The following is a 52,769-nucleotide window of genomic DNA, read 5'->3' on the forward strand; positions in this document are numbered from 1 at the left end:
TTCTTCATTGATGTTCATATATTTTCCCCTCAAAAACCTAAAAAGTACTAAAAATCCTTTAAAGGCATTTTAATACTTTTTGTGTGCTCAATCTATGCATGGGCTATTTACCGTTTACGTTTCTTCACAGTCTCGAACAATTTATCCGTCGAACAAAAATAGAAGGTCGCATATCAAGCTATCCTTCTATATATTTTAACTTATCAATTTGGAGTGTCCAGTTACATATGTAAAAGATTTAGGCTTGTCCAGTTTTCAGGCTCCATCCCAAATTATTTATCCTTGACATAGGGTACAGTTTATTAGAATTTTTTCATATTTTGAAACAGTCCCATATTAAAACTTTTTACAACACCATTCAACTCTTTTTATTTATCCAATTTATTCTGCTTTTTCTCCACAAACTCCACATACGATTCATAGGACTCGTCCCAACTCTTGTAAGCAGGATCGCCTCTATGATCTTCCATATCATAATGCTCTGCAATGTAATTCGCTAAGTATTTCGTATATTTTTCCGCACCTAAAATGTTCGCATGATTTGAGTTATAAAAGTCTGTCTCCCAATTAATACCGACATCTTCAACCAATTCCTTCGTATTGAAATTCAATACCGGATACCCTCTCTCTTCTGCGATTCTTACCGCCTCGTTCAGTCGGCCCACATTGTCTTCTTTCGCTGAAAAAGGAGACAACACAAAGAGCACTTCTGTATCAATGGAATCACAATAATCCAAAAGGTCATTAAACATTCGTTCTGTTTCTGGAGCTAATTTCTCCGTATTCTCCGTATATACTGCCGGTTTCTGAGGTTTTTGAGCAAAGGTTTTTCCCTCGCTCAAAGTAAATCCCTTCCACAATGATTTTGCGTCACGATTCCAGAGGTCATCAGAACTCAAATCACCGCCGTTCCATCTGCTGTGGTATTAAAAAAAAGGAACATAGTAGCTCGTTCTATCATCAACAATATCATTGTCTCCCGGAAGTGCAAAATCGATTGACTCATCGATACATTCGATCCTTTCCTTAGAAAACCGCATAGAGTCCGTTACTTTTCGCAGACCTCCTTCGGAAACTCGATCGCATCCTCTGTTCAGCCATCGCAGTTCTACAATAAAAAGATCCGGATTCTGTGTCTTCTCCACTTCTTTCATCAGGGATTTGACAACAACAAAGGGCTGCCCGCTGGTTCCCATATTATATACGGTCATCCCAGTCTCATGGTAAGCTAGAGGGGCGCTCCAATATCGATTTGCGTTACTGGAACCAAAATAAAAACCGTCTATCGTATTTTCTTTTTCACTGTAAAATTGGTTGAAATTCTGCTTACTTTCCTCTGATTCCGCTATGGAAAAGACCTGATTCAAATAAAGGAACGCAATTCCGAGGATCAGAAGAAAAATCAGGCATCTTATCAAATTGTTTCTGCTAGCCTTTGACATAGTTACTCCATTCTTTTTTCTTTCTTCTCATTAAAACCCTCTGTAAATAAAAGTGCTTGCATCATAGCCAGGTCCGTAAACACCCATAACCAGTACAACCATAAATGCTGCCAGATAAATTCCCCAACGGAAAAGGATATTCTGTCTTGCCAGAGATTCCCGGATTTTTATTCCGTTTTCCTGCATCAGACTGATGACAAACCATACTGCGCATCCCACCAGCAGCAGAGCGTAATCCTCGTAAGTCAGACCAAGTTCCACAAGATGGTCGTTCAAGAAAATACCCGGGTTGAATACAAGGGCGGACTTCATCATAGAAATCGCCACGCCAAAGGAAGCTGCTTTCGGCAAAACCCTTCCGATTACAACCAGCAGGAAGGTCCTGCAGATTTTGAACAGTCTCCAACTGAAAGTCGTAGTGTCAATATGGAGAATTTTTTCCAATTTACGCAAAAACGGTTCAAATATCAGGCCCAGAATAATCAGACCGCCGTTATAAAGACCATAAGCGATATACTTAAATTCCGCGCCATGCCAGATACCAATCGTTAGGAAGGTAGCAAGCTGGGCTACAAGGACAGGGAACAGCTTGCCCAGACGGTCTCCAAATACTTTTCTCAGCTTCTTTCCCGCTTTTCCAAAGGTTTTGGAAAGAGAAATCGGATAGAAGATATAGTCCCGACACCAATTCCCCAGAGTAATATGCCATCTTCTCCAGAATTCGGAGATACTGTCGGAAAAGTACGGACGCTGGAAGTTGTCAACCATATCAATGCCGAGAATCCTCGCCACGCCTCTGGCTATATCAATACCGCCGGAAAAGTCTCCGTAAATCTGTATGCTGTAAAAAAGCAGCGCCAGAAGAATATAGAAACCCTGATATTCGGTATGGTTGTCAAACACCTCATTTACCAGAATTCCGGCCCGGTCGGCGATTACCAGCTTCTTAAAAAATCCCCACAGCATCAGCTGCGCGCCAAAGGTCAGATTCGTATAGGAAAAGGCGTGACCCTTATAAAGCTGCCCTGCCAGCTGATCGTAACGGCTGATCGGGCCCTGTATGATCTGCGGGAAAAAGGACACAAACAAAGCGAATTTAAAAATATTAGAATCCGCTTCGAATTTATTCCTATATAAATCGATGATATACGCAACCGACTGGAACGTATAAAAAGAAATGCCTAATGGAATCAGAAATCCGGCATCAAAATGGATCCCCAGTCCGAGAGCTTCAATGTAATAACGGAAGTATTTTACAACGGCCAGCACGCCAAAGTTCAAAATCAGTACCAGCGCGACCATTTTCCGCTTTTTCTTCTGAACTGCCGCTTTTCTCGCCTTCTTTTCTTCCCTGGTCAGTTCACTTCCATGTTCTTCGATATACTTTTTATGCTCTGTGTTTTTACGGCCGATATATCTCCCCCCCCCAAGAACGTGATAATGGTCGTAAACAGCACAAATACAAAGGTCTTCGGGCTTGAAATCAAATAGAACACATAACTGGCTGCCAAAAGAACGGTCCATCTGGCAGCCTTAGGAACAACATAATAAACGAATACAACAATAAGCACAAATACTAAGAAATAGAATGACGTAAATGCCACTTTCTTATACTCCTTTCGCTTATCCCTGTGCTCTTGTAATTAACTCCACCATTGCGTCTACGGAATTGAAATTTTCCGGTACTAAATCTTCTACGGAAATTTCCACATCAAATTCGTCATTCAGTTCGCCGACAATCGCTACGATATCCAACGATTCTAAAATTCCATCGTCAATTAACTTTGTACTATTTTCAAAGTCCACGTCGCTGCGTACGCCGGTTAAAATTTCTAAAATTGTTTCTCTCATAACGATAATCTCACTCCTTGCAAACTCACTTCTTATTTTCTTCTGTTAATGAATAGCGCTTTGACGCTTTTGCGGCCAATCAAGCCATTATTGATATTAGCACGCTCCTTTATTTTCGTCAAGAGGCTTCCGTAATCGTCAAGATTTTTTCACCAAATCTTCATTCTGCTTCTATTCTTCCAGATACGCCACGGTCCGCATCAAGCCTTCTTTCAGCGTATAGGAAGGTTTCCATCCAAGCTTCCTGATTTTATCACTGTTTAAAATTCCCAGTGTAAACGGAGCGCATCCTGTATTCTCATCTGCTTTCGGAAGATCAAAAACTAATTTCAGATTCCGCTCCGGATAAGCATCCACCAGCGTCTGTGCCAGCTCCCGTATGGAAACGGTAGATTCTTCCGAAGCAATATTATATACAAGCTCTTGTGAATTCAGCAGGATATAAAACAGCGCCGCTACCGCATCGCTTACATAGGTATAGGTGCGGACTGCCAAACCCTCGCTTTTCAGCACGATATCCTCATTACGGATTACATTCCGCAGAAAATCCGCCTGCACCCGCCCATCGTCGATGGACATCCCCGGGCCGAAGGTATGGGCCAGTCTGGCAATTTTTGTGTTCATGCCATACTGCTGCCGGAAACACGAACACATGGTTTCCGCCGCTTTTTTACCCTCCGGATAGCAGGAGCGAGGTTCCAGCGGATCGACAAATCCGTAGGTGTCTTCCGTAAACTCCCTCTGCCCTTCATATGGCTGTCCATAGATCTCTCTTGATGAGATGAAAAGATATCCTTTGGCGTTACTCTTTCGTGCCAGTTCCAGAGTATAATAGGTCCCTAATGTATTGGCGGCAATCGTACCCGCCGGATCTTCCCTCATAATCAAAGGACTCGCCGGGCTCGCCGCGTGAATGATATAGTCAAAACGAACATCCGTCTCAATCTCCCGAGACACGCTCTGTGTAATCAGAGACACCCGCTTCTTCAGATCCTCCGGCATTTTTTCTGGATGCCGTACCAGCCCATACAGCTTCATATCGTAATGCTCTGAATCATTCAACGCCGCTAAGGTCCGCAGCATATAAGTTCCCAGCATTCCGGAGGCTCCTGTTACAAGCACAGCCGCGGACTTCAGCTTTTCCCACTGAATATCCGCGCTGAGAATATTTTTTATATCTTCTTCCATTATTCTTGACATATATGATTCTCCTCTATTTGTTTAGTTTTCCGGGAACTTCCTTTTCCGCGAATCCGAAAACCTGTTCAGTTTCTCTGTACTGGATCATGGCCCGGAAGGTGTAGAGATCTTCCGGGGTCGTCACTTTAATGTTACCCCGGTTTCCCAGCACAATCGCGATTTCCTTTCCGTTTTGTTTCATCAACGTACACGTATCCACAATTCCCTCATACCCGGGATTGACTTCCCGCATTTTATGATGGGCCTCCATCACTTCCCCGAGATAAAAGCACTGCGGCGCCTGCGCGGTAAACAGTTCTTTCCGCGGCGGCACTTCCTCTACAAATTGTCCGTCCCGGCTGATCACCGGAGTCTCAAACAGCGCGTTGCAGGTTACGGCGGAACCTTTTTCTTTCACACATTCCAGCACATCGTCGATAAGTTCAGAAGTGATACAGGGCCTTACGCCATCGTGAATCAATACCACGGATCCCGGATCGTTTTCCTCTGCCGCCGCGCTGAGAGCGTTGTAAATGGAGTCCTGGCCGGTCGCCCCTCCCGGAACAATGCCTGCCACTTTGCTGATAAAATGGCGCTGAACATATTTCTCCAGCTTTGAAATATAGTCCGCTTTACACGCAATATAGATCTTGTCAATGTCCGGATGTTCTTCAAAAATATCCAGCGTATGAATGATAATCGGTTTTCCGTTTACTTCAATAAACTGTTTTGGAAGTCCCGCTCCCATTCTGGCGCCGCTTCCGCCGGCAAAGATAATCGCGATATTGGCTCCCATCTCTAACTCTCCTTTTTCAGTAAAATTTTATCAATTACCCGGTCACAGGCGTGGCCGTCATATTCCCCAAAGTTTTCTTCCACAAACCGCTCTATTTTCTCAGTTTCAAAATCCTGTTCTCTCAGAGCCCGCATCATTTCCGCAAAAGTGTCGCATACCTTTCCAGGCGCGCATTCCTTGACGCTCCTGTGCACGCCCCGAGTCAGCTCGTACATATGGCGGTCATAAGTAAAGAACAGTACCGGTTTTTTCATCAGGGCGTACTCGTAGTAGTTTGATGAGTAGTCTGTAATCAGTAAGTCCGTAATATAATACAAATCATTAATATTCGGATAGTCTCCAAAATCAAAAATCCGATCCCGGAATTTCTTTGGAATCTCAATAGGATCACTTACGAAGGGATGCATCTTAATCAGGAACACATATTCCTCTCCGCAGAACTCATAGAGCTGTTTCAAATCCAACTGTTCATAATCGTAGTAAGCAGATTTCTGCCCGGTTCCCCGGAAGGTAGGCGCGAGCAGAATTACCTTTTTTCCTTTCAGGGCCGGATACTGGCTGTAAAATTCCTTTCTGAACTCATCGATTTTTTCTTTATCCAGAAAATCATCCAGCCGCGGCATTCCAACCGGAAGAAACGCGTCTTTTTCAATGCCGAAAACCTCTTCATAAACGTGGACCAGATTTTTTGATCCGGTCAGAGCATAGGTATAGGCCTTATGGCAGGACTCGGAAGGGAACGGCGATCCTGCCTTTCCGAACCGGCTGTATCCCACGGATTTGAATCCTTCTCCCGCATGCCACACCTGCACCAGCTTCGTTCTCTTTGACAGCTTGAAAAATCCAAACAGGGGAGCATAATCGTCAATAAAGATAATGTCCTGTCTGACCACGCGAAAAACAGTCTTGATCCAGCTCAGAACGCTAGTATGTTCTCCCACGGCTGTCCGGAAAGCATAAGATAGTTTAAACTCTTTGTCAAGACCCCGTTCTTTGATACGTTCATCGATATATTTCAGATTCCCCCAGAGGTAGTCTTTTGTTTCAGACATAAAGAGAATCCGTTTTCCATTTTTCGGCGTTAAAGCCGCCGCTATATGATAGAAAATACGAATCAGACGAATAACCGTAAACATGTAAAAGCGGTTCAGCTTGCCCAGGAAGGTAAACGCTTCCTTGATATATTTCCGCTTACGCCACTTTTTATTCATGATCATAAAGTAGTTATTGAAATATAGCTCCAGATTTTCCCCATCAAAACAGGTCAGGCTGAAGGAAAGGTTGTAAGCGTATTTTCCCCTTCCATAACGGAAAATCCTCGACCGCTCGTCCAGGTGATATCCCAGCTCCGTAGTCACGCTGGAAACACAGAAGCCCTCCGGCACAATGGCGGCAATTCTCCACTGCCCGTTGTCCAAAAATTCTCGGCCGTTTGCTGCCGACAGATTCAAGGTAAAAGAATAAACATTGTCCTTGCAGGACTCCGGAACCAATTCCACCGTCTCATTGATCTGCAGCTCCAAAATCGGCTCCGCGCCTTTTTTCAAGACCTGCTTTTGATTGATGACCGCGCGCCGGAATCTTGCCAAAACAAATTTAGGCTGTTCCGGCCCCGGATAGTTGCTTTCTATCTCAAAATGCAGGAAAATACGTTCCCACTCCAGACGAATCATTTGAAATTTAAAATCTCTGCACCACTCCATGAATTACTGTGTCCTCCCTGATATTTGCTTGTATATCGTACCATAAATCGGTTGAAAATACAACATTTCGCTCATTTGAAGCCCTCGGGCTTTTTCATCATGAACCCCTTTCCCTCTTCCGGCTGTCCTTCAATCCAATCAACAGCGCCTTTTTTCCTATATGCTAAAAAAGGAGTTCTAAACATTTTGGGAGACTTAAATACGTCACCAGCCTTGCAACTGTAACATCTTGCCGCAACCATTTTCCCCTGTTTCAACTCCATAATCGGAATCAAAATACTTTGCAGCTGTGGACGTTCCCAAAAGACACTCAAAAGTTCATTTAGTGTATTTTCTGTAAACCAAAGCTCTTCATCAAGTATTATTATAAACTCTCCTTTAACTTGTTCGCTCAAACGTCGCTCTATCTTACGAAAGTGAAAGTTTTCTTTTGCTTTATATGTTTCAGTAACACGAGGTTCCAGTTCACCATCAGCTAGAATTTCGAAAAATGGCATTTCCTGCTTATAGCATGAATTTAAAATCCCATTCACTTCATCTTCCATCAGAGTTCTTTTTAGATAAATCGTAACAAACGGGCGTTCCGCCGCCTTTTTTCTTGTCATCACACCTTCATGCAATCTTAATTCAGGGTTCTGCTCCAGAATCTTCTCCCACATATCCGGGAACATTTGTTGCCTGCAATATTCCAGATGTATCTCTAATTCTGTTGACAAATCCGTATCACTCAACCATAGTTTACGATAATAGTCTGCAAGAAAATCACTCCTTACAAAGCGATTATAGAACGTAGAGCGATAGATTAACCGATCCTTTATTGCCTGTGCATAGTCGCCATCCATATGCTCTTCGGAACTACCTTCCATTTTTGTATCTTCCAGAATTCTCTTTTCCAGCAACTGAAACGTCTGGTGGGAATATTTCAACTGCTGTAAAGAAGCCATCTGCGTCGCTGATGCCTCCTCCCAGAATGGCCGCCGTCTGTATTCATACGCAATCACTGGAGCGCCAGTGATTTTCCCACAATTATGCGCGAACTGAATTAAAAAGAGTCCGTCCTCCGTAATTTTTAAATCTGTACGGAACCGTAGATGTAATTTCTCTATCGCGGCTCTTCGAAAAAGCTTATTACAAACGCTGAAAGCCCACAGCATATCCGGATCAAATCTTCGAATTGTTCTTTTATTTGATAGCCGAATTGAAGATTTTACCATTTTGGTGCCACTAACATTTCGGATTCGATACCTACCAATAACCAAATCTGCAAATTCCAATTCTGCCGCCATTACCATATTTTCTAATGCCCATTTAGGAATAAAGTCATCTGCATCATAAAAAGCAACATAATCACCACGAGCCAAATCCATCCCCCGGTTTCTCGCCACTGAAACTCCCTGATTTTTCTGTGTATATACATGGAATCTGAAATCAGATTTACAGTATTCTTCTATAATATCAATCGTATGGTCCTGAGATCCATCATTAATTAATAATACTTCATAATCTGCAAAGGTTTGTGCTTTCACAGATTCGAGGGTTTCCACCAAATATTTTTCTACATTATAACAAGGTATTATAATAGATACCTTAGGCGAATCGCCATTTGTTCTTTCATCAGTCACAAAACCACTCCTTTGAATATGAATGAAACTCTATCCCAATTATATCATAGCAAATTCCCTTCTTGCATACGTTGACGTAATATTTTTTAAATGATATCATGTTATCGGGAGTTATATCCTATAATATCTGAAATTTAAAGGAAGAAAGATATGTTGCGTAAATTATTTCATACAATTATAGAAAGCCCCAAACAGAATATAATCAGTCAAATTATCCGCAGGATCTTTCATCACATACGAAATGTGGATCGCAATACGATTTTACTGTTAAGCTCCAATATGGGATCGCATTCTGAATTATACGCCATTGCAAAAGCAATGATTGATCGAAAGCTGCCTTTCAAAATATATTGGGCAGCAGATAGTGATTTAACTTCCGCTATTTTACCAAAACAAATAAAGAAAGTTTCGATCGGTTCCTATAAGTTTTTCAGGGCCCTTGCAATAAGCCATATTCTGGTCGAAGATTCCTTTGCTGTCACCTCTTTTAAATTGCCTAAAAAGGCAAATCAAGTGCTATTTCAAACGTGGGAAAACTCAATTTATGGATCCCTCCAAAATTCCTTTTACAATAGCGCTTCCCACAGCCTTCCCGTCCAAAAAAAAGCAACACATCAAATTGATTACTGCATTATTGGAAGCCTTTTTGAAACAGAATTTTTTCACTCTGTTTTAGACACTGACATCCCTATGTTGGCTTATGGTCATGCCCGAAATGATCAATTTTTTGTTACAGATAAAAGAAAAATTGCACAGCTACATCAAAAAATCTGCAGCAACGCTGACATATCTCCAGAGCATCAAATACTTTGCTACGAAACTTCTCAGCCCACAACTCTTTCGACACAGGAACTCCAAATGCTAGAATATGCTTTAAAAGAAAAATTTTCTGGAAATTGGAGCATTATATTGAAAAAAACGGATGAGCTTCCCGTCTATGCAGACGCTTATCTCCTGGAAGGCTCTGTGCGCAGCCTGGATTATATGATATCACAACACCCGTGCTTTTTTCTGAAACGGGATCTTGGCTCTATAGCACCAGAGCTAGATTTTTTTGCGGAAACACCTTTTCCTGTCAGTTCTACCATATCGGAGGTAGTCGAACAGATTTACCGCTTTGATATAGTAGTTTACCAAAAACAAATTTTTTCATTTTTCCGAGAGTATGGTATCGTAGAAGACGGTCATGCAAGTGAAAGGCTTATAGAAAAATTTCTGGAAATTATCTGAGAAATCTATGGATATCTCTTCTTATCTAGTAGCAGTCAATATGAAGTCGGTCATGGCCTCTGTAGCGTGTTCAGTTGGTTGTACATACTTGTCAGCAAATAGCTTGAGCGCTTTCCAATTATACTCTCTTGATTCAATAGCGTCCATAATCTGTCTCGCATCTGGCGATATCGGCCCGGGACATTCTGCACTATAGTCAATTGCAAGTCCCCTGGATTTTTCATATTTTTCAAGATCAAATGCGAAAAAATAGAGAGGAATATTTCTTACCGCAGCTTCATAAACGACACAAGAGTAATCACTTATCACATAGTCTGCAACAAAAATCATATCAAATGTGGAGAACTCCTGAGCGATAATAACCCTACTGTCCGTTATCGAAATTTGTGATAAAGGATGCAACTTCACAATAAAATTATAAGACTCAAAGTCTATCTCTTTTATCAATGAATTTAGCGCCACCTCCAATTTACTTTCGTCGCCCTTTCGAAACGTAGGACAATATAAAATGTTTTCTTTATTCTGGAGTTGTTCATATCGCTTATAAATCTTACTACGGATTTCCCCCTCATAAGGTTTCTTACCTGTTAAAAGATCAACTCTGGGAAGTGGATAAATCCGAATTTTATGTGCATCACAGTCGAATCCCCGCGCCATATCCATTCTATAGGCCTCCGAACTGATCATTACATAATCGTAATTTCGATGCATTCTCATAGCCTTGGCCAACTTGAAACTAGCACCCTCTTCCTTTCCCATTGCAGTATAGCCAAACTCTTTCATACTCCCCATAGAATGCCAAATCTGAATAATTGTTAGCGCCTTTTTATGTTTAAGCATACTGGCGACAATACAATATCCATCTATAATCAGCACTTGCGCTCCCGCGACATGGTACATCTGACGCAACATATGGAATCCGTAAGAGATCGCTCCCAATATAGATTTATCTAAAGTTTTACAAAGCATAATTGTCTTTGCACCTCTATGCGAAAGTTCCTCATTCAAGAGCTGAAAATCAAGTGACGGAATATTGCTCTGCCTGCTAATCAACACAACTTCCTCTCTAGTTGGAACCACAAATTTAATTACCGCATAGATTAAATTCATTAATAAAGCCATCATTTTTATCGCCAGACCCATAGCTACTCCTCTTTATTTAGCAATCTGCTCATACCGCTGAATTGCTGTATCAATGTCAGTATCAAGAATCAACTTCCCGTTTCTCATAACGATTCCTCTTTTGCAAAACTGTTTTGCCGTAGCAGTAGCATGTGTAACAAAAAGAAGTGTGACATTATCCTTTTCAATAATTTCATTTACTTTATTCAGGCATTTATTTTTAAATGCCACGTCGCCGACACTAAGGGCTTCATCAACAATAAGAATCTCCGGGTTGATATTTACATTAATTGCAAATCCAAGTCTGGCCTTCATTCCACTAGAATACGTACGGACTGGCTGATCGATATACTCTCCAATCTCTGCGAAGTCAACGATCGTACTTTCAAGATCGCGGATTTCCGTATCTTGCATGCCACTTAACTGCCCCTTCAAATAAATATTTTCTCGACCTGTAAACTCTGGATCAAAGCCTGACGTCAATTCCAGCAATGCGCTGACCCTGCCCTTGACAATAATATCTCCCTGTGTCGGATACGCAACGCCCGTAATCATTTTTAAAATCGTCGATTTCCCTGCTCCGTTTTTTCCAAACAGCGCGACAGATTCGCCTCTCTGGATCTTAAAAGAAACATTATCTACTGCTTTTTTATCTTTATGGGGTATTTTTTTAGAAAATACCGAAAGAAGCCGCTGCTTATCATTTTTATATAGTTTATAGGTCTTCGTTACCTCTTTAAACTCAATCACAATATCTGGCATTTTTCTCTCCTATAAAACATCCGGGATCTCTTTTATTAATTTTTTATAACTCCAAAAAGCAAGAAGCATCATAACTACCAGTACAATACAGAAATACAATAAATGCGTCGGTTCCTCAAAAAACCAGACTTTATAAACAAATACATTCCGAAAACCTGAGACAATATAGGTGATCGGATTAAACATTAACACAGTATGCAAAGTTCCATGATCGATCCTATTTACATCCCACATGATTCCCGAAAGCCAAAAAAACGCCGTTGTAAAAGATTTGACTAAATTAAGAAAATCCTTACTCATAGCGGATAGCATTGATGAAAATAGTCCCCAACATGTAAAAAACAGAAACATGCATAACATGTAAAAGGGTAGCTGCAACATGTAAACGTCTGGGAAAAAACCTGATACCCCATAAATAACTACAACAATAACCATCAAGCATAGGTGAATCGCAAATTTTGACAATGACACAAATGTTGGTATTGTCGCAACAGGAAACTTCATCTTTGTGACTAAAAATTTATATTTCCGAATTGCACTCGCCCCCTGCGTAATCATATCGCTCATATAGAACCACGGGATGATACCGGCAATCAGCCATAAAATATATGGGATTCCATTAATATCAGCGCCAAGCCTTAATCCGATGGAAAAGGCAAACCAATACACAAAAATTGTAATAGTCGGCTTTACGATGGCCCACGACCATCCAAGTGCGGCTCCACTATATGTTTTAACAATATCTGCTTTTGCCAGCTTAAAAATTTGATGTCGCCAGGCTATATGATCTTTAATTATATTGACTACAAGTCTCATACCGTTCCACTCTCTGTCCTTTAGCTTCTCAATATCTGTATTCAAACATATGGTATTATAGCATGGTCTTCTTTTGAATACAAACAAATTATTTACGTCCAATCCACTTTAACAGCCGCCTTTTTACCTTTTTCAATATAGTTTTTGACTGTTGTTCTCCAATGTTCCTTTTTTCTTTTTCCAGCTTTATTTTTTGGTTCATTTCCTTGCGAAACAGGTTATAAAGTATTCTTGAGAACAAATCATCCAGGAAACTCACTTTATCCCGCTCTCCTTTTTCTAACTGACTGTAAGTCCGCTCGCATGCGATATAAACCCTGCGTACAGCTTTCAAAATACTGGATTGAACGTCCTGCGGGCCTTCAAAGTTAGCCGCGTAAGACAGCATTTGTATATATGCTGTGAAGTATCCTTGAAGATGCGCGGCGGAAAGCTGCTTTGTCATAATGGAGCCATCTCTAACTCTACGTATATACAGACTTTCTTTTAAATATCCCGCTAACTCCGCGCGCAGCAACGCTTTAAAAGAAAAGTAGTTGTCTTCGTGCAACATACCTTCCTTAAACACAATATGTTCATCACACAGGAATTTTCTTCTAAAAAATTGCGCGCAGACAGATTCTCTGAATTCATTATTTCGGATCATACGTGAAAACAGTTCCTGCCCGGGCATATCGAGCATATAATTATGGGTACGTGTATAGTACTTTTTAAACTCTGCCTCTTTTTCACTTAGCTGTTCTTTCTCTTCTACAGTCAGGTTATATAGTATCAAATCCAAACGCTTGAATCCATCACTATGCGCCCTGTCGTAGAGATGCTCTACCGCCTCCGGCTTCAAATAGTCATCACTGTCTAAAAATAAGATATATTCACCTTTCGCCATCCGCATCCCCACATTACGGGCAACGGCAACACCCTGCCAGCACTTATCCACTACTACGATTCGAGGATCCCTCTGGGCAAATTCTTTCAGGATTTCTATGCTTCTGTCTGTTGAACCATCATTTACACAGATAATTTCAATATCCGACAAGGTCTGATTCCTCGCGCTCTCCAAAGCTGCCGCCAGATACTCCCCGGTATTATATACCGGGATAATAATGGAGGCCTTACATTCATCATCGCCATACTGGCGGCAGTCAATAACCTGTTTGATCGTCTCTTTCCCAACCGTTTCCTCTTTTTCAAATCGCTTCAGAAGGACAGACAGTTCTGTATCTCGAAGCCTTTCAAATTCTGCATACTGTAATTTATTATAAAAGTGATCTGCTGTCAGAGTATCCAGATCTGCCATCCTGACACCATCTGAAAAGAATTTCTGATACAATTTCTGAAACGCCTGTGGAGTCTTCAATGAGTTCAGATTATATACACTTGTATTTAATACCAGATTGGCAAACCCGATTTTTACGTTTTCATAGATTCCCATGGAAACCAGTTCTTCTTTAATCTGTTCCAGCGCAGACATAAAAAGCAGCGGTGTCTTATCATTCATCGACTGCAGATTCCCTGCCCCTGCCATTTTTCTGTAATTCACAAGGCGCTCATTAATTGTCGCGATTTTCTCTGCTTTTACCATTGCCATGCCAAAAAAGCGTAAATCATTCGCCCTTTGACAGTCCTGGAATTCCAGATTGTTTTCTTCAATGAACTCCCTCCTGTAAAGCATGTTCCAAGGAGCCGGTGACGTAATACTAAAAATTACATCCGGAATATCCCTCCAGGAAAAAGGAGCTTTTGATGGAAGAATACGGGTATCCAGATATTGTTTTGGTTTCCGAATTTTATTTTCGCTGTGATTAAAGGCGTTCGCATTACAAATACAGATATCGGTCTGATATTTCTCGGCCTGATTATATAATTTCTCCAGAAACGTATTTTCAAAAAAATCATCCCCGTCCAGGAAAATGATATACTTCCCTTGCGCCTTTTTCATTCCGTTATTTCGTGCAACCCCCGCGTAAAGATTCTGTTGTTTTAGCACCTGAATTCTGGAATCCATTTTTTCGTAATTTTCCAGAATTTGAGGGGTTCTGTCTTTGGATCCATCATCAACACATATGATTTCAAAGTCCTGGAATGTCTGATCCAACAAAGAATCCATACTTTGCTCTAAAAACCTCTCCAGATTGTAAATTGGCATTACAATTGAAATTTCAATCTTACGACTCTCCATCTTTTCTCTCCATCATATATATATTTAAGTTTTGAGATAAGCTTCCCACGGTCTTTCTTCCGATTGAAGCATAAACAATCGCCTCATTTTCCATATCCTCGAGGCAAAAACAATTTCTCCCGTCTATAATAATCGGTCTGCGCATTTCTTTAAAGTCCGCAGGAGTAAGGGCCTTCACCTGATCCCATTCTGTGAGAATCAGGCATAGATCCGCTTCCCGCAGGCTTTCTCTAAGAGAACCACAAAAGCGAATTTCCCCCTTTGCGCTGTTATCCACCTGCCCGCGAAACGCGTCTTCCGCGCACGGATCCCACGCTCGAATCTTCGCGCCATCTTCCAGCAACGCCGGGATAATAGCCAGGGAAGGAGCTTCTCTCAAATCATCTGTCCCCGGTTTAAATGCTAACCCCAGAACCGCAATTTCAATTCCTTCAAAAGAATCATAATAATTTTTTGCCTTCTGCAAAAGACGGAATTTTTGATTTTCGTTTACTGTGATTGCTGCTTTTACGGTTTTTATCTCATAGTCATTCTGGATTGCCATCCAGTGCAGGGCTTTTGTATCTTTCGGAAAACAAGACCCCCCATATCCAATTCCGGCACGCAGGAACTTGTCGCCAATTCTCGGATCGAATCCCATACCAGTCGCCACATCTTCCACATTGGCGCCCAAACATTCACAGAGATTGGCTATTTCATTAATATAAGAAATTTTCAGCGCCAGGAAATCGTTTGACGCATATTTTATCATTTCCGCGCTTCTGCGATCCGTCAGTACCAACGGCTGCTTAAGGGGCTCATATAACGCCTTTATTTTCTCTCGCGCATAATCACTTTCACAGCCTGCCACAATCCGATAGCCTTGCATCATGTCAGAAACAGCCGTCCCCTGCGACAGAAATTCCGGATTTGAGACTACCTCCACATGTATTTCTTTTGTAAGGTTTTCCTGAACAATCCGTTCCACCTCATCGTTTGTGCCTATAGGCACCGTCGATTTTACAATAAGAATCGCATCATGGTCAAGATTATAACAGACTTCCTTTGCCGCGCCGAAAACATAAGAAAGGTTTGCGGATCCGTCTTTTTTCTCTGGAGTTCCTACTGCGATCATAATGATCGCAGCGTCTTGGCATCCCTGTTGATAATCTGAAAGGAACCTCATTCTATGCTTATTCTTTTCCAAAAGCTCAGGAAGCCCCTTTTCAAAGATCGGGCATTCTCCATTTCTCAGTCTTTGTATTTTTTCTTCATTCACGTCAATACAGACAACATCATGTCCGATTTCTGCTAGAACAGCCGCCGATACCAGCCCCACATATCCGGTTCCGATAATCGTTACATTCATATTCCTCTACCTTCCTTTCTCCCTCTGCAACAGAGATCGAATATATTTTCCGTACTGTGTATTTTCATACTCCTGGCAGGACTGTTTCAGGCATTCCTCATTGATGTATCCCTTTTCCCAGGCAATCCGCTCCAAAACGCCGACAAAGATTCCACTATCCTGCATTTTCTTTATGGAATTTGCCGCATAGAGCAGACTGTCCGCGGTTCCCGCGTCAAACCAGGTAAATTCTCTCGGAAGCGGGCACACAGAAAGCTTTCCCTCCTGCATATAAAGTCTGTTAATATCTGTGATTTCCAGCTCCCCTCGAGCGGAGGGCTGTAATGTCTTCGCCTTGGCAACTACATCATTATCATAGAAATACAGCCCGGGTACAATATAGTTTGATCTTGGAACGGCCGGTTTTTCTTCAATGGAAACCGCATACCCCTCCGCGTTGACCTCTACCACGCCGAAGGGCCTCGGATCCTCCACCCAATATCCAAACACGGATGCATACTGGTGCTTGCGCTTTTCCTCCAGCAACAACCTGTCAAAATCCGGCGCGTAAAAAATATTATCTCCAAGAATAAGACAGACTCCGTCCGTCCCAATAAAATCCTCTCCTACCAAAAAAGCGTCTGCAATTCCCTTCGGAACTTTCTGCTCCCTGTAGGAAATCGACAGTCCTAATCGGCTTCCATCACCTAAAAGCTCAGAAAAACTTTTTTCTTCTCCCGGCGGAATAATAATAAGAATATCCGTAATCTCCGCTTTCATCAGCACTTCCAGAGGATAATAAAGCAAAGGCTTATCGTAAATTGGAAGCAATGGCTTACATACCGGCTTTGTCATGGGATACAAACGAGTCCCTTTCCCCGCAGCTAAAATAATTCCTTTCATCTGTTAACCTTTCCATTCGTTCAGACTTTTACTCTGCCTTACAAAAGCTTATCATATACGCGGCTGCAGTTGTTTTGATCCGTCCACGCAAAGAACTGTTCCACGCGCTCCCTATATTTCTTTTCCATCTGACAGCCATCTTTCATGCAGGCAATGAGCGTTTTTACCGTTTCCGTATAATCATAGCAGCATGGACCAAATCCGTCGGCTTCATAATCAAAATATCCCTTTTGATAATGTTCCCTATAGAATTCTTCCACGTCAAACAAGGTATAAACTACAGGCTTCTTCAAATACGCAAAATCAAAATAAATGCTGGAGTAATCTGTAAGCAACAAAGCCGCTTCATTGAAAATCCTGGTATAATCCGCTGCCTCCGCAACTACTCTTATGGTTTCATTTCCCGTAAAATCTACCGCTTGATTTTTAAAGACCGGATGCAGATAAAAATCCGCCATATAACCGTAATCTTTTAAAGCCCTCAGCAGTTCCGCATCATTAATCAAATTGTTATAGAACTGAAAATACTCGCTGTTTTTGAATTCACTTTGATAAGGACGCTCTGAATTTCCATATATAATCGGACCTGCCAGTGTTTTTCTCCAGGTAGGCATGATTACAATTTTTTTCTGTTTCTGATCCTTCAGCGCGTCAAAACGAGGCAGTCCTGTCAGCACAATTTCTTTCTCCGTATAACCATAGCCACCTTCCAACAGAGAGCTCCGTTCCCTCTCCGCGGAAGTAATGAAAATTTTAATATTTTGTTTCTGCTTGTGCAGCCAGTCGGACAATTGCGCTTTTATAATTCCATGCTGCAAAAATACAAAGTCAAACTTGTATAAGTTTTTCATAAAATCCCGGTCAGTGTCAAACGCGTTCTGCACCCAGGGGCTGGCCTGCGACGAAATAATTTTATCTGCCAGCAAAAAATTCAGCTTATATTTTATTGTCCCAGGGCATAAAACCTTTCCATACTGTGTCAACCGCTGAAAATCGTTAGACTTTTTATCCAATACAAAATAAATCTTCTGATTTCCAGCCCTCTTGGGATCGGCTAAGTATCGAAAAAGATGTTCCCCATTATCTCTGGCCATATTCGTTCGATCCGAAAGAATCCAGATAGGTTTCTTCTTAAAAATTTTTTTCCAGTAGTATAACGCTCTGTATAAAATAAGGACTCCCTTTCTTTTTTGCAGAAGCTCCCGCATATATTTCCATTCTGCCTTGATGCGAGATTTTTTTCTGTCCTTCCGGCATTTTATTTTATCATCTTCGTATTTAAAGAGATATCCCCCCTCTGCGTAGTAGGCTTTAGAGAGTTTATGATCGAGCTTCCCATAATAACCAAACCAAGGCTTCACTCTTAGTTTCTGTCCGTCCACTTCCGCAACAAACGTAAAATCCTTTCCACTCTCAAGCGGAAGCTCTACCCGAAAACCAGTATTATAAAGCAATGTCTTTCCTGTAAACGCTACCTGGTCCTCATACCCCATTTTATACAGTTTCAGCGGAAACTCCTTGCCATTTTTCCCTTTCACATACAACCGGCATCGTTCTCCAAGATAATTTAAAGTCGTAATTCCTTCTATTAGCAACGTTTTCCCTTGTACTTCCAGAATGTTAATCTTAAATCGCGACCTTTCTTTGACATTAAAAATCGCAATTCCCCGATAAAACAAACGCGGCTTGCGCAGTTCCGCCTGTTCTACCACCTTCTCCTTATATTTCATCTCAAGAGCGAAAATTTTATAGGCCGCAGGCAAATACTTCTGTTCCCATATAATTTCATCATCGATCTCTTCTAAAAGCTCTGTCAGATACCTTTTATACAAACCTCGTTCTTCCTGGGAAAAGTTCTCCGGCATCAGCGTCTTCAGCCTCCATTGGAGATCATACATGACAAGGTACTGAATATATGGGATTACGGTTCCATATTGTTTTTTGGATAGTTTGAATAGCTCCTGGTAACAATACTCCGGCGTATCAAAATACCAGGTTCTGCTGGAAGTGCTAAAATCGATGGCGGAATCGTTTGAAAGCCGTTTCCGGTAATGGTATACTGCTTCCGGAAGTATTCCGTATTTTTCCTTTTTCAGGATAACCTGTGTAACAAAAATCGAGTCCTCAGAAATTTTCAGCCGCGTATCAAACGCTATGCCTCTTAACGCATCCTTCCGAAAAAAAACCGCGTTTACCGCCATCTGAATATAAGTATGCTCTGACTTAATATCCACAAGCCCATCTTTGGCCTGTCTGAATTTGTAGTCCAGCGGGTGAACAAAGCCATCTCTTTTTCCAAAAAATCGATGCCTGCAGGCAACTGCGTCGACTTCGTTATGCTGCTCTAAGAATGCATAGGCCTTTTCAAAGGCATCCAACTCCCATCTGTCGTCCGCGTCAAAAAAGTTAATATATTTCCCCTGGGCGTGCTTTATGCCTTCATTTCTCGCGCTCGAAACGCCCCCGTTTTCTTTGCTGACATATATAATATTTTCAGGATAGTCTTCTTTATACCGCAGACACAGGTCTTCAACGCGATCCGGACTCCCATCATTAACAAGGATAATCTGAATGTTCTCTCGAAACCCAATCGTCTGTTTGATGACACTTTCGACTGCCTCTGCAAAAAAGTTTTCTACGTTATACAGTGGCATGATTACTGAAAACTTATATTGAAACATATCGCCTAATATTCCTTTCTTTCCCTCTACACATATCCTGTTCCAAACGATAAAGCCATTTGCTTCACAATATGCTATCACAACTATATACAAAAATCAATTAAGGGGGACAGATGCTCAATACCTGCTATTTCCCCGCGGCTCCCCTTTAAGACCTGCCATTTTGTAATTTAAAAAAGGGTGCCAAGCCAATAAAATATAAAAGTATAAAATCCTGCTGCAACGGGAAAATTGCCTTATCCAACATAGACAAAATGCAGAAGGAAGTAATAGCCAGCACGCTGAACAGCCCCCCTCTTTGATATTTCCTATAAAAATCTTTTGAAAAAAGGAAGCGAAGAAGGCAAACGCCTCCATAGACCGCGATCATCAAGTACAGAATGCCGGCCGCTAGTCCAAAACGATATGCTACTTCAAGAAATACATTATGCGCCCACGGCTCTCCTGCTGCAACAGGGTATCCTTGAATCACATTATTCTTATCATGCCCTTTCCAACTGATTTCTTCAAGATATAGTTTCCAAATATTCAATCTGCCAGAAGAAAGCTGATTTAAATCTTTTCCCTCCATTGAAAACCGCTGTGCAATCTCACTCTGCTGAGGCTGTACACTTTCTTCGGATCCGCTCAGCTGTCCCTGTAGCGCGGCTTGCGCTGTCTCCGAATTTCGCAACTTTTTCCCGCGTTTTTCTGCCCGCAATTCGCGCGCTTCACTTTTTACCATTTTTACGGTTCCTTTTACTACAGTCGCAACAGGCTCTTTAACTGGTACAAAAGTGTTATTAAGCAGCATTTCATTTACCGGTCTGCACCCTATCACCAGAACAATCAGCAATAAAAATTTAACTACCGTTTTTAACTTATCTTTAGACGTTCTTAGATCATATCGAAAATAAAAAATCAGAAAAACAAGGCTCTGTGCTACTATCGAAATCAGCGATGTTCTCGATCCAGAGAAAATCGTCAGACTGATTGCAATTTCACAGGTAAAAACCCCCATAATCCATGCAGAGCCCTTTCTGCAGGTAAACAGATATAGCCCGCATGTCATCGCGGAAGCGGCGATCATTCCCAGATAATTGGCGTTCGTTGTAGCGCCCATGTATCTTCCTGAAATTACGGTATGCTCGTTAAACGGAGCAAAAATAACGCATAGGATAAAGAACAGGAAAAACACAATCGCAATGATCTTCGCTGCTATTAAAAAACATTTCTCATAATCGCCTCTGTTATTCCAGACCAAATAGAAACAGGGAAACAGAAAAAGAACCGATGTCGCAAAGGTCATGAATCCCTCTCCCATGTCCAGAACCAAACAGGATATAAAGATAATTATGCCAAATGCTACCCAGAGAGCACTAAAAAAGTGATTCCATTTGATCGCCTTTAATGGTCGAGCTATCGACATTATAATGTTAATAGAAAGAAAAATCGTACTGACAATTCCTCTTTGCGTATAATTCAAATCAAAACCAAAAATTCCAGGCGAATAGCACATGAAAAGAAACATTATCATCGCAAAAAATGAGAAAAAGGCAATGCCCTGCCTAATGGCAGGGCTAATGTACCTTGTCCCTTTATAGATAATATTTAGTACTGTTATATACACATACTGTAGCAGTTCCATAATAACCCCTCTTTTTTATGTCTACGCTGCTACTATGTTACCATATTCAGGGGGGAAAGACAAACTTATCTTATTCTCCCTTATAGATTTTCTTTTATAACCGACGCCACCAATGCGATATCTTCCTCCGTTATATACGGATGAATCGGCAGCGACAAAACCGTATCGCACAGCTTTATTGTATTGGGGAACCGTTCATCGCTTCCTGCCTGTCCGCCGAAAGCGCCTTGTTTATGCATTGGCTTTTGGTAATAAATCATGCTTGGAATGTCTTTTGCTTTCAGGTCTTGCTGAATTCTATTCCGCGTCTCCCGATTCTCAAGCTGAATCGTATACTGTGCCCAGCTTGAATAGAATCTCTCCGGAATAATCGGTGTTTTAACAATATCTTTCAGCTTTTCCGTATACCGCTGTGCCGCCTGATTAATATCCTGCAGTTCATAGTCACGAAACGCCTTTAATTTGATAGACAGAATCGCTGCCTGGATCGTATCCAGTCTGGAATTTAGACCAATTCTTACATTGTCGTACTTTCCATCTCCCTTTCCATGGATACGAATGGATTCCAAAAGCTGCGCAGTTTCATCATCATCTGTGAAAACTGCTCCTCCATCCCCATAACAGCCAAGAGGTTTTGCCGGAAAGAAAGATGTTGTGCTAATATCACCAAAGCTGCACGCCTTTTTTCCATCTATAGAACCTCCAAAGCCTTGTGCTCCATCTTCTAAAAGCAACAGACCATACTTATCGGCAATCTTTTTTAATGCCATAAAATCTGCCGGAAGCCCAAACAGATCAACTGCAACAATAGCACGTGGTCTCAGTTTTCCTTCTTTTATTACATTTTCGATCTGAACAATCAGGCTTTCCTCTGAAATGTTGAAAGTATCCAAATTCACATCTACAAATACCGGCGCTGCCCCTGCATGGGCTACAATTTCTCCTGACGAAAAAAAAGTAAAATCCGGAACAAATACAGCGTCTCCTTCTTTTATATCCCAAGCCATCATCGCCATTGTCAGCGCATCTGTTCCGTTTGCGCAAGTAACGCAGTGTTTTACTCCAACATAGTCCGCCAGCTCCCTTTCCAGCTCTTTCACCTGCTGGCCGTTTATGAAATTACAGTCTGTAGCGACTTGTATCATGGCTGGGTCAATGTCTTTTTTTAATGCTTGGTATTGTTTTTTTAGATCTCTGAATTGCATTTTGAATTCCTCCTATTTTATCATACTTTTACAAAGTTTCCATCTCCAGGGAACATTAAAATTACAATGTCCGGTTGATATTCATCTATATATTTGACATAACTATCCGTATATCTTCCCTCCTGTGGGTCTAAATATCTAGTTTCTTTAAAGCATAAACTGTAAAATCCTAATTGCGGCCTTGCAAATGAATCCGCTATAAGCAATGTCTTTAAATTGTTACCGGCTTTTTCATTTTTTACCCGATTCTCATTATATGCCCCATAAGCATGCGCATTATATTTGTTCAAATAGGTTTCATCATTGAGAAGGTCTTGATCGATCAAGACACTTTGATAATCTCCTTCTTTTTCCCAATACATTGTTCCTTCACTGTATTGCTGAAATAAAAATTTGGTATCAAACTTTGGATAAACTATCTCAAAGTCATCTTTTCCAGCAAAATAAGTTCCAGTTCTGACACCCTCTGCTCCCAAAAATACATTGTTATAGGTCTTTCTTATATAATTTTTTTCATTGAAAAAATCCCCCTTCCGATCTGCAAGACGAAAATCATACAGTTGGTTCAATTCCTGTATAATCCTTGCAGTTGCGCAATAGGCACTTTCTGTTGTCCAATGGTGATCCGTTGTAAAAAAATCCAGTTCACCTTCCATCTCTGATCTTAAATCAATTGTCGGAATTCCCGCCTTTTTGATCTGTTTACACCAGTAATCATACTGTCTGCTATATTCGAACTGCTTTCCGTATGGCATTGCACTTACTGCCCAGGGTCTTTGCACATATAAAACCTTGCAGCCTTTTTTCTCTGCATGCTGTAATATAGCAATCGCCTTTTTTACCTTTTTGGCTTCCTCTTTTTCGTTAAATTTATAGTCAACCGCCCACAAAAAATTCAGTTTCCCATTATCCCCTTTTATCACTCCGTTTAAAATCTTTTGGTCCATCAGATTGGCAAGACCACCCTGTAAATTGATGTAACTCATCTTGCTGTAAAAATTATCATTATAAGTATTTTCTATTTGGGAAGGGTTCCAACCGATTTCTCCCGCAACGATATGATACAAATTTTTCAAATTAAGCGCTGCGACTACGAAAATCACAATAAGGAATAGAACAGGAACCGCTGCTTTTTTCCACCAGGATAGCATTCTCAGTTTCCTCCTAAAAATTAAAATAAATAAAAGGATTATACGCTCCTATCGCAAGATAAGAAACTGCAACAAAAAATAAAGCAATATAAACAATCGGACTGACCATTTCAATCAGACTATTTAGTTTGTTATTATGCGTCAGTGACTTTCTCATGGAGTAAAAGCCAGCAAATCCATATATCAAAGCGACCACCAGAATCACTTTGTATTCCAGAAGATATTGCATTGCCAAATTATCAAATAAACCTCCCTTTAAAGAAAACATAGAAAGAAGGTACTTGGCTGTATACTCTGCGCCTATATCGCGGAAGAACACACCATTCAGTATAAACAGACAAATGAGTGTAAATATGCGATACAAAAATCCTGCGCGATTTAAACATTCTGGGAGTTTTAATTCCTTCTCTATTACTAATAGCACAAAATAAGCAAGCCCCCAGATCAGGAATGTCCAGCTTGCACCATGCCAGATTCCGGTCAAAGCCCATACAATAAACATATTTCTTACCCAAATCAGCTTTCCCCGTCTTGAACCGCCTAATGGGATATATACATAATCTCGGAACTAGGTACAAAGGGAAATATGATTATATTTCCAGAATTCATGGATCGATCTTGCTCTGTATGGATAGATAAAGTTCTCCGGGAACTGAAATCCAAACATCTTTCCTAAACCAATTGCCATTTCCGAATAACCATCGAAATCAAAATAGATCTGTAACGCATATGCAATTGCTCCAAGCCATGCAAAGCAAACGGAAAGATATCCGTCTTCAACACTGTTAAATGCCGCATCTGTAATCATGGCCAGATTGTTTGCAATAATTACCTTTTTGGATAATCCTATTAAAAAATTTTTTGTGCCACTGGAGAAATCATCAAAACTCACGTTTCTCACATCCAGCTTTGATTCAATATCGGTATATCTGACGATCGGGCCTGCAATCAGTTGTGGAAAGAAAGAAATATATAATGCCACATACAAAATATTCTTTTGTACTTTCGTATCGCCTCGATATACATCAATAACATAGGACATTGCCTGGAAAGTAAAAAAAGAGATTCCGATAGGCAGTACAATATCTGTTTGCGGAAGTATATTTCCAAAGAAGTGATCAATATTACTAACCGCAAAGTTCAAATATTTAAATATAAATAAAAGTCCCAAATTCGCTACTACCGCTAAGGCAACGATTCTCTTTTTATATCTTTTATGTCGATCAACCAAAAGCGCCCACACATAATTCATAAGAATGGAGGCCATCATTACGAATACAAACTTTGGTTCTCCCCATGCATAGAAAAATATGCTGGCGATCAGCAGTAGCAAATTTTGCAGCTTTATGGATTTTCTAAAAACTGTATAATATAAAAACAATACAATTGGCAGAAATGCAAATAAAAATATTAAACTTGAAAATAGCATATACCTGCTCCTGTCTATCTTTTAGGCTAAATATATCCTCATCTGAACCTTATGGGCCAGAACCTCTATTCTGTAAACAACATCCCTATTAAAATAATACTACCGACATACTTATTTGCAATCATATCACCTGTCACATCTTTTTTTATAATTCCTAACTGCCTGCACCGTTCTAGCGATATCCGAAATAGCTCGGATTGTTTTGCCGTTACATAGTCACGATCCCAGTATCTAGGCTCTGAACTTTTGAACGATAGTCCAACTCGCTTGCGCAACCTTGCTGCAATTCTTGAAATAAAAAAGACAAGTTTTTTTACTCTTTCCAGTTCCAGCTTTAATCTCTGTACAGTACAAGAATATCCCTGATCTGTTTCAATATCGCTCAGCAGTTTACAATACTCATTCACTTCTTTGCGTTGCCAGATATTCATTGTCAAATTCAAAGGATTCTTTTTACTTACTTTTGCGATACAGTCTCGATCCATTAATGGATCGACTTTGCATAATCCTTTTGAAGCCGCATTATTACAAATTAAACTGTATTTATTTTGTAAAATCCTGTTTCCAACCCGATTCATCACATGGAGATTTCCGCTCTCTTCAAAATTTTGAATGATAGAAAGGATCTCTTGTTTCACTTGCTCGCCTGTTTCAGAAACATTTTCTCCTAACCAAGATAACCGACTCATACGATCCTCAAACAAAATTTGAAAGGCATCTTTCATTTTCACTCTTTTAAAAAGCAATTTATCCCGGAATGGTCGTGCATAAACATTTTTATAGAACTCTCCACCAACTCCACCGAACTCAAATTTGAATCCCTTATTAACAGCCCATTCGATTTTCTTTAAATGCCTGTACGAAAGAACTACATCATACAGTCCGTCTGAAAACAAAAAACCTTTTTCTATCCAATCAGGCTCCTTTATGCCAGGATCCTTAATCGTTAAAGAAACATGTAAGGCTTCCGCAATTTTATCAGCAACTTTTATATCTGGATTATCTTTATGGCCCGTTATAATCAACTCTGGATAAAATCCTAATGAAGCTAAATGAGCAAGAATCGTTCTGCTGTCAGTACCACCTGTGCAAACTGCACAGGTATGCTCTGTATCAATGCCCTGCATTAGAATTCGCATAACATCATGTAAAGTTTTCCCTTCATCTAAAGTCAACGAGTTCAACTTTTTAGTCTCTTCTTTTATCTCTCCGTCCTTTAAACTATATACCTTTTCGGAATCTGTACGAAAAAGCCCTTCTACTAAAGTATCATCTGTGAAAATCCCACCATATGATAGCATCTGATAGATCGCAGAATAATTGGGCAATGCTCTACGTTTGTTTAATTTTATTAGTGCCAATAAGCTGTCTGAAAAGCAGCCGGTCTGCTTGTCAAAGAAAAAGCGCTGACTACCCGAATTGTCACCAAAGAAAATAATTTTACTTTGGCTTTTCTCAACGATAACCATCCTATAAAACCCATATAAATCATTATAATCTAATTGTTCTTCTACTATGGCATGTGCAATCTCCAATAAATCAGTTGTTGTTTTACCATTTTTTTCAAACACTACTAACCCGTTGTAAAAAACCTTCAGTTCATCATCTTCGCTATAATTATAAAATTCTAAATTAATTAATTTGCCTAAATATTCCTTTGTACTTTGCATATACACAGTTCCTTCCCCTAGCTAAGTTTTCTAACTTTTCTTCCATATTTATATATAAATGCTCCTGTAAACACAAGCGATAATAAAATATACATTCCTATATTTTCTACCGCTAATCCGATTACCCCAAATCGTGGAATAACAATCAAACATCCTACAACCTGTACGCAAAAGCCAATACAAGAAATAACCATATTGATTTTTGCCTGCCCCATAATTGCCAATAGACTTGAGTTCATTGCCCTAAATGAACCGTTTAAAAACGCCGCAATCAAAAAAAGACGCATTAATGGAACAACATTCATATAGGCTTCTCCATACAAGAGCCAGATAAGCGGTCTAGCAAAAATAATTAAAAGCAGCACCAGTCCCCCCAAAAGTATCGCATTAACGATAATCACTTTTTTGTAATTCCGCATTACCCATGTATGATCCATTTCATTTCTAATAAAATACGGACCTGCAAAAACAGCGATTGCATTTGAAATAATAATCACATTATTCGCAATTAAAATTGCAACTTTATAGTCTGCAAGAACAGTGGCATCCTCCGTCAAACGGCCTAACAGAAACATATCTGTCGCCAGATAAAGAATCCAGAATCCATTGGCCATCATATTTTGAAAGGAGTACCGATTGATTTCTTTTCGTTCTGCCTTAGTCAGAGCTTCTTTCACTCTACCTTTAAAATAGCTTTTAATTACAATCCCAGATAAAATCCCTGCGCATAAAATATCCGCTCCGATTCTGAAGATAATATTCCCAACTATCCCCCCTAAAAATGAGCCCAGGACTCGAAATAATACCGATATTACCACCGTAATTAGCGCTAAAAATGCATATCGTTTATTCGCGAACATCGATCGTTCCGTAGATAAATTGCTATTAACCACATCTGAAAATGGAATGTCCAATAAAAATAACGCAAACAGCCAGGAGGCATTCAGATATTCTTCTGGATGGTTGTAAAAAACATTAAAAACAGCAACAATTACAATAATCAACAGGTTATATAATGTTTGCTGTTTTAAAACATAATAGTAATAGCCCTTCCTTTTTTCTAAGGAATCTGCAATTACAATATATCTTAATAACGCTGCAGCTAACCCCAATCCTGCAAAAATATAGACATAGGAGTATAAATTTTCAAGATATGAGAGCGTTCCATATTCTTCCTTTGTTAATAACCGAACTACAAAGATAGAACCACAAAGAGTCACGAATTTATTAGCAAAATTCCCGACAAAAATATAGAAAGCTCCTTTTTCTTTTATACTTTTTAACGTATTTTTAACTCTATTTACTCGTATGGTCCCCAAAATGTTCCTTCTATCTCCCCTCTGCATCTTCTGGCTTTGCTTGTTCCAATCCCAGGGTCAATGAAAATGGAATCCAGAAAAATTTATTACCAAATAAACCCAAACTTCCGCTGGTCATGAGCATAATCAAAATAGTTCCACCAATCCACAAAACTGCAAAGCCCATTTCCGATTTATAAAAAATACTTTTACATACTTTAAAAATCATTGTCAGTATGACACCAAAAAGTAAAATAATTTTAATGATTCCCCCATCTAACATATCTCCTAAAACAATATTATGTGGATACAGCCAATTTTTCTCTTCATCGTCCACATCTGCATATAATACTCTGCACTTTTGATTAATTGGATGATCTAAGTCATCAAAAATTTCGGAGTTATGAGAATTTCCTCCACCTATTACTTTTTCCAAAGTCGACATTTCTTTTATCCAATTGAGTGAAGTTTTCCATATAATCATCCTTGCATTTGAGGATTCGCCGGATCGAATCGTTTCATAGCGTTCTTTCACATCTGTTTCTCGGATAATTTCCCCATCACCCTGCTCATGCTCCCCATACCGAACCCAAGTGTAACTACCAGAAAGATACTGTTCGTAACGATTATCAGAATAGCTTTTTAGAAGAAATACCATTGTTCCCATACTGCATATTGTGAATATTAGTGTAAAAACAAGAAGCATTCTCTTTTTCAATCTGTTATCATTACAAAATTTTTTCTGTGTTTGATAGATTGCCTTTACCAAAAAGACACATACATAAAACAGTATTAGGCCACAGATAATTACAAGATTTTTTCGCGATCCAGACAATAGTACCACGGGTATATTTAATACAAAGTTTAAAAAAAATAACGATAACCGCTTGCCCATCGGAATGCCGTTTCTAGTTGCAATATAAAAATTTGCGATTGTTCCCAATAAGATTGCGGTAGAGGAAACATTATAATCTGATAAGGCAGATATCTTTCTTAAATAGAAGCAATAGTCCCCTGTAAGGAATCCAACAAGATATACGACTGAAATGCCCAAGGATGTCAATCCCAGACATAAAAAAACCTTATTAATATCCCTCCAACTTGTATAAAGTACAAAATTAATAAGAATCAGGAAAAACTCTATCATTGACATAATTTTTCCCGCCGCATATTCAAAATGATCCGCATATATAAAGTTAATCAAATCCCATATCAGATATGCAGCCAGAAACAGTAAAATCCATTTATTTTTATAGACTTCACATACTAATATTTTTTTGCATTCACGAAAACATCTTGCTATAAGTATAAGATCTACAAGGAAAATCAAGACATAACCAATATTCAGTATGATACGCCAAGCCAAGCCTTTTGCAAATGGAAAAGGCATACAAAGATTAATAAAAAAATTAACAATCAAAAACAAAAAGCAAAACCCAAAAAGAGTTTTAAGCGAAATATTATCTTCTATTTTATTACCAATCAATTTACTTTTCATCATTCAAAATTTCATCATACAGAGCAAACAACTTTTTTTCCTCAGCTTCCCAGTTAAAAACTTCTTCGACTGCCCGCCTTCCATTTTTTCCCATTCGTTCTGCTTCACTCGGATGATCTTTTAAATAGATCAGGGCATCCGCGATCTCTTCAACATGTTCAGGATTGACCATAATTCCAAACTCATATTTTCCCATAACCTGCTCCACATATTCTGTTCGATATATAATCGTAGGTATAGAAAACATCATATATTCGCAGACTTTTGTAGGCAAATTACAACTCTTATGGTATTGACCATAATTCAACAAGGTTGCCATCCCTACCGACGAACGTAGATAAATCTCATTAATCTCGTCAGGGCCACAATATCCCCTGAAATCAACATTTTTAAATTCTTCCATCCCTTTAATATCATCTTCTAGCTTTTTATTTGCAAATTTTCCTGCAAGGATCCCTGCAATCCCTGCTTTACTCCAAGCTTGAATATCATGTACAACTCCTCTTTCATAAGAAATCGCTCCCGTATAACAAGCTGTATATGGATCCTTTTCAGATGTTTCATCCTTATTTATATTTGAATTAAAACTTGACAGGATCGGATAGTTATCCAAATAAACTAAACGCTTCACACCATAATCAAACGGATCTTCTTCCAGCATTTTACAAGGAAAAATGACGCCACTAATTCTCCTGCATACGTGTTTTTCATATAATTTATAACATACCGCCACCCATTTATATATAGCTTTCCTTCCATAAGTATGTTTTATCTGGCTGTAATAATTTTCATGTGAGTCAAAAATAACTTTAATGCCTCTGCGTTGTAACCATAATGCAAGCAACAACAATGGCGCTTCATGAAGCTCCACAATATCTATTTTCCCCAATGATTTAATTATCTTTTTTATTTGAATAAGATAACGAAATTGTCTAATGATACGCCTCGGATCTGCTTCAATAATTTTTTTATACACTCCTTGTTCTCTACAATCCACTTCGCCAGAGGAATTAATATTTGAAGTGATATAAGTTACATCATAATCAGGAATTTTCGCTAATGAAACACATTGTTTGCGAAAAATCCTTGTATCGTTGCTACTGTGTTTAAACGCAATATGGATTATTTTCTTCTTCATCAGGAATCAAAACTCACCTTTCATATCAACACTTGCAAATTCCTTAAGAGGCAATTTGACTGACATTTTCGTTTTCTGGCTCTTATATATTGACAGTACGACTTCCAAAGCATTTCTTCCTGCCATCGCATCAACATAAGGTTTTCTGTTAGTTGTAATTGCATCAATCATATCTGCGAACAGACTCGTATGTCCATTGCCATATACATTGCTGGTCTGTTCCTGAAGTCCTTTATTTCGCATATCTGCATCTGTTTCATCCTCAAAATCCCATACATCAATATTATTTGTTGAGGTTCCGCCAATTTTTACAGTTCCCTTTTCACCAAAAATATAGAGCGTTTCTTCCAGATTCTTCGGGTACACATTTGTGGTTCCCTCAATTGTACCAATAGCCCCATTTTTAAATTTCACAACTGCAAGTCCTACATCTTCCGCCTCCAAGTAATCGTGAAACTGCTGCCTTGTTACGCCATAAATCTCTTCAATTTCATCTCCCATCATCCAGCGAAGCAAATCAATTCCATGAATGCACTGGTTCATTAAAGCTCCTCCATCCTGCTCCCAAGTTCCCCTCCAGGACGCCTGTTCATAATATTGCACACCGCGATTCCAACGTACGTGAATTGTTCCATGAGAAAGTTTTCCAAAACGTCCCGCTTCAACTGCTTTACGAAGCTCCTGAATTGCGATATTAAACCGATTCTGGTGGCATGCAGAAACTTTCACACCTTTTTCTTCCGAGCGCCTTATAATTTCATCTGCATCTGCCATGTTCATTGCCATCGGCTTCTCAATAATCACATTGATTCCTTGATCGATACAATGTAACGCTATTTCTGCATGAATTCCACTTTCCGTTGCAATGCTTACTAATTCAGGCTTCTGTTCCTGAAGCATCTGTTTGTAGTTTGTATATCGTCTAATAGAAGCATCTTTCGCCAAATCATGTCTATCCAGTAATTCTCCCATTTTTTCAGGCAGGATATCGCAAACAGCAACGATTTCCAACTGATTATTTAACGCCGCTTTCATATGATTCGTAGCAATACGGCCACAACCTATTAATGCATATCTCATTACAAATTACTCCTATCTATTTCTTTTAACCCTGTTTCCGTTTTCTGATATTTTCTTCCGCATCCGCATATCAAAGACTCCTCATCAAGCCGTTTTCCACATTCACAGACCCATCCAATCTTCCTGGCAGGAACCCCTGCTACTAACGCATAATCCGGCACATCCTTTGTTACTACAGAACCAGCCGCTACCATTGCCCATTTCCCTATATTATGTCCACATACGATCGTTGCGTTTGCCCCAACGGTCGCTCCTGTTTCTAAAATTGTTTTTTTATAATTTTCGCTTCCTTTCGGGTATTTTGCTCTGGGGGTCAGATCATTTGTAAATACCATAGAAGGACCACAAAAAACAAAATCCTTCAGTTCTACACCTTCGTAAATGGATACATTATTTTGTATTTTACATCCGTTACCAATTATTACATTATTCGCGACATTGACATTTTGGCCAAGTGAACAATTGCTTCCAATAGACACTCCCTTCTGCACATGGCAGAAAAACCAAATTTTTGTTCCTTCTCCGACTTGGACATCTTCATCAATATAACTGCTCTCATGTACAAAAAAATCTTTCATTGAATTCTCTTCCTTTATAATCTTAGTTCATTCATTGTGAAACAACTAATTCACTATCTAATTATTTCCGCTGGCACTCCAATGACTACCGCATTGTCCTCTACATCTTTTGTCACTACACTTCCCATGCCAATTACTGCATTTATGCCAATCGCTATTTGATTTCTAATAGTCGCAGTTGCAATATAAGCATTATCTCCCACATCAACAGAGCCATAGATACGACTTCCCATAATCATTGCAACATTTTTTCCGATTCTACAGTTATGTGCGATCGAGCAAGAAGCATCAATTTTACTCCCCTCTCCAATTACTGTATGATCAATTGTACCCCGCGCTATATGACAATTTCCTCCAATAAAAACATTATCTTCAATTGTTACTCCACCATAATGCTTTATCATAGATTTTCGAAATTGCTGATCTTCCGTAAAAGCAAATCCATCATGCCCTATTTTTACACCAGACTGTATTTCGCAATTTTTTCCAATCTTGACGCAATTAATAATGCTTACATTGTTATAAATTCGAGTTCCATCTCCAATCGAAATATCTCCATCCAGTGTACAATTATGTCCAATCACTACATTTTTCCCTAATTTAACCTCTGGCGAAAGATATGTGTTATGTCCAATGGGTTCCTGCTTTTTTTCTGTTGAGAAAAAATGATCCAATAGATCGAAAAATACTCTCTTTGACTCTTCAACTATAATTCTACTTTCTGCAATAGGAGCCTCTACCCCGTCCTGCACGACAGCGAGCGTTACATTCTGGACACTACTACACTGTTCCATCGTCTTACGACTTTTAATCCATGTTATTCCTCCTACTTTATAATTTGCATAAGAAGAAAAGCCATTGATGTAAATATCTCTTTTCCCCTCGAATTTATAGTTCTCATTTTTACAATTAAGGTACTCTAAGATTTCTTTTATGGAGATATTTTTATTCATTTAATTTCTTCTCCCAATATATTTTTCAAGTCTGTAATATTTTTATCTAGTATATAATACCGATCGGTCTTTCCCTGTTCTATAAAATTTTTAATCGTTGTGTATAAATCTTTTTCCTCTTTATGATACCAAAACGCATGTGTCAGAATATGCAGTTTTTCATAGTTCCCTGATTCAATAACATTCACTACATCCTCACGCCATCTTCTGCGGCTGTCAGAAACATATTTAAATTGCTTAAAGAACTTCTTTCCATACGAGTTAATATATGGATATAAATCATAATCTGCCTCTAATGTCTCTTTTGAAGGCCGATGCATAGAAACTGACTTAACCTCTATTTGCAAAAGATCTTCTAACATTTGCACTTCTTTAAGAATAAGTTTAGGTACATTCTTCTTACAATCGTCATCATAATTCAACTCGTCAAAATGCAATCCAACATCATGACCCAGCCTGTTAATTTGCAGTATTTTATCCTTATTTTCTTTTGCTGCAAGGTTGTAAAACTCAGATGAAAGTAACACAAAATAGGTTGATTTAACATTCTCCTCAGCTTCAAGTGCCGCTAGTTCCACTGCCTTTTCAATTGAATAATCAATATCATGCCGCGAAATCACAGATTTTTTTAAATCATCACAGGTTATATAATCGGCAAATACATAATCATTCTCTCTCAGTATTCTGATTAGGCTCCGATATGCACCATACGTAAACTGCATGCTATAGTACCTCTATATTTCCTCTTTCTAAAACATCTTTCATCGCGTTTTTCGTATCAAAAATCGCCTTAGCGTTTCTCTGAATCATATCATAATCCAGGCAAGTATGCCCACAGGTAATCATCACAAGATCATACTCCTGAATTATCTTTTCATCAATGCGCTCCAGCCCTTTCCTTACAATACCCTTTTCTTTATACTCCGAAATATAAGGATCATAAAATTCCACTTCAGCCCCGTTCTTTTCCAGGATCTGAATAACTGGAATTGCCGGACTCTCTCTGTAGTCATCAATATCCTGTTTATAGGCAACGCCTAGTACCAACACCCTTGAGCCATTTAACGCTTTTTTATCGCGATTCAGAATTTTACTGGCTCGTTCCACACAGTATTCTGGCATTTTGTCGTTAATCATCATGGAGGATTCGATCATAGACGTATGGAAGCCAAATTCTCTCGCCTTCCATGAAAGGTAATATGGATCCAATGGGATACAATGTCCTCCCAAACCAGGTCCCGGATAAAACGCCTGGAAACCATAGGGTTTCGTTTTTGCCGCATCGATCACTTCCCAGAGACTGATCCCCATTTTATCGCATAGAATAGCCAATTCGTTTACCAGTCCGATGTTGATATTGCGATAGGTATTTTCCAGAATCTTTTCCATTTCCGCAACTGCTGGAGAGGATACCTCATGAACATCCCCTTCCAGAACCGCTCGATACATGGCAGAAATCACTTCTGTCGCATCCTTCCCGATCGCTCCTACTACTTTCGGCGTGTTCTTCGTTTTAAAAACCGCATTCCCTGGATCAACTCGTTCCGGAGAGAATCCCAAATAAAAATCTTTTCCGCATTTCAGTCCGGAGCCCTCCTCCAAAAGCGGCTTAATCAATTCTTCTGTCGTCCCTGGATAGGTCGTTGACTCTAGAACAACCATAGTTCCCGACTTCATATATTTCGCAATTTCAATTGTAGAGTTTTTTACATAGCTGATATCCGGCTGTTGATGCTCATCCAGAGGAGTAGGTACACAGATCGCTACAAAATCCACATCTTTTACAAAAGAAAAATCTGTCGTGGCAGTCAGCATCTTCGTTTCAACGATTTTCTTCAAGTCTTTATCTACCACATCACCTATATAGTTATGTCCTGCATTTACCATATCCACCTTCTGGCTTTGTATGTCAAATCCAATTGTTTTAAAACCCGCTTTTGCTTTTTCCACCGCAAGTGGCAATCCTACATAACCTAAGCCTACTACACCAACTTTAATCTTTTTCAATTTAATTTTTTCTAATAATTGTGTTTTCACGTACTCTACTCCTTTTCACAACTAATAAAATATTGATTCAAACCGTTTAGCCAGAACTTCATAAGAATATTCTTCCATAGCCAATTTTTTTGCTCTCTTTTCCATAGCAACTAATTCTTCTTCCGTCATATTTCGAATCTCTTTAATTGCTGTTATAATACCTTTTACATCTTCTGATGGAACCATAATTCCACACCCGTACTTTTCAATTGGAGAGTTGGGCGTTGTAATGGCACATACAATTGGTCTTCCTGCCATAAAGGAGTCAAACATTTTATTCATGCAAAGACCAAAACGATATAATGGTGATGACTTTGCCCCCATATATATAATATCAAAATAAGAACACAGGCTAGGGATTGCCCGTTTATCGATAGGGTCTAAAAAGCTAACATTATCTAGCTGTCTCGAACTAGCATCCTCCACAAGTCGTTTTTTTTCAACACCATCACCAATCAGCACAAATTGTACTGCCGGATCATTTATCTGCTCTGCACAATCTAGTAACACACCCAAAGCATTGGACAGCGCATGTCCCCCAAAATAACCCACAAGATACTTCCTGTTTTTTTTCAGTTCGCTCAGAAGCATTTTATGCTGCTGCGGCACTGGCTTCGGATTTTCCCAGTCAGAAAGTACAATTCCGTTAGGAATCGCAACAAACTTATCCGGTGCCATTCCATGTTCAATCATATATTCTTTAGCAAGAGGTGGCAGTGAGACAACTTTATCTGAATGCTTATATGCGCTATTTTCTCCAATCTGCATAAGAACTACGAAAGGGTTCTTCTTCGACATCCCCCCCAGTTCTACTAGTGTCGCCGGCCACATATCATGTACCTCATGAATCAGTTTCACCTTCTTACCGGAAACCTTCCGGATTTTCTGCCCCGCGTACGTATCGATCGGGTAGGTAGACGAGGCAATCACCACGTCCGGCTGCAACTGAAAAACAATTTTTTTTGCATGAATCCAAATCTTGGATACAAATCGAAACATCGTCAGCGCCCGCTTCACACCATTGCCTTCATAGGTCCCCGTTTTGAGCCAGTGATAATGGATTCCGTTAATGACTTCTTCCTGGAAATCATGATCCACTTTCGGATTTTTCCTTCTCAGATGCGAATAATCCGCGGCAATAATATCGACTCTATGACCCATTTTTATCCATTCTCTGGCAAAATAGTAAGGCCGGAATTCCATTCCCATTTCAGGCGATCCCGCGTAATGATTGAGAATCAGGATATTCACCGCTCAAACTCCTTTCTGTCTATCTTATTTCAACACACTGACAGCCGTTTTCCACATTAACTTAATATCCCCAAAGAAGCGGAAGCTTCTTAAATATTCCAGGTTGTATTTCATTTTTTCCGGCAGCACATGCTGAATATATACTTCATCTACCGTGCTGCCTGCCGCAATATAACGCTCCATGATTTCGTCTTCATCTTTATAATAAATGCTGGCCAGCGAGGTGATTCCCGCCGGTAGCAAGAGGGTAGCCTGCATCTCATCCGTATATACATCCACATATTTCCGTACTTCCGGCCTTGTCCCTACAAAGGTCATTTCACCTTTCAGCACGTTAAAAAGCTGCGGCAGCTCGTCCAAACGGCATTTTCTGAGCCGGGTTCCCATCTTTGTGATCCGGGGATCCTTTTCAGCTGTTATCAGCGCCCCTATCTGATCCGCGTTTTGTACCATCGTGCGGAACTTAAAGATCCGGAAACTCCGATTCGCGGCCGTAACCCGTTCCTGCCGGTAAAATACCGGCCCTTTCGAATCGGCTTTAATCAAAATCGCCAACAAAAGAAGCACTGGAGACAATATCGCAATCATAAACGCCGAGACCACGATATCAAACAACCGTTTTGCTATTAATCCGCCCTTCTTTGCCTCCAGTTTTTCATAATAAAGACGTACTGTATCATTTTTTAAAGCATCTGGAAGCGAATCCCACTGTACCAGCATTACCTGCAAAACTCCTGCAAAATCTTTTTAACCTTTCCTATAATATAACTGACTTCTTCATCTGTCAACTTACTATAGAGCGGAAGCGTAATCTCATTTTTATAAAAATCATAGGAATTCGGATAATCCTCTATGTCAAATCCCATATTCTTATAAGCGGTCAGCATAGGCAGCGGTTTGTAATGGACATTCACAGCCACTCCCTGCTGGGCAAACCGCTCAATTAGGTCATTCCGTTCGGATTCTGACAATTCCCCAATCCGCATTAAGTATAAATGTCCGCTGGATCGGTACTGCGCTCCTTTATGGTTCAGCAACTGCACCGGATAAGAAGCAAAGGCGGAATCATATCTCTGAATAATGGAATGCCGCTTTTCTAACATCTGTGGATAACGTTCTAACTGGGCCAGGCCGATTCCCGCCTGAATATCAGTCATATTACACTTGTAGGCAGGAAAAAGAATATCATATTCCCAGGATCCGGCTTTTGTTTTATGGAAGGCGTCTTTGGACTGTCCATGCAAAGATAAATTCATATATTGCTGGTAAATCCAATCGTCTTCTATCCCTGGAACCCTTTTCCACGTTACCGCTCCTCCCTCTGCCGTAGTAAGGTTTTTTACAGCATGAAAGGAAAAACAAGTAAAGTCCGCAATTTGTCCCACAGATTTTCCATCCCGTTCCGCCCCAAAAGCATGGGAGGCATCCGCCATTACAATCACCCGATCAAATTGCTTCTGAATGGTATTTTCCCCGGGGTGGAATTTATCTTTCGCTTTATTCAAGACTTCAAAAATCCGCTCGTAATCACAAGGGATCCCTCCCAAATCAACCGGTATGATTACCTTTGTCTTTTCCGTAATCCGTTCTGCCAGTTTATCATAATCAATTTGGGGCGTATCTTTTTGTATATCCGCCAAAACCGGGGTCGCACCTACATGACAGACCACACTGCAGGTTGCCGTATAAGTATAAGCAGGTAAAATGACTTCATCGCCTTCTCCAATGCCTAAAAGCCGCAGAGTCATTTCCATAGCCGCGGTAGCGGAACTCAGACACGCAGCCTTGTTTGTCCCGATATACGCCGCAATCTGCCGTTCAAATTCTTTTGTCTTTGGTCCCGTTGTAATCCAGCCGGAACGGAGTGCCTCCGCGACCTGCTGAACTTCTTCCTCTGTAATATCCGGAGGAGAAAACGGGATATTCATTCTATCTTTCATGCCTTCACTTCTTTCTTTATCCTATCCTCACTGCGGCTGATACGTATCGCACACCTTCCGCAGCTCCTCTTTAATCGCTTTTCCGTTCTGCTCTGCAACCGCAATCAGATGCTCCAGTTTCCGCAGGAATTCAGTATACTCCAGTTTGATCGGCTTGCCGATGTAGATCAGCTCATTGGGCGTACTTTCCAGACCTTCTTCTGCCATCAGCAGCTCTTCATACAGCTTTTCTCCAGGCCGCAGTCCCACAATCTCAATCTTAATATCCTCATCCGGGATATAGCCTTTCAGCCGAATCAAATTGACTGCCAGATCATAAATTTTCACCGGCTGTCCCATATCCAGCACAAAAATTTCTCCGCCCCTAGCAAGGAGCCCTGCCTGCAACACAAGGGAAACCGCTTCACTGACCGTCATAAAGAAACGTGTAATCTCTTTATGGGTCAGTGTGACCGGACCTCCCGCTTCGATCTGCTTTAAGAACAACGGAATAACGGATCCGTTGCTGCCAAGCACATTTCCAAACCGTACTGCCACAAATTCCGTTTCGGACATTTTATCATAGCTCTGGACGATCATCTCGCAAATTCGCTTCGTCGCCCCCATTACGTTGGTAGGGCGCACCGCTTTATCCGTGGAAATCAGTACAAAGCGTTTTACCTGATACCGATCCGCAAGCTTCGCCAAATTCAGCGTTCCTTTACAGTTATTCTTGACCGCTTCATTCGGCGAATATTCCATAAGCGGCACATGTTTATGCGCTGCGGCATGATAAATAATATCCGGGCGATATTCTTCAAAAATCTCTTTCATCCGGTCATAATCCCGCACCGATCCAATCAGGACCTTCACATCAGCCTGTGGATGTTTCCGGAGAAGTTCCATCTGCAGTTCATAAGCGCCGTTTTCATAAATGTCTACGATCAACAGCTGTTTCACATGGTTTGCTGTAATCTGCCGGCACAGTTCCGATCCAATCGTCCCGCCGCCGCCGGTAACCATCACCGTCTTTTCCTTTACAAAGTCTTCCAGTTCCCGGTTGCTGATCACCACCGTATCTCGGCCCAGAAGGTCTTCATAATTTACTTCCCTTACATTCTGGCTCAGAGATGAAGTTAATGTGGAAGAAATCGCGGGTAGAATTTTCAGTTTTGCCGGAGTTTCATTACAGATTGTAATAATCTCACTGACGGTCCGCGGCGAAGCGGAAGGAATCGCTATGATGATCTCGTCAATATCATACTTTTTCACTGCGTAAGGGATTTCCTGCCGATCCCCCGCAATGGGGATTCCATGAATATACTTTCCCCGTTTTGCCGGGTTATCATCCACCAAGCAGGCAATCTTTTCCGACCCCTTGTTCTGCATTTCCCGAATCAGAATGGAAGCGGCCGCCCCCGCGCCGACAATCATGATTTTATGGGAATTTTCGCCATGCTGGTATTTTCTCCTTAACTGCCGCAGCAGTCGGACTGATAATCTTGAAGACGCTAAAAGGAGGAACAGAAATACCCAGTTGAAGATATAAAAACTTCTGGGCATACTGATCCCCATGAAAAGGCGATACATCACATACAGCGCCTCAATAATTAAAGATGCCTTGAAGGTTGCCACAACCTCATCAATACCCGCGTACGTCCAGACCCTGTTATATAACTTGAATACTGCCATGACCACCAATGTGATAACGATATCCGCAGGCAGACATCGAACAGCAGGTTCCAGGTACTGAACATCCATGGTAAAGATTCCGAACCGCAGCGCCAGCGGCATGATCGAACTGAACGCTACAATCGCAACATCCACCAGGAGCAGGATAAGTATCCGAATATATTTTTTACTCATTTCCGCACTATACACTCAATCTTATTGCTTTTTATATAATAAAACTTCAACAAGCATATCACACTTCGCTCTGATTCGCAAGGGTTCCGGGCAGATTCGGCGCGTGCATGGGAAGATTCTTTTTGCAATCATCCAGTTTTGAGTAACCGCCGTTAGATCAACCCTCTTATACCGGGCAATATCCGTCTTTGGCAAGAGCATAAATGTCCTTGCCAGAATTCTTTGTAGCTTCTAAAAAAGCATTTAAACCCTCATATATTCTGAGGCTTCTGGTATGATAGTAGATAGCCACATGCTTCAAAAATAAAATTTCATATTTGAAAAGCCATCTGTATTCCCTTAGTATATTAGTTGCGAACACACCACGAAGGGAGAACCTACAGATGGCTTCAGCTAATACATTCTGCAAAAATACTAAATGTCAAATCCGCCGAGGGAACAATTGACGGAGAGAGTGATTATGTAAATGATTTCAGAGTATTAGGGATGATGTATGAAGTGGAAGGGGGATTTTCCTGTTCTCCAAGAGCATTCAAGCTTTTAGAATATGCCTTGAACTATGAAGGAAAAGTGAGTGTTCCGGAGAAGCTCCCTAAAAGAGCAGATGCATCCTTTTTCGTGTCCAAAAATGATTGGAGGTGATGCCATTTTTTCACCCAAGAGGTCTATATTGATTGCAAATAAAAAGGAGCCTGACGCATCAAACGTTATTCTTTTCTGTCTTGCGACAAATGAAAAGCCTCTGCCAAGTTCCAAAAGGAATTTCTGCAAATGTGTAATTAACGCTTGTTCTAAATCACTTTCATAAAAATCATCATTAGGTGTCAGCCCAAGAAATTCCAACACATACGGGTCACGAATAACATCTTCTGGTTTCTTCGCAGGCTCTAATGTCTGTATTTCCTCTGCAACTTGTTCTTTATTTTTACTGGATAATAATCTTTCATAGAAAAATGAATTTATCTGACGCTCAAGTTGTCTGGTACTCCATTGGGATTTTACAGCTTCCTGCATATAAAATTCTCGCGCGTTTTCATTCTCCACACGCATCAGAAGCCGATAATGCGTCCAACTCAATTCGCTACGCAGTGCGTAGCCATTTGGAAACGTTAAATAAAACTGCCGCATATTTTTTAAGTTAGCAACAGTAAATCCTTTCCCAAAATCTTGAGTCATTTGCTTTGACAATTCTTTCAATAAGCCTGTCCCATACTCCGCCTTTTCATTACCGCCCTGTTCTTCTAATAATTGATTTTCCAATATTCCAGTAAGCTTCAACCATTGCAAAATTAGCAGTTTGATAGACTTTATTTCTGGCTGAAATTAGAATTTCTTTGATTTCATTATAAAAAGATGTATTCAACTGATCAAAATCACCCTTTCATTTTACAAACTATTTATTAATCTTTCTTTTTGAATTAGCAAGAAATGTATTCTGAGAAAACGGTCCCTTGTATGCCTCTTCATCCAAAAAACCGAGAATAACCCTTATCTGCTCCTTATCATTTGGTATAACAACTTTCTTATTCTTAGTCTCAACTGTTATCCCAGCGTCCTTAGCCAACTTTTTGATTTCTGATGCTTTATAATTTACAAGCACATCAGAATCATTAATCATTGCTATTTTTCTCCTTGTCCAAGTATTAGCCGTGTTTTTAAATGCCTCTGTATCTTCAAAAGACAATTTATCATTTGTTGTAAATGCTTGAACTTCTTGATCAGTTGCTGATCTATAATATTCACCCAAATCAAAAATCTGCCGTGCAAAATAGAACGAAGAAAATTGTAATTCTCCTTCTGTATAATAGCAATCTGCCATATCAGAAATACTTATGCCAAAATTTTTTTCTCTTCTAAATGTATCTTTGGTAAAAAATAAGTTCACCCAGCTTGTAGCAATATATTGTTCTTTACGAAAACGCTGAAAGGCAACTTGAAATCTTTCGGTATTCTCTGTTTCTGTCCTCTTTCCAACAAATATAGCTTTAATTTCGTAAAACTCGCCATTTTCTTTTGTATATGTCGGTACACCTAATGGATCTCTTATTGCATCTTTAATTCCATCTGAAAGCTGAAAATTTTCAATAGCCAAAAATTCGTCACTGTGTGGTTTATACCTGCCATCGAATGAAATTCTCGTTTTCTCAGAAATCAGATCATCCACTGCACTATCAAACGATAAGCAAATTTCCTTCTGCGTGTCTGCATCAACTTCAAGTCTATACAATTCATCTAAGTGATTTCCATTGGCAATAATTATTATTGAACAATTCTCAAACATTCTATCCTTATCTCCTCTCTGCATCTAAAAACAAAAAATCGAAAATCCTATTAACCATTTTCAAATCTTTCGCCTTTCTAATTCTCCTCCGACTTATTAAAACACATCCTGATATCCCATTTTCACCGCTTACTTGATAAAAATGATATCCTCGTAAAAATAATATTGGATTAGGAATTGCCGTATTGACGCATGGCACTGCCATAATCAACACTCCACCTATAACAACACATATTATCAAATTAAAATCCTCAATTGCCAAACTTGCAAACGGAAACATGTATGTGATTATATACATGATAACCCAACTATCATAAGGAGCTATATCACTTGTTCTTATTTTTATGGGCGCAAGATGCTTTTTCCCATACGCAAAGGATATCATAAATAATATAATAAGAGCAATTCCTATACCTATAGCAATGCATGGAATTTTCATTGTCTTTTTTTGCCAATACCAGACCAAAGCAAAAATAAAACATAGAGGCGCCATAGCAGACAGATTATATATAAGCCGTTGTAATATGTTTCCCATATATTTACCCCTCTCTATAGTAATTCGTTATATTACCTCAAAATGCTTCAACGCATCTTTTATCGCTTCCACTTTCTCCGCCGTCGGATGCTTCCTCGGCTGTTTCAATTCTTCCACCGCATTAGGAGCATCATACATCGGCAAGCCTAAACTTCTTTTTACCTCTGCTATATAAGCGGTACGTACCTTGAAGCCATATTTAGCTTCTATGTATTCCTTTATCATTTTGTAGGTGACTTGCTCTTTTGGCTTGTACGCTTCAGTTTTCTTAGCGATATTATCAAGCGCCACTTTCCCTTCCCCCACCAAACTCCACCTTTACGTCAATTACGCTATTGGACTTTTTTGCGAGAAAGCAAACACACGACTTCAACTTTGTTATTTACATGAAAGCGTCCTGTTCTATTAGTTATTGTCTTTTTTCTTCACTATGCTTTGAATATTTTTAATACTTTTCAAATATTCCTCTTCAACCGGCGACAAATTCTGTGCCTGATATTTTCTATACTCTTCTGTCGCCTTCTCAATTGCCTGTGCATGACTGATTGTTCCAGCCCCCTGCAATACCTTTTCGCCTGTAGTTTTTAAAACATTATCAAGATGCTCCACATAATCTGCCATATACATAGGATTATGGCGCATTGCCTGAATCTCTGCAAAATCAAAATAACCTGATACAATATTATTTAGGATTTTCAATTCCTCATCATTAAGGTAATTCTTTGCAATACTTATATCTTTCAATACAGGAAAATCACCAGAAAAACTTTTTAATCCCATAAAAGGCTGGCTCGCATCCGCACGCTCATATATAACTTCTGCCGCTGTATGTCCATGTGCTGCATAATGTAATTTATTTTGTACCATTTTAAAAAAAGCAATGGACTCACTACTCTTTGGATCATAGTCAACACTTGTTGCATATAAATCCAGAACCTGTCGATACATGACCTTTTCAGACGAGCGGATATCCCGAATCCGATCCAATAACTCACGCCAATAATTGCCGCCGCCCAGATTCTTCAGGCGCTCATCGTCCATCGTAAAGCCCTTGATCATATATTCCTTCAGACGCTCGGTTGCCCATCTGCGGAACTGGGTAGCTATCAAAGATTTTACCCTATAACCCAGGGAAATGATCATATCCAGATTATAGAAGGGCAACTCTCTTGCTACTTTCCGCTTGCCCTCCATTCGAACCTGTCGGAATTTCCGACAGGTTGAAACCTCATCTAGCTCGCCTTCTTCATAAATGTGCCCAATATGCTCTACAATATTACTTCTGGACGTGTGAAACAGTTCTGCCATTTGCTTCTGTGTTAGCCAAACAGTCTCGTCTACAAATTGACATTCTACTTTTGTGACCCCATCTTCGGCCTGGTAAATTACAATTTCGCCCTGGATTTGATCTGGTCTCATCTTCTCTTCCGCCATTTGTTCATACTCCCATCGAATTACATTTTTTATGTTCCAAGGGAACAGGGAATCGGCCCGTCCCCTTGTTTGGACACTTGTATCATGTTAATTGTATCATGCAGCAATTTTGCCTGCAACTGCCTCCTGCCTAGAATGTTGTTAACTTGTGATAAGGTAACATTATCACAATAGCAACTGAAAACATGGACTTAAAATAGTTATCAATATAATTAGATGAAAGTAGCGTGATTATTTCCGCATTGACTCATTACTTTTGTTTTTACCATAATCATTCATTTAATATTTCATTTTTTCTGTAAACGTGCCTCCAAGTCTGGTAAATTATTTAAACTCACCGTTTCCAACGTCTGTAACTGCTGTATCACTAACGGCCGAAGCAATTCCATCCGTTCTTTTTGATTTTTACCACAGGCTGACGGCGTGCCCGTCATACCATAGAAGAGGCACCTGCCATTTCTGATAGGTGCCTCGTTTCATTTATTAATTCTTAGTGAAAGCCATTTAATCCTATTTAAGTTTCGAAAGCAAACACACAACTTCGACACCCTGATTTGATACCCGTAGACAGTCCAAAACGGATCTGTCTATCGGGAAGTTAAGAATCATAGATTTAACGAAGCGCTGCTTTTCCTTCTGTTCTTTGCTTGGAAGCAGATGAATTTCTGAAACCAAAGCTTTCATCAGTTCACGCTTCTCCCTATTTGACATTGTATCATAAATATCTTCAAATGAATCTAATAATTCAAGAACAACTTCTAAACTTACTGCATCCTGCTTTGACTTTTGAAGCCTGTTTTCACACTCTTCGATTTTATCTTCTGTTTCATAAATCTCATCGTATATACTATCGAGACGGCGTTCCTTTTCTTCTCTTTTTCTCCAGGCATTCTTGTCTTCAAAGTCCATCTGATCCAATGACTGTTCTAAAGTTTTCTGATTGTATCTTAATTTCTTCAGATAGCTTTTATGGTGCTCCAGTTCAGCTTTGATTTCGTCTGTATCTAATGCTTTCATTAATTTTTCTCTAATATCCGCTGCAAATCTTTCATTATGCATCAGCTTACTTATAAACTCTATTACTTCTCTTTCAACCTCTACTGCAGATACACCATTCCTTTCACAACTTCCTGAACCAGATGTTTTCTTGTAATGGCTACATACATAAGAATATGTCAGTCTTTTCGTGCCATCTTTATTGGTCCACTGATTTGTATCGATATACATCGAGGATCCACAAGTAGGACATTTCAGTATTCCCGATAATAAGTGTGCTTTGCTCTGTCCCAATTCAAAGTTTCCCCACTTGGCAGCCTTTGCTCTCAACTCCTGAATTTTATCAAAATCCTCTTCACTGACAAAAGCCTCATGTGTATAATCATCGCTCACCGTGTATTCTTCCTGCCAAACCTGTCTGTACTCATTTTCTGTTCCCGGAACTTTCTCTGTTCGTCTTCTTCCCCACACCATCTTCCCTTTATAAATCGGATGACTCAAAATCTGCTTAATGTGCTCCGTAGTCCAGTCATCAAATTTGAAATCTTTCTGATTTGGTGCCGCTCGTCTTTTATATCCTTGCTTGTTCAGATAAGTTGCTACACCTGCATATCCCAGTCCTTTATTCAGATACTTATCAAATATTATTTGCACTACCTCTTTTTCTTCCGGCACAGTAACCAACTTATCATTTTCGATAACATATCCATATGGTGCAAACCCACCACACCAACCTCCTTTCTTGGCTTTCGTCTCTCTGCCAAGTAAAGTCTGTACAATGATGTTTTCTCTCTCCAGCTCTGCCACTGCTCCCAATATGGTTATCATCATTTTCCCCATAGATGTAGATGAATCCAGTCCATCTTCCACACACATGAGATGAACACCGTGATTCATTATAAACTCCAACGAATTCAATACATCTCTGGCATTCCTTCCGAATCTCGACAGCTTGAATACCATCACATAATCAATCCGTTCTTTCCCGCTCTTTATATCGTCAAGCATTTCCTGAAAAGCTGTACGCCCTTCAATACTCTTACCACTTTTTCCTTCCTCAACATATACACGCAGTACATTCATACCACGTCTGATTGCACACTCTGTAAGATACTGCTTCTGTCCTTCCAAACTATAACCTTTTACCTGTCTTTCACTACTTACCCTAATATAAATTACTGCTACTTTCCCTGCTTTGTCGTTATACATTTCTCTCCTCCTAATATTTTCTGTGGATATTATGTAATGACGACACTTTCCGTATCGTCACTATGCCCTATGCTGCTTCCTGTGTATTGCTGTTATATCTGATGATTCCCTCTGCCATTAAGTTCAGGAACTTCTGATAGTTATTGGAACAATACACTTCATTCTCTGCAAACTCAGCTTTAGGGACATATATAAGCATGCCTGATGCAATTTCATATGCATCATAGTTAGTTCTATCATTCATGCATATCCACCCCTTAATTCTAATCAAGTGCTATTAAGTTGTTAATTGTATCAACTATCTGCTGCCACGGTTCGCTCTTTTCCTCTCTTCACGCCTTCTCCAGTCTGCTAAAAGTTTTATTATCACCTGCTCTATTTGCTTAGATGAATATTCTTCCGGAAAGAAATGTGATATCAGCTCTCGTTTGATCTTTATCTGTTCCTTCTGATTTGGCTTCTGTTCTGCCATGATGTTCACTATAGATTCATAGTCCAGTAAACCTTGCTGATAAAGTTCTTTCATAACTGTCGCCTGATGCAATGACGGAGTCATATCATCATATTCAATGATTTCATGTATTATATCCTGCGACTCTGCATCAAGATACGAAAGTGCTACTGCAGGCGTCAATGCAATCCTGTTTTCATCCACAAGTTCCAAAAGTTTTGGAATCAGCTTAGTCAGCCTGATATATCGTTGTATTTGCCTCCCACTTTCCTCTGAAGTTTCTGCAAGTTCATCTCGTGAACGCTTCTCGTGGACAACTTGTCCACATGTTTTCTTTTGCTGCGCTCTGATCTCCTGCAAAGCTTCCAGCCTCAACTTGTAAGCAAATCCTTTTTCAGATGGCAGTACTTTTTCTCTCTGCATGTTGCTTTCCACAAGCATGACTGCTGCCATATTTCTGTCCAGTTCTTTAACGATTACCGGCAAGTTATCAATGCCAAGATATACGCATGCCCACTTTCTTCTGTGACCACTGACGATTTCATATTTGCCTTTTTCATTCTTCCATACAATAAGCGGTACAAGCACGCCATATTTTTCAATACTTTCTATCAACTGTACCATCTCCGCATCCAATCTGACCTTATATGGGTTGTTTGGATATTCAACTAAAACTTCTCTGTTCATCATTACTACTTCATACTTCATTCTCGTGTCCTCCTATATTCTCTTCTTTCAGAATGTAATATTCTTTCATACTTTTTCTATAAGTCTTACATAGGTATAGGTCTGTGCTTTTACCGTCTACCATTTGCACATACTCACATACGCATTTTGATTTTCCATAAAATCTCTTCTGCCTTGGGTGTCAGCGTATACCAGTAAGTCCGGTCATACTTTTTCTTGTTATAATTGCCTTTGTATAGCATGTCATCATCAAGCAACTTCTGTATCGCCCTGCGTATCTGGTTCTCAGTCAGATAGTCGTGTGTCGATTCAGCTAGATTGTGTATGCTGCAATACACCCAATAGTAGCCGTCATAATAATGGATTCTATTCTTTTCATTCTCCTCCACCCAGTAAGCAATGTTGAAAAATATCACTGCAGCTGTAACACCATACATCTTGGCAATTTCCGTGTGAAATCTGTGTACCATCTTTCTACCTCCTTTCCATGTGATAAGGATTTCAAAAAAAGTCCCCTCACTATGTAGGCAATGGGAAAGGCAAAAATATAAGGGTCATTTGTAAATTTTTATAAATCCTTTTAAATCTCCTCTAATTAGTAGGCAGTGAGAATGGTGAAAATATAAGGTGTGATAATAAATTTCTTAAATTTTTTCTAATTACTAGGCAACGAGACACACCCGTTTGTCGGACCTCTCATGTTTTCAGGCAATAAAAAATCCTCTCCAGATTAATCCCGGAGAGGAGAGCTTAATTTTATAAACTATTACCATTCATTAAATATAGCTTTTGTTCGTTCTAATAAATTCAAATCATCATTTATTTTTAATACACATAACACAAACAATTTCAATATAATCCAATAGTTTTTCTCATGTATTTTTTCATCTTCTAAGGCATTGGGCTGTGAACCATGCAAATACATATTTCTTAAATCATTGCCATTGTTAAAAGTTGCTTTATTCAAATAAAAATCAAAATAATCCGCTTCGTGCTTTGAAAACAATGATGATCTAAATATTACAATGCCTTCTGACTCCATTATTTTTAAAGTTTCTCTTAACTTTTCAGATAAATGCCAAAAACTTATAACTTCATTATCATTCAATTGCCGTAATAATTGGATTCTATCAAGATTATTAAATTTAATTTCATGGTTATCAATAATTATAAATTTATTTTCTATTAGCCAATCTATAATTCGTTTTGTAAAATCGTTAAAATCATCATCGTAAATCACTTCATTAGTTAAAAGATCATAGAATGAATCATATGTTTTATCTATCCTTTCTACATGCGCTATAATGCTCTGATCGGAAAATAAATGATGACAAGCAGTTCTAAAAATCTCACCTGTTCCATACACATATTTTTCTTTTACAGCACTACTGCAATCGTTAAATTTCATATGTGATGATGACATTTGGAATAACTCTTGATCAATATATCCATCCTCAACAAACAAATTGTACTGTTTTAAGACACCATCCATTTCCGATAACAATGTTCTACATTTTTCTAAATATGTAGTGCTTTCTGATGGAGTATTCATACGGAAATTATCGATTGAAAACTCTTCTTTTAAATATTTTTCAAAAAACCATTTTAAAACTGTTTCTAAATATATATTGTTTTCTTTTAATTGCTGATAATATCCAGCCATTTGCAAATCAGCAAGTAAATTCAAAGTACTTGCTGAGTACCCTGGCTCATATGCATATCTTGATCTCATAAACAGAAATTTTTCTACTACGCCTTTATAGATATCCTTTTCAACTAAAGTAATTCTACCTTGTGAGTCCAAATACCCAAACAAATAAATAAAATTATTTAAAAGTGTTGGCTCATCTAAGTTTTCCCTAATCCAATTTATATTATATTTACAAGATATATTATGCAAATCCACATTAACTTCAGGATCATCTGTTTCCATTTTAGTAAATATTACTGTAATTTCAGTTTTTATACCTGTACCATTTGAAAAAAGTTTTTTTTCTTGTATTTGCACTTTTTTTCTTGCCTGTAATCTTACTTTATCCCCAATTACTAAAGAATCCGGATTATCTTGAATGTTCGCAATCAATCGCAAATAGTTCAAATCCGATTCTTCATATAAAATATATTTTTTTATAATTTCTTTTTTATCTTCTAATGTTAATTCTTTTGGAAAATATAAACGTTCATTTTTAAAGGAATGATGAACTTCATATTCATCTAAAAGCCACTCTGCCGCATTTTCTTCTAACATAAGTTCATTTCGGATATCGACACCATAAGCAACCACTATATCTTTTTCATGCAAAATATTCCATATTCCATTTTGTTCATTATTTATAGCATTGGAAATAATAGTGTAATCGAATTTATTAAACAATTTATATAGGCTAAACGCTTCCCAAAACATTTTTTTATATTGATAAACAATATTCCCATACAATGCAGCAAATTGCTCTTGTCTTATGCAATTAAAAAATTTGCCTATAATACCTTTCAATTTTTTAATAATGGCTTTATTTTTTTCTAGTTGTGATTCACTCCAAATTGCGGGGAATATTTCACTGTCTATATATTTACATACCACATATAATTCTATTATTTCATTTATATCTGTGTACTCACTCTCATCAGTATAATGATTTAAAAGAGCATCCATTCTCTTTAAGTGAATACCCAAAGCCCAGTCATCAGGCGATAGCCACTTTATATATTCCATATACTTTTCCTCATCCTAATTACTTTTGACATTTCCATACTGCCATTGGATGATTTTTTATTCTTTCTAATATCTCTTTATCATCAAATAACAGTTCTGGTTTATAATTCTTGTTTTCAAATTCTGTCATATACTGTAATTCCTGTTCTGTTAGCTGCATCAAATCATGAATATATTCTTTTGCGTTCTGTTTTCGTGCATCCAAGTCAAAATGCTCTTTTTTCTTTATAACAGGGAATAAATCTCTGCGGATTTTCGCAAATGTTAATTTATCTATTGCAGATGTATCAAAAGATTTATTTACCGTTTCCTGCGATATCGTATTATAAAACACAATACATTTACGGAACATATCTTCTTCCGACTCATCAAACAATCCTAAAAATGTCATATTATTAAAATCATATAAATCTCTGGCTGCTGCCCTACTCATAAGCGCATTAGCTTTTGCTGCAAATATTTCCATTGGTGCGAGGGTCAACACTTCCAGTTCATCATCGAAAATATCTGACAGCACTTTTCTTTTTATCGGCCCAAATACGTGTGCACGTAAAGAATAATTTATTTCTATCTTAAGAACATCTTTATTACCTCCGGCATTCTGATACTGATAATAGAATGCATCTAAGCTATGGCTGAATCTTGAAGATGGAGACAGAGTATAACCTTCTTCTGCCATATATTCTTTAATGATTTCTGAAATCTTTTCTCTGGCATATTCCATCTCAGTTTTATCACTATTGGGTATGTAGTCCAAATCGATGTCAACAGACAATCTCGGTAAATTGAAAATAGTCATGTTGATGGCAGTTCCACCCTTTAATGCCAAATGTTCTTTCAAATATTCATGTTCATTGATAAACTTTAATACATTTTTTAATCTTAGTACCTTTTCAAAAGTATCCCTTACAAATCCATTTTCTTTTGCAATCCTACCTATTACTGCTTTGTTATACTCCATCATAATCCTTTATCTCCCCATTCTTCATTACATCTAATTCATATGGAATTATCAGATTCCACTCTTTCTGAAATTTCCCCTGTTTATAGTCTTTGGACAGATATCGCTTACTCTTTCCGATTTTGTTTTTACATTCATCAAAAAAGGTATTTGATAATCCAAGCTGAACTTTTTTATCTGCAAGTAAGAATCCTATTTTCTGATATAAAAACTGATTATCATATTCAGATAAATAATATAACAATCTCTCCTCTTTCAGATTAGTAACCATCTCTAAATTTGCAACAACTTCTTCCATGCCTGATATTTTATCCATATCTTTGATGCTGTCAACGATAGTTCGTTCTTTATCTGTAACTTTTATGCCACCGCTATACTCAACGGTATTGACCCCTTCGCTGATTTTTGCCGGAACATATAAATATGTGTACCCATCAAATTCAAAACTGTTGAATTTAGAATCAGAAGACACATATACATCATAAAATACTTGATCTGTCATTCCATAATACTCCGCCGCAGTATGATGGGATATACATGCACTATCTGACAAAGCACTAGCTATCTGGAATCGATTTGCAACAGGCGCTCCAGTTTCACCACTGATACAGGTATACAGATTATTTCTGATTTTTTCAACCATACCTTTCTTGATCAATCGCTTTATCGCACTGCGAGCACTTTCTATATTATCGTAAAATATCATTACCTGTTCCATTGTAAAAACAGGGTATTTTAATAGTTCGAAATATAAATTCATTTTAAATTCCTCTCAATATAGGTTTGTTTAAAACTGTTTTAACTCTATTTTAAACCATTATAGCATCAATCATACTATAAAACAAGAGGGGTAAGTTTAAATATTTTGTTTTATAGTTTCTTATTAAACTATATCTACAATAAATTAAACCCATGATAGAAAGATAATTCCCCTTTTTTACAAAAGGGGAATTCAGACTGTAGACAAAAGTCCAATCTCGAGCGAAAGAGATTGGACTTTTTCTATGTATAAAATGAAGATAAATGTTGAAATTCCAATAATTAAGACGGCAAATATGATATAATATAAGAAAGAGAAATGAAAAGAGGATGCCGCAATGATCACCAAACTCAATACCGAAGACAAGAAAAAACAGATACAGATGATCTCGATAGAGGAACTCGTCCCTCAGGATCATCTGCTCAGGAA

The 52,769-nt window shown here is 39.1% G+C and carries 44 protein-coding genes and 1 pseudogene; 1 reads left to right on the forward strand and 44 read right to left on the reverse strand.

What is annotated here, in order from left to right:
- Window positions 1-368 precede the first annotated feature (368 nt).
- The 8 genes from H9L42_RS13530 to H9L42_RS13565 form a co-directional block, all read right to left on the reverse strand.
- The gene (locus H9L42_RS13530; RefSeq protein ID WP_187303943.1) at window positions 369-842 is read right to left on the reverse strand and encodes a hypothetical protein; all 474 of its coding nucleotides are present in this window, start codon (window positions 840-842) and stop codon (window positions 369-371) included.
- Window positions 843-926: 84 nt separating this feature from the next.
- The gene (locus tag H9L42_RS13535) at window positions 927-1,442 is read right to left on the reverse strand and encodes a hypothetical protein (protein ID WP_187303944.1); all 516 of its coding nucleotides are present in this window, start codon (window positions 1,440-1,442) and stop codon (window positions 927-929) included.
- A 30-nt stretch (window positions 1,443-1,472) separates the two neighbouring features.
- Window positions 1,473-2,966: an MBOAT family O-acyltransferase gene (locus H9L42_RS13540; RefSeq protein WP_187303945.1), complete on the reverse strand. Its 1,494-nt coding sequence runs from the start codon at window positions 2,964-2,966 to the stop codon at window positions 1,473-1,475.
- 99 nt (window positions 2,967-3,065) lie between these two features.
- A complete protein-coding gene (locus tag H9L42_RS13545; protein WP_187303946.1) occupies window positions 3,066-3,293 on the reverse strand; it encodes an acyl carrier protein in 228 nt (75 codons plus the stop codon).
- A gap of 171 nt (window positions 3,294-3,464) precedes the next feature.
- A complete protein-coding gene (locus tag H9L42_RS13550; protein WP_187303947.1) occupies window positions 3,465-4,493 on the reverse strand; it encodes an NAD-dependent epimerase/dehydratase family protein in 1,029 nt (342 codons plus the stop codon).
- A gap of 13 nt (window positions 4,494-4,506) precedes the next feature.
- A complete protein-coding gene (locus H9L42_RS13555; protein WP_187303948.1) occupies window positions 4,507-5,268 on the reverse strand; it encodes an IspD/TarI family cytidylyltransferase in 762 nt (253 codons plus the stop codon).
- 2 nt (window positions 5,269-5,270) lie between these two features.
- The gene (locus H9L42_RS13560; RefSeq protein WP_187303949.1) at window positions 5,271-6,971 is read right to left on the reverse strand and encodes a CDP-glycerol glycerophosphotransferase family protein; all 1,701 of its coding nucleotides are present in this window, start codon (window positions 6,969-6,971) and stop codon (window positions 5,271-5,273) included.
- Between the two features lie 71 nt (window positions 6,972-7,042).
- Window positions 7,043-8,593, reverse strand: a complete 1,551-nt coding sequence (locus H9L42_RS13565; RefSeq protein WP_187303950.1) for a glycosyltransferase — start codon at window positions 8,591-8,593, stop codon at window positions 7,043-7,045.
- Window positions 8,594-8,743: 150 nt separating this feature from the next.
- Here H9L42_RS13565 and H9L42_RS13570 point away from each other — a divergent pair, with 150 nt between their 5' ends.
- Window positions 8,744-9,823 carry a CDP-glycerol glycerophosphotransferase family protein gene (locus tag H9L42_RS13570; RefSeq protein WP_187303951.1) on the forward strand — a complete coding sequence of 360 codons (1,080 nt, stop codon included), beginning with the start codon at window positions 8,744-8,746 and terminating at the stop codon, window positions 9,821-9,823.
- A gap of 21 nt (window positions 9,824-9,844) precedes the next feature.
- On the opposite strand, the gene H9L42_RS13575 is transcribed toward H9L42_RS13570, so the two are convergent.
- The 36 genes and pseudogenes from H9L42_RS13575 to H9L42_RS13750 form a co-directional block, all read right to left on the reverse strand.
- The gene (locus H9L42_RS13575) at window positions 9,845-10,966 is read right to left on the reverse strand and encodes a CDP-glycerol glycerophosphotransferase family protein (protein ID WP_187303952.1); all 1,122 of its coding nucleotides are present in this window, start codon (window positions 10,964-10,966) and stop codon (window positions 9,845-9,847) included.
- A gap of 12 nt (window positions 10,967-10,978) precedes the next feature.
- A complete protein-coding gene (locus H9L42_RS13580; RefSeq protein WP_187303953.1) occupies window positions 10,979-11,707 on the reverse strand; it encodes an ABC transporter ATP-binding protein in 729 nt (242 codons plus the stop codon).
- A 9-nt stretch (window positions 11,708-11,716) separates the two neighbouring features.
- The gene (locus H9L42_RS13585; RefSeq protein ID WP_187303954.1) at window positions 11,717-12,523 is read right to left on the reverse strand and encodes an ABC transporter permease; all 807 of its coding nucleotides are present in this window, start codon (window positions 12,521-12,523) and stop codon (window positions 11,717-11,719) included.
- 88 nt (window positions 12,524-12,611) lie between these two features.
- Window positions 12,612-14,702: a glycosyltransferase family 2 protein gene (locus tag H9L42_RS13590; protein WP_187303955.1), complete on the reverse strand. Its 2,091-nt coding sequence runs from the start codon at window positions 14,700-14,702 to the stop codon at window positions 12,612-12,614.
- Window positions 14,689-16,050, reverse strand: coding sequence for a UDP-glucose dehydrogenase family protein (locus tag H9L42_RS13595; RefSeq protein WP_187303956.1), 1,362 nt, complete (start codon window positions 16,048-16,050; stop codon window positions 14,689-14,691). Before H9L42_RS13595 ends, H9L42_RS13590 begins: the two co-directional genes overlap by 14 nt.
- 6 nt (window positions 16,051-16,056) lie before the next feature.
- Entirely contained in the window at window positions 16,057-16,932 is an 876-nt protein-coding gene (gene rfbA, locus H9L42_RS13600) for a glucose-1-phosphate thymidylyltransferase RfbA (protein WP_187303957.1), read from the reverse strand.
- A 38-nt stretch (window positions 16,933-16,970) separates the two neighbouring features.
- Window positions 16,971-19,613, reverse strand: a complete 2,643-nt coding sequence (locus H9L42_RS13605) for a bifunctional glycosyltransferase/CDP-glycerol:glycerophosphate glycerophosphotransferase (RefSeq protein ID WP_187303958.1) — start codon at window positions 19,611-19,613, stop codon at window positions 16,971-16,973.
- Between the two features lie 148 nt (window positions 19,614-19,761).
- Window positions 19,762-21,240 (reverse strand): hypothetical protein, encoded by a 1,479-nt coding sequence (locus H9L42_RS13610; RefSeq protein ID WP_187303959.1) that lies wholly within the window; start codon window positions 21,238-21,240, stop codon window positions 19,762-19,764.
- A gap of 80 nt (window positions 21,241-21,320) precedes the next feature.
- Window positions 21,321-22,445 carry a DegT/DnrJ/EryC1/StrS family aminotransferase gene (locus H9L42_RS13615; protein WP_187303960.1) on the reverse strand — a complete coding sequence of 375 codons (1,125 nt, stop codon included), beginning with the start codon at window positions 22,443-22,445 and terminating at the stop codon, window positions 21,321-21,323.
- A gap of 20 nt (window positions 22,446-22,465) precedes the next feature.
- Window positions 22,466-23,596, reverse strand: a complete 1,131-nt coding sequence (locus tag H9L42_RS13620) for an alginate O-acetyltransferase AlgX-related protein (RefSeq protein ID WP_187303961.1) — start codon at window positions 23,594-23,596, stop codon at window positions 22,466-22,468.
- Between the two features lie 13 nt (window positions 23,597-23,609).
- Window positions 23,610-25,025: pseudogene (locus H9L42_RS13625) on the reverse strand (MBOAT family O-acyltransferase).
- Between the two features lie 65 nt (window positions 25,026-25,090).
- Window positions 25,091-26,695, reverse strand: a complete 1,605-nt coding sequence (locus H9L42_RS13630; RefSeq protein WP_187303962.1) for a hypothetical protein — start codon at window positions 26,693-26,695, stop codon at window positions 25,091-25,093.
- A gap of 17 nt (window positions 26,696-26,712) precedes the next feature.
- The gene (locus H9L42_RS13635) at window positions 26,713-28,014 is read right to left on the reverse strand and encodes an oligosaccharide flippase family protein (RefSeq protein ID WP_187303963.1); all 1,302 of its coding nucleotides are present in this window, start codon (window positions 28,012-28,014) and stop codon (window positions 26,713-26,715) included.
- 10 nt (window positions 28,015-28,024) lie between these two features.
- Entirely contained in the window at window positions 28,025-29,494 is a 1,470-nt protein-coding gene (locus H9L42_RS13640) for an O-antigen ligase family protein (protein ID WP_187303964.1), read from the reverse strand.
- Window positions 29,481-30,629: a glycosyltransferase family 4 protein gene (locus tag H9L42_RS13645; protein ID WP_187303965.1), complete on the reverse strand. Its 1,149-nt coding sequence runs from the start codon at window positions 30,627-30,629 to the stop codon at window positions 29,481-29,483. The genes H9L42_RS13640 and H9L42_RS13645 overlap by 14 nt, the downstream gene beginning before the upstream one ends.
- 6 nt (window positions 30,630-30,635) lie before the next feature.
- Complete coding sequence (locus H9L42_RS13650) at window positions 30,636-31,709, reverse strand: Gfo/Idh/MocA family protein (RefSeq protein WP_187303966.1); 1,074 nt, start codon at window positions 31,707-31,709, stop codon at window positions 30,636-30,638.
- Window positions 31,709-32,287 carry an acyltransferase gene (locus H9L42_RS13655; RefSeq protein WP_187303967.1) on the reverse strand — a complete coding sequence of 193 codons (579 nt, stop codon included), beginning with the start codon at window positions 32,285-32,287 and terminating at the stop codon, window positions 31,709-31,711. The genes H9L42_RS13650 and H9L42_RS13655 overlap by 1 nt, the downstream gene beginning before the upstream one ends.
- 53 nt (window positions 32,288-32,340) lie before the next feature.
- A complete protein-coding gene (locus H9L42_RS13660) occupies window positions 32,341-33,240 on the reverse strand; it encodes a DapH/DapD/GlmU-related protein (protein WP_187303968.1) in 900 nt (299 codons plus the stop codon).
- On the reverse strand, window positions 33,237-33,962 hold the full coding sequence (locus H9L42_RS13665) for a polysaccharide deacetylase family protein (RefSeq protein WP_187303969.1): 726 nt from the start codon (window positions 33,960-33,962) through the stop codon (window positions 33,237-33,239). The genes H9L42_RS13660 and H9L42_RS13665 overlap by 4 nt, the downstream gene beginning before the upstream one ends.
- Before the next feature lies 1 nt (window position 33,963).
- The gene (locus H9L42_RS13670) at window positions 33,964-35,277 is read right to left on the reverse strand and encodes a nucleotide sugar dehydrogenase (protein WP_187303970.1); all 1,314 of its coding nucleotides are present in this window, start codon (window positions 35,275-35,277) and stop codon (window positions 33,964-33,966) included.
- Window positions 35,278-35,298: 21 nt separating this feature from the next.
- Entirely contained in the window at window positions 35,299-36,528 is a 1,230-nt protein-coding gene (locus H9L42_RS13675; protein WP_187303971.1) for a glycosyltransferase, read from the reverse strand.
- 24 nt (window positions 36,529-36,552) lie between these two features.
- Complete coding sequence (locus H9L42_RS13680) at window positions 36,553-37,248, reverse strand: sugar transferase (protein WP_207734987.1); 696 nt, start codon at window positions 37,246-37,248, stop codon at window positions 36,553-36,555.
- Complete coding sequence (locus tag H9L42_RS13685; RefSeq protein WP_187303972.1) at window positions 37,248-38,468, reverse strand: aminotransferase class I/II-fold pyridoxal phosphate-dependent enzyme; 1,221 nt, start codon at window positions 38,466-38,468, stop codon at window positions 37,248-37,250. Before H9L42_RS13685 ends, H9L42_RS13680 begins: the two co-directional genes overlap by 1 nt.
- 27 nt (window positions 38,469-38,495) lie before the next feature.
- A complete protein-coding gene (locus H9L42_RS13690; protein WP_187303973.1) occupies window positions 38,496-40,313 on the reverse strand; it encodes a polysaccharide biosynthesis protein in 1,818 nt (605 codons plus the stop codon).
- Between the two features lie 540 nt (window positions 40,314-40,853).
- A complete protein-coding gene (locus H9L42_RS13695) occupies window positions 40,854-41,573 on the reverse strand; it encodes a PDDEXK nuclease domain-containing protein (protein WP_243235797.1) in 720 nt (239 codons plus the stop codon).
- A 133-nt stretch (window positions 41,574-41,706) separates the two neighbouring features.
- A complete protein-coding gene (locus H9L42_RS13700) occupies window positions 41,707-42,594 on the reverse strand; it encodes a Kiwa anti-phage protein KwaB-like domain-containing protein (RefSeq protein ID WP_187303974.1) in 888 nt (295 codons plus the stop codon).
- A 7-nt stretch (window positions 42,595-42,601) separates the two neighbouring features.
- On the reverse strand, window positions 42,602-43,129 hold the full coding sequence (locus H9L42_RS13705) for a hypothetical protein (protein ID WP_187303975.1): 528 nt from the start codon (window positions 43,127-43,129) through the stop codon (window positions 42,602-42,604).
- A 27-nt stretch (window positions 43,130-43,156) separates the two neighbouring features.
- The gene (locus tag H9L42_RS13710; protein WP_346726326.1) at window positions 43,157-43,435 is read right to left on the reverse strand and encodes a hypothetical protein; all 279 of its coding nucleotides are present in this window, start codon (window positions 43,433-43,435) and stop codon (window positions 43,157-43,159) included.
- Between the two features lie 99 nt (window positions 43,436-43,534).
- A complete protein-coding gene (locus H9L42_RS13715; RefSeq protein ID WP_187303976.1) occupies window positions 43,535-44,563 on the reverse strand; it encodes a virulence RhuM family protein in 1,029 nt (342 codons plus the stop codon).
- Between the two features lie 510 nt (window positions 44,564-45,073).
- Complete coding sequence (locus H9L42_RS13720) at window positions 45,074-46,768, reverse strand: recombinase family protein (protein ID WP_187303977.1); 1,695 nt, start codon at window positions 46,766-46,768, stop codon at window positions 45,074-45,076.
- Between the two features lie 67 nt (window positions 46,769-46,835).
- The gene (locus H9L42_RS13725) at window positions 46,836-47,012 is read right to left on the reverse strand and encodes a hypothetical protein (RefSeq protein WP_187303978.1); all 177 of its coding nucleotides are present in this window, start codon (window positions 47,010-47,012) and stop codon (window positions 46,836-46,838) included.
- A 54-nt stretch (window positions 47,013-47,066) separates the two neighbouring features.
- Complete coding sequence (locus tag H9L42_RS13730) at window positions 47,067-47,927, reverse strand: ParB/RepB/Spo0J family partition protein (protein ID WP_187303979.1); 861 nt, start codon at window positions 47,925-47,927, stop codon at window positions 47,067-47,069.
- Window positions 47,928-48,040: 113 nt separating this feature from the next.
- Window positions 48,041-48,376 carry a hypothetical protein gene (locus H9L42_RS13735; RefSeq protein WP_187303980.1) on the reverse strand — a complete coding sequence of 112 codons (336 nt, stop codon included), beginning with the start codon at window positions 48,374-48,376 and terminating at the stop codon, window positions 48,041-48,043.
- A 296-nt stretch (window positions 48,377-48,672) separates the two neighbouring features.
- Window positions 48,673-50,619: a hypothetical protein gene (locus tag H9L42_RS13740; protein WP_187303981.1), complete on the reverse strand. Its 1,947-nt coding sequence runs from the start codon at window positions 50,617-50,619 to the stop codon at window positions 48,673-48,675.
- Window positions 50,620-50,638: 19 nt separating this feature from the next.
- Window positions 50,639-51,583 (reverse strand): nucleotidyl transferase AbiEii/AbiGii toxin family protein, encoded by a 945-nt coding sequence (locus H9L42_RS13745; RefSeq protein ID WP_187303982.1) that lies wholly within the window; start codon window positions 51,581-51,583, stop codon window positions 50,639-50,641.
- Entirely contained in the window at window positions 51,570-52,340 is a 771-nt protein-coding gene (locus tag H9L42_RS13750) for a type IV toxin-antitoxin system AbiEi family antitoxin domain-containing protein (RefSeq protein WP_187303983.1), read from the reverse strand. The genes H9L42_RS13745 and H9L42_RS13750 overlap by 14 nt, the downstream gene beginning before the upstream one ends.
- Window positions 52,341-52,769: the final 429 nt, after the last annotated feature.

Source organism: Zhenpiania hominis, assembly GCF_014333425.1.
Taxonomy (GTDB): Bacteria; Bacillota; Clostridia; order Peptostreptococcales; family Anaerovoracaceae; genus Hominibacterium; species Hominibacterium hominis.

Excerpts from the sequence above, each read along its gene's own strand:
- H9L42_RS13720 (WP_187303977.1), bottom strand. The coding sequence starts at position 46,768 with ATGTATAACGACAAAGCAGGGAAAGTAGCAGTAATTTATATTAGGGTA.
- H9L42_RS13735 (WP_187303980.1), bottom strand. The coding sequence starts at position 48,376 with ATGGTACACAGATTTCACACGGAAATTGCCAAGATGTATGGTGTTACA.
- H9L42_RS13550 (WP_187303947.1), bottom strand. The coding sequence starts at position 4,493 with ATGTCAAGAATAATGGAAGAAGATATAAAAAATATTCTCAGCGCGGAT.
- H9L42_RS13560 (WP_187303949.1), bottom strand. The coding sequence starts at position 6,971 with ATGGAGTGGTGCAGAGATTTTAAATTTCAAATGATTCGTCTGGAGTGG.
- rfbA (WP_187303957.1), bottom strand. The coding sequence starts at position 16,932 with ATGAAAGGAATTATTTTAGCTGCGGGGAAAGGGACTCGTTTGTATCCC.
- H9L42_RS13615 (WP_187303960.1), bottom strand. The coding sequence starts at position 22,445 with ATGCAATTCAGAGATCTAAAAAAACAATACCAAGCATTAAAAAAAGAC.
- H9L42_RS13640 (WP_187303964.1), bottom strand. The coding sequence starts at position 29,494 with ATGATGAAAAGTAAATTGATTGGTAATAAAATAGAAGATAATATTTCG.
- H9L42_RS13620 (WP_187303961.1), bottom strand. The coding sequence starts at position 23,596 with ATGCTATCCTGGTGGAAAAAAGCAGCGGTTCCTGTTCTATTCCTTATT.
- H9L42_RS13595 (WP_187303956.1), bottom strand. The coding sequence starts at position 16,050 with ATGAATGTAACGATTATCGGAACCGGATATGTGGGGCTGGTATCGGCG.
- H9L42_RS13580 (WP_187303953.1), bottom strand. The coding sequence starts at position 11,707 with ATGCCAGATATTGTGATTGAGTTTAAAGAGGTAACGAAGACCTATAAA.
- H9L42_RS13750 (WP_187303983.1), bottom strand. The coding sequence starts at position 52,340 with ATGAATTTATATTTCGAACTATTAAAATACCCTGTTTTTACAATGGAA.
- H9L42_RS13570 (WP_187303951.1), top strand. The coding sequence starts at position 8,744 with ATGTTGCGTAAATTATTTCATACAATTATAGAAAGCCCCAAACAGAAT.
- H9L42_RS13715 (WP_187303976.1), bottom strand. The coding sequence starts at position 44,563 with ATGGCGGAAGAGAAGATGAGACCAGATCAAATCCAGGGCGAAATTGTA.
- H9L42_RS13650 (WP_187303966.1), bottom strand. The coding sequence starts at position 31,709 with ATGAGATATGCATTAATAGGTTGTGGCCGTATTGCTACGAATCATATG.
- H9L42_RS13700 (WP_187303974.1), bottom strand. The coding sequence starts at position 42,594 with ATGTTTGAGAATTGTTCAATAATAATTATTGCCAATGGAAATCACTTA.
- H9L42_RS13605 (WP_187303958.1), bottom strand. The coding sequence starts at position 19,613 with ATGTTTCAATATAAGTTTTCAGTAATCATGCCACTGTATAACGTAGAA.
- H9L42_RS13545 (WP_187303946.1), bottom strand. The coding sequence starts at position 3,293 with ATGAGAGAAACAATTTTAGAAATTTTAACCGGCGTACGCAGCGACGTG.
- H9L42_RS13680 (WP_207734987.1), bottom strand. The coding sequence starts at position 37,248 with ATGCTGGTACAGTGGGATTCGCTTCCAGATGCTTTAAAAAATGATACA.
- H9L42_RS13660 (WP_187303968.1), bottom strand. The coding sequence starts at position 33,240 with ATGAATAAAAATATCTCCATAAAAGAAATCTTAGAGTACCTTAATTGT.
- H9L42_RS13705 (WP_187303975.1), bottom strand. The coding sequence starts at position 43,129 with ATGGGAAACATATTACAACGGCTTATATATAATCTGTCTGCTATGGCG.
- H9L42_RS13745 (WP_187303982.1), bottom strand. The coding sequence starts at position 51,583 with ATGATGGAGTATAACAAAGCAGTAATAGGTAGGATTGCAAAAGAAAAT.
- H9L42_RS13740 (WP_187303981.1), bottom strand. The coding sequence starts at position 50,619 with ATGGAATATATAAAGTGGCTATCGCCTGATGACTGGGCTTTGGGTATT.
- H9L42_RS13630 (WP_187303962.1), bottom strand. The coding sequence starts at position 26,695 with ATGCAAAGTACAAAGGAATATTTAGGCAAATTAATTAATTTAGAATTT.
- H9L42_RS13685 (WP_187303972.1), bottom strand. The coding sequence starts at position 38,468 with ATGAAAGATAGAATGAATATCCCGTTTTCTCCTCCGGATATTACAGAG.
- H9L42_RS13665 (WP_187303969.1), bottom strand. The coding sequence starts at position 33,962 with ATGCAGTTTACGTATGGTGCATATCGGAGCCTAATCAGAATACTGAGA.
- H9L42_RS13655 (WP_187303967.1), bottom strand. The coding sequence starts at position 32,287 with ATGAAAGATTTTTTTGTACATGAGAGCAGTTATATTGATGAAGATGTC.
- H9L42_RS13725 (WP_187303978.1), bottom strand. The coding sequence starts at position 47,012 with ATGAATGATAGAACTAACTATGATGCATATGAAATTGCATCAGGCATG.
- H9L42_RS13535 (WP_187303944.1), bottom strand. The coding sequence starts at position 1,442 with ATGTCAAAGGCTAGCAGAAACAATTTGATAAGATGCCTGATTTTTCTT.
- H9L42_RS13590 (WP_187303955.1), bottom strand. The coding sequence starts at position 14,702 with ATGGAGAGTCGTAAGATTGAAATTTCAATTGTAATGCCAATTTACAAT.
- H9L42_RS13645 (WP_187303965.1), bottom strand. The coding sequence starts at position 30,629 with ATGAAGAAGAAAATAATCCATATTGCGTTTAAACACAGTAGCAACGAT.
- H9L42_RS13730 (WP_187303979.1), bottom strand. The coding sequence starts at position 47,927 with ATGAAGTATGAAGTAGTAATGATGAACAGAGAAGTTTTAGTTGAATAT.
- H9L42_RS13540 (WP_187303945.1), bottom strand. The coding sequence starts at position 2,966 with ATGGACCGTTCTTTTGGCAGCCAGTTATGTGTTCTATTTGATTTCAAG.
- H9L42_RS13690 (WP_187303973.1), bottom strand. The coding sequence starts at position 40,313 with ATGAGTAAAAAATATATTCGGATACTTATCCTGCTCCTGGTGGATGTT.
- H9L42_RS13575 (WP_187303952.1), bottom strand. The coding sequence starts at position 10,966 with ATGGGTCTGGCGATAAAAATGATGGCTTTATTAATGAATTTAATCTAT.
- H9L42_RS13555 (WP_187303948.1), bottom strand. The coding sequence starts at position 5,268 with ATGGGAGCCAATATCGCGATTATCTTTGCCGGCGGAAGCGGCGCCAGA.
- H9L42_RS13585 (WP_187303954.1), bottom strand. The coding sequence starts at position 12,523 with ATGAGACTTGTAGTCAATATAATTAAAGATCATATAGCCTGGCGACAT.
- H9L42_RS13610 (WP_187303959.1), bottom strand. The coding sequence starts at position 21,240 with ATGGAACTGCTACAGTATGTGTATATAACAGTACTAAATATTATCTAT.